The organism is Herminiimonas sp. GW821-FHT09C12, from assembly GCF_059416385.1.
The window spans coordinates 2,015,631-2,073,065 of the sequence record NZ_JBWKPC010000001.1 but is presented as its reverse complement, the minus strand read 5'-3'; the positions used below and the strand labels follow the sequence as shown (position 1 = coordinate 2,073,065).

Here is a 57,435-nt window from a genome sequence, read left to right as displayed (position 1 = left end):
GTTAAGGACAGCATCGCCATCACCGAAAAAACGCAAGGCCAGAATATCGCTACCATTGACCACATCGGAAGAGGAAGAGACAGGTGACTCCAGGCCAGCTGTAGTTTTCTTCAAGGTCATCGCATCCATGCCCATCACGTTCGGACTGAAATCGGAGGAAGCAAGAGCTGGCATCCATTCGCTGCTCCAGTTTTCATGTCCTGCCTGGCGTATCGCACGCGATAAGATTTCCATCGCATAGCGCCCTGTTTCCTGGACGTGCCCACTCTGATCCTGCACGACGTAAGCAGCCTTACTCGATAACAGCAAGCCAGTTACCGTCAGCAAGATGAACAAACCCAGCGTCATCGCGATCATTAATTCAATGATCGTCCATCCTTGTTGGCGTGACATGAAAATCGCTTGCAGACAGCGGATTGAATTTACCCGCCTCATTTAGCATACGGTGCAACAGTCAGTACTACAGTTGGCGTAAATGTTTTTCTACTTTCACCAGACGACTTGTCATCATGGTTTTTATCCGTCCAACCGATTTTGATTACCAACGACGCAATCGATGCCATCCCGGTCGCGGCTACACAATCCCAATTGAAATGTCGATTCGCACTATTCCACGGTTCAGCATCCCGACAAATACGCACGCGTCCGCCAGGCAATTCATTATCGATGCGACGCAACCATCGTTCGATATCAAAATTGGCTAGCTGTCCCGCATCACAATGCGTATCGGCACCGTAGCAATGATGGAGAGATTGATGAGAACTTGTGATTGAAGATGATTGATAATCGACGCGCACATACGGATTAATCGCATCATCCAATTGCATCTGGCTGACATTCGCGCGCATCTTGTCTGCCATTTCCGTCGCAAGATGCAATGCCTTGGTTTGAAAAACAGATTGTTGCGTTGTCCGTAAAGCGGTCAATTGCATACCGGCCGCACCGATCACACCAACTGCCAATACAAAAACCGAGATCAATACTTCAATCAGCGAAAATCCATGTTCCGTCGATGCCATCATCCAGTGTCTTTCCCCAATGTGCGTGATGCTCAGTTAAGGTGAACTGCATTCCTCAAAGATAAATAGCCTCTTTGACAATTATTATTGTGGCAATTTTTTGAAATTTTTCGTATCCCATCAATATGGGAAATTTTATTAAGCGATAAATGGGAATGCCATATACGCCATGCATCTGCAAGCAGGTGCATGGTCTTTCAAGCTTGGAAATTCGAAGAGTAAGGTGATGAAGAAACTATTGGATGCGGACTAGATGTAGTACGAGATGCTTAATGATTGTTGCTGCAATGGGGCTGAATTAATCATGCGCATTGGCAAGTGCTAGAGCAACGTAAGCAACAAGATACTTGCTCTTGATTTCATCCAGAGTACGTATTTTGATATGGCGACGCAACTTGCCCTTACCTTCAAGAACACTCCAATCATCTTGCAAATCGCAACCACGACCGAATTCGATGGATACATGTTCAGCATAGGCATACACACCGCAGAAGTCTTTCGGCGCTGCGAACATAAAGCCGCCATACATCACACGTTCTGAAGCGTTCGGTACTGCCGCATAAATCGTCTTGCGGACTGCCTGCACCAAATCGTATCGCTCCGGATTAACGAGGCGAAGATCGCTCAGCAGTTGCTCGACTCTGGCGTCACTCATGGATCAATCAGGAAGCAATCGGCGTGCACAGCTCTACCAGGGAGCCGTCAGGACAACGCACGTAGGAAACGATTTGTCCCCACGGTTTGGCCGTCGGTGGCGACAGCTCTGTAGCACCTATAGACAACGCTTTTGCATGCGCCGCTTGTACATCGTCTGTTGTGAAGGCAATTTCAATACCGAGTGGTTTGGGTGAAGTGTGGGCAGCAATATGCCCTGTTGAATAATTCATCTCAGCGAGATCGTGCGCTGCAAATGCCAGCGTCGTCGCGCCGGTTTCCAGCTCACCATAGGTGCCGGATTCATGCAGAAAGCGTCGCGAGAATCCGAATGCCTGCTCAAAGAACTGCAAGGATGCAACCACGTCCGGAACATAAATGATGGTGTAGGCGAATTTCATTCGTCGTTAGCTAGCGTTATTTGGCTGGAGGTTTGCGCTCACGCCCCACTTCGGCAATCGCATCCTGGAATTCTGCCACGTCTTCAAAACTCTTATAGACCGAGGCAAAACGAATGTAGGCAATCTTGTCGAGTCGTTGCAGCTCACGCATGACCAGCTCACCGATCTGACCGGACAGCACTTCGCGTTCGCCACTGGAAAGCAGCTTTTGTTCTATACGATGAATCGCAGCATCAACTGCCTCGGCCGAGACAGGACGCTTGCGCAAGGCCAGTTGCAAACTGCCTTGCAGCTTCTTGGGATCGTAGTCGGTGCGACTGCCGTTCTTCTTCACGATCACCGGCATCGCTAATTCGATGCGCTCGTAAGTCGTAAAACGTTTATCGCAATTCACGCAGCGACGACGACGACGTATGCTGTCGCCCTCTTCCGAAACGCGTGTATCGAGAACCTGGGTATCGTCGTGCTGGCAAAAAGGACATTTCATCGCGGTGCGTGGCCTTATGAATCGTTACGTCAGCGAAACAAATATGTTCATCTGCAAAATGATGCAAAGCAAATACTAATCTAAGCCAACATCCCAAAATGGCCTTGCCTGAGTAAATTACTCAGACAAGGCCATTTTGCTGCGCCCTTCACTTCAATGAAGAGCACTTTTCAACTACAACAAACTTTAAATCAAAACGATCAACCGTAGACTGGGAAGGCTGCGGTCAATTTTTTGACTTCGGCTTTCACGCGTTCGATGGTTGCTGCATCGTTTGGATTATCCAATACGTCAGCGATCAGATTGCCGACCTTGGTTGCTTCCGCTTCCTTGAAACCACGTGTAGTCATGGCCGGGCTGCCGAGGCGAATACCGGAAGTGACGAATGGTTTTTCTGGATCGTTAGGGATCGCGTTCTTGTTACAAGTGATGTGTGCTGAACCGAGCAAGGCTTCTGCATCTTTACCTGTGATTTTCTTGGCGCGCAGATCAACCAGCATCACATGCGATTCGGTACGGCTGGAAACGATGCGCAGACCGCGTGCGATCAGTGCTTTGGCCAATGCGTCCGCGTTCTTCACGACTTGCTGTTGATACACCTTGAATTCAGGCTCCAGGGCTTCTTTGAACGCAACTGCTTTACCAGCGATCACGTGCATCAATGGGCCGCCTTGCAGGCCTGGGAAAATCGCCGAATTGATGATTTTTTCGTGTTCAGCCTTCATCAAGATGAAGCCACCGCGTGGGCCGCGCAGGGATTTATGCGTGGTCGATGTGACGAAGTCTGCGTATGGCACTGGATTCGGATATTCGCCTGCTGCGATCAGACCGGCGTAGTGCGCCATGTCGACCATGAAGTAGGCGCCGATTTCTTTTGCGATTTTAGCGAAGCGTTCGAAGTCGATGCGCAATGCGTAGGCCGATGCACCAGCGATGATCAGCTTAGGTTTGTGCTCACGAGCCAGACGTTCCATCGCGTCGTAGTCGATTTCTTCTTTTTCGTTCAAGCCGTAGGAGACAACGTTGAACCATTTGCCAGACATGTTCAATGCCATGCCGTGCGTCAAGTGGCCGCCTTCTGCCAGCGACATACCCATGATGGTATCGCCTGGTTTCAGAACTGCCAGAAACACACCTTGGTTAGCTTGTGAACCGGAGTTAGGTTGTACGTTGGCAGCATCTGCGCCAAACAATTTTTTCAAGCGATCGATCGCCAGTTGTTCAACGATATCGACGAATTCACAACCACCGTAGTAACGCTTGCCTGGATAACCTTCGGCGTACTTGTTGGTCAGTTGTGTTCCTTGCGCTTCCATCACCGCAGGCGATGTGTAGTTCTCGGACGCGATCAACTCGATATGTTCTTGCTGACGGTTATTTTCCTTCTGGATGGCCGACCACAATTCTGCATCTGTTTTTGCCAGGGTCTGGTCTTTTGAAAACATGAATCACTCCAATCGTTCAAAAAAATGGGCAGGAAGCCATAATCCGATGCACAACAGCACGCCAAAACAGAATCGAACGAACTGTAAAGACATGCCTATACAAAGCAAAACAACAACCTGGGATCGAATGAGGGTGCCAAAATTTGAACGCGCAGGCAGCCTCAGTCGTACTCTCCATTCGGGCTACCCAGGCGCACGGCAATGAAATCTCACGCTTCACGGTGGATAGACCCACCTTACGACCTGATTTACCCATAAAAGCGGAGAAAATCGGCCGGATTCGCCAGTCACGTGAGACGAAATGGTGCGTAGATTTTACGGCAAGCGTCTGTTTTGGGCAAGCAGCACGCCTCGCCCTTCAAGATAAATAAATGACAATATCGCGCCGCGCGCCTACGGCGGTACGACTGATACAATCCCGCATCAAAAGCGGAAAATTGGATAAACCAACTATCTCCCCCGCTCACGCCACAAACCCGCATCACGAATGGATAGTCACACAACATGAAAATAGCTACCTGGAACGTTAACTCCCTCAAAGTCCGCCTGCCGCAAGTGCTGCAATGGCTGACTGACAATCCAGTCGATGTGCTCTGCCTGCAAGAAACGAAAACAGTTGATGAGAAATTCCCTGCGGCAGAAATTGAAGCCGCCGGATATCACGTCGTCTTCACCGGCCAGAAAACCTATAACGGCGTCGCCATCCTGTCGCGCCACCCGATTACAGATGTCGTCAAAAACAATCCCCTGTTTGAAGATGAACAGCAACGCATCATCGCCGGCACGATAGAAGGCATCCGCATCGTGTGTGCCTACATCCCGAACGGTCAATCGCCGGAATCGGATAAGTATCAATATAAGTTGAAGTGGTTGAGTGCCTTGCACGAATGGCTGGCACAAGAACAAAAGCAGCATGAAAATCTGGCCTTGCTGGGCGACTACAACATTGCACCGGAAGATCGCGACGTACACGATCCCGCTGCATGGGTAGGTCAGATTCTGGTGTCAGAACCGGAACGTGCTGCCTTCGTTCGTTTGCAAGAAATGGGATTCACCGATGCTTTCCGCATGTTTGAACAACCGGAAAAATTGTTTAGCTGGTGGGATTATCGCCAAATGGGCTTCCGCCTGAATCGCGGCATGCGCATCGATCACATCCTGTTGTCGCCATCATTGGCAAAGCGTTGCACTGCCTGCGTCATTGACAAGGTACCGCGCAAATGGGAACAACCATCCGATCACACACCAGTGATTGCAACGCTGGATTAAGCAGCGTTCAAACAATTCAACAGGCCGCTTTTGCGGCCTTTATTTTTATGGTGGAGATTTACAAAAGCAGTTGCCAGTAACCGACATCCACCCATTGATCGAACTTTCTGCCGACCTCCGGCAAATGTCCTACCTTCACAAAGCCCAGTTTTTCATGCAAGGCAACACTGCCAGGATTGGGCAATGCAATACCTCCGAATACGGCGTGTACCGACTGCTTGGATAACTCAGCAATCAATCTCTGATACAACAGCGTACCGATTCCTTTGCCGCCACTGTCTTCCGCGATATAGACCGAGCTTTCTACCGAATGCTGATACGCCTTTCTGATTCTCCATTTACCTGCATAGGCGTAGCCGAGTATGCGTCCCTGCTCTTCATATACCAGCCATGGGAATTCCGCTGAAACGTCTTTTATGCGCTGCGCCATCTCTTCGACACTGACGGCTTCCGTTTCAAAGCTGATGACCGTATTGAGGATGTAAGGATTGTAGATCTGGCAAATGGCGGCGGCATCTTGTGCAGTTGCCAAACGAATTGAATCGGACATGATGAAACTTCGCGAAGAAATAAATAGGGAATCTGTAGTGTAACCAAATCGGCGCTTTTTTATTTTCCTTGCCAACAAAAACAAGAAGCACCTTCCGAATGTAAAAATGCCCCGCTGTACAACACGGGGCATTTCAATATGTCGCTATACATCCACGACACGATCATTATTCAATCTCGCACATGGCAAGATTGAAGATCAACATCAGTCTACAGTCGCACCACTTTCTTTCACGACTTTCGCCCATTTGATCGATTCTTCTTTGACGAATGCAGCGAAGTTTTCTGGGGTATCGCCAACATAGTCAGAGCCGGTATCTGCCAGGATTTTTTTGAATGCTGGTTCTTTCATGATTTTCAGAGTTTCAGCATTGATCTTGTTGACGATTGCTTTTGGTGTACCTGCTGGTGCGAAGAAACCGTACCAAGCGTAGGAAACCACTGCTGGGTAACCAGCTTCAGCAAAAGTTGGTACGTCAGGCAATTGTGGTGAACGTTGTGCGCCCGATACTGCAATCGCTTTTACCTTGCCGCTCTTGATGTGCGGCATGATCGCAATCATGCTGTCGAACATCACAGGCACGTGGCCACCCAACAGATCGGAAATCGCAGGTGCCGAACCTTTGTAAGGAACGTGTGTGATATCCAGCTTGGTCACGCTCTTGAACAATTCACCAGTCATGTGCTGTGGTGTACCTGAACCAGCAGATGCGTAGGAAAACTGTGGCTGAGTCTTGATGTAAGCGATCAGTTCTTTCAAGTCCTTGGCTGGAACGTTAGGGTTCGCAACCAGCACCAGCGGTACGCGCAACAGATTGGTGATCGGCACCAGATCTTTGCTCGGATCGAAAGTCATTTTTTTGTACAGGCTAGGATTGATCACAATCGGTGCGCTGGACGTAATCAACAGTGTGTTGCCATCTGCTGGTGCACGCGCAACTGCTGCACTACCGATGTTACCGCCGCCACCGCCGCGATTATCGATAACAAAAGGATGGCCGAGATCTTCGGTCAAACGTTTAGCAACAGGACGTGCAGCGATATCGGATGGACCACCTGGTGGCCATGGGACGACTACGGTTACTGTCGAGTTCGGCCAGCTTTGGGCCAGAGCGCTTGCAGAAAAACTTGCTGCTGCGAATGCGCAAAGAAGTAATTTGCTGCCGCGGGATATTTGTCTCATTCTTCAATCCTTATAAAAATTAAACTACGCTTCAGAGATTGTGATCTTGTTGGCATACCAAACAATCACACAGAACCAGAATCGCTAAGGGTAAAGGCGATGGATGTTGCGCCTAGGGAAGGAAGGATACCTCAATTCGGATTCCGAATAACCATATTTACCGGTGGATATGCTGCTCATATCCAATTGATTTACTCAAGCATCGGGTACATCGTCCGCATACGCAGAACCAAGTGGCCCGAAATGCATTGCATAACCTGCATCTATCAATATGTTTTGCGCCCGCTCCAGAAAGGCGCGTGCTGTGGCGTTCGGCGCGTAGATGCATTGAATCTCTATAGAGAAATCCTGTCCGCGCGCAGCGGGATACAAGATATAAATCTCGCCGCTTTCTATCAAATGCAGATAGTTATTTATTTTTAATTGAAGTTTGACGAGATGATCGTCGTCCCATATCAGGTGATCAAGGATGCTTAACTTACACGAACCTGACACCTGATCCAGACTGACCAGATCGATCAACTCAGCTTGCTCGACCGTCATGCTTTAAATGAAGTTAACAAAACCATAGACTTGCATTTAACGTTTGACCAATTGCTTTTCAAACGCGATATCGGATTTGGTTTGCCGTCTCGGCTTTTGCGGACCGTAGGCTTTGACGAAGGTCACAAATTCATCCAGTGGCAGCCGTTCACACAGAACGACGGGCGCACCTTCTCCGGCGTTATCGACCAGATAAAACGATTCGTCGGAGGTACGCACCATCGCGTAGTGCTCGTTACCGCTGCGTTCTTTCAGCCGCTCGACGGCGGCTGTGGCTCGGGTTGATCTCACACTATGCTCCCGTATGTATGTGCCGACGATAAAGCATTCATCGCAAACGCGCCGTCAGCATCCAGTAGTGTTCAGTATGATGAACGCGCATATCTTTTAACAAAGGTCCAAGACGTTTGCGCAAGGTGCTATTGGTATAGTAATTCTTCAGAATCTCGTAACGTTCACCGTTTGGCAGTGCATGAATCTGGTAAGTATTGCCTTCCAGATCAGTACGCGCGATCACAGTTTTTTCGGTTTCTACGTGTGAGTTATCAACCAGCACCAACAAACCGTCCTGACCAATGATCTTGCGGATACGGGCTATCACTTCAACCTGATCCTGACGTTTAACGTGCGACCACCAGAAGCCGGCAAAGCAGGCGTTGAACTCGCCTTCGACTTGCGGGTCCAGCGCATCAGCAACGGCGAACTGCACGATCTCTTCCGGCAATTCTCTTCCCTTGGCCTGCTCGATCAAAGTCGGATTGATATCCGTTGCTAGCACTGAGGCTGCATATTCTGCCAATTCGTCCGTCCAGTAACCGTCGCCGCATGCGAGCTCCAGCACGTGCTGATCCGTCATGAACTTGCGCAGGTTCTCCATGATGTCGTCGAGCGCATCTGCGCCATCCGGATTTTCAATATCTTCTTCGTCGAAATTGTTACGGACCGCGTAGTACTCGGCCATATCGGTGTTTACCGGTTTTATCATGCTGCTCTTACTTCCAAAAAAATCGTGAATATTCTTTATAGTTCATACATATCTTTTTCGCCGCTTAATACTTGTTCAACCAGTTTGCGATTGAGCGTAGGCGTCAATAATTCGATGAACGTAAATACATAGCTGCGCAAATATGCGCCTTGCTTCAAAGCCACGCGCGATACATTGGTGCCAAATAAATGACCAACAGGGATCGCACGCAAATTCTTGTCGCGTTCGGGATCAAAAGCCATTCCCGCGATGATGCCTATGCCCATGCCCAATTCAACATAGGTTTTAATGACATCGGCATCGATTGCTTCCAGCAACACATCCGGCTTGAGGTTGCGCAGACTGAAGGCATGATCAATCTTGTTCCGACCGGCAAACGCACTATCGTAGGTAATCAGCGGATAAGCGCTGATTTCTTCCAGCGTAATCGATTTTGACTTCAGCAATGGATGATCCAGCGGCACCACCACTTGATGCTCCCACTGATAACAAGGTAGTGAAATCAAACCATCTATGCTGGCGATCGATTCCGTCGCAATCGCCAGATCGGCCTGGCCCATCAAGACCATATCCGCCACTTGCTTCGGATTGCCTTGCAATAAAGACAATCTTACTTTTGGGAATTTCTGTGTAAAGGCTTGCACCACCTTAGGCAGGGAATATCGCGCTTGTGTATGCGTAGTCGCAATTGTAAAGCTACCGCTGTCATGTGCGGCGAATTCATTGCCTATGCGCTTGAGGCCGTCAATTTCCTGCATGATCAGCTCAACCGACTTCAAAACGGCCCGTCCCGGCTCAGTCAGGCCGCGTATCCGCTTGCCGTGGCGCGAAAAAATGTCCACGCCCAGCTCTTCTTCCAACTCAATAATTGCCTTGGAGACACCTGGCTGCGAGGTAAACAGCGCCTTGGCCGCTTCCGTCAAATTATAGTTCTGTCGCACCGCTTCCCGAACGAAGCGAAGTTGATGGAGATTCATGTCTTCCCCTCATGTTTTCGACTGAAATTGCGTTCAATCATTTTTCATCATTGCTTATATCAAAAAAGCATATAAGCAAATAATTAGTAAGTAGTTTGGAATAAGGCTCAAGTTTATTACTATTCGCCCTACTTTGCGCGAGGTCTTATGTCCGTTACTTATATTGTTTCAGGTTTTGCTGTCGGATTACTGGTCGGTTTGACCGGTGTCGGCGGTGGCTCCCTGATGACACCTTTGCTTACCCTGCTGTTCGGCGTCTCGCCAACGGTAGCGGTCGGCACGGACCTCGCCTTCGCTTCTACCACCAAGATCGCAGGCACCTTTGCCCATCGTTACAAAGGCAATGTGCACTGGAATATCGTCAAGCAACTGTGCATAGGCGCCTTGCCTGCAGCCGTGCTGACGACACTCGTATTGAAGTATCTGGGCGGCCTGGACAAGGAAATCGGCCAGGTTATCCGTTATTCGATCGCCGGCTCGGTGATGCTGACCGTGATTGCCCTGATTTTCCGCACACGCCTGCAAAACTGGATGAGCGCCCATCCTAACCGTCAATTCCACGGTAAAAAACTGGTCACAGCGACCATAGTTTCGGGTGCAATTCTTGGCACATTGGTTACAATCTCATCTATTGGTGCCGGTGCAATCGGCGCCACCATACTGGTTCTGCTCTATCCACGCCTGACACCGGCTGAAATTGCCGGTACCGACATAGCCTACGCAGTGCCTTTGACCGCGATTGCGGCGCTCGGCCACTGGTGGCTCGGATCGATCCATTGGGAATTGCTAGCCATGTTGTTGCTCGGCTCCGTGCCTGGCATCACATTGGGATCACTGGCATCGCGAGCCATACCGGAAAAAGTATTGCGCGTTCTGTTGGCTACCACGCTGACGACCGTTGCCTTTAAGTTAGTTTACTAAGGAATTGAGATGTATCGCTACGATCAATACGACCATCAAATCGTCAAAGAACGCATCGCGCAATACCGCGATCAAGTCCGTCGTCGCCTCTCCGACGAGCTGGCAGAGGATGAATTCCGTATCCTGCGCCTGCAAAACGGCCTGTACATGCAGCGTCATGCCTACATGCTGCGCATCGCCGTGCCTTACGGCCTGCTGTCGTCGGCACAGATGCGCATGTTCGGCCATATCGCCCGCAAGTACGACCGCGGCTATGGTCACTTCACGACGCGCCAGAATATCCAGTTCAACTGGATCAATCTGGAGGAAACACCGGACATCCTGACTGAACTCGCTTCGGTCGAAATGCACGCGATCCAGACTTCCGGCAACTGCATCCGTAACACGACGTCGGACGAATTGGCTGGCGTTGCCGCCGACGAAATCGTCGATCCGCGTCCATACGCAGAAATCATCCGCGAATGGAGCACCTTCCATCCGGAATTCGCTTACCTGCCACGCAAATTCAAGATCGCCATCAGTGGCGCAAAAGAAGATCGCGCTGCGACTGCGGTGCATGACATTGGCCTGCACGTGATCAAGAACGAACAAGGCGAAATCGGTTTCCGCGTGATGGTTGGCGGCGGCATGGGTCGTACGCCTATTCTCGGCAGCGAGATCTGCGCATTCCTGCCGTGGCAACACGTGATGACTTATCTGGAAGCGATCCTGCGCGTCTATAACCAATACGGTCGTCGCGACAACATCTACAAAGCGCGTATCAAGATTCTGGTCAAAGCGATTGGCATCGAAGAATATCGCCGTCAGGTCGAAATCGAATGGCAAGACATCAAAGATGGTCCGGGAACCGTGACTGAAGAAGAATTGAATCGCGTCGCTGCATTTTTCACTGCGCCAGCGTACGAAACGTTATCTGCAGACAACGCAGATTTCGAAGCGAAAAAAGCGGAAGACAAGGCATTCAAAAACTGGCTGACACGCAACGTCAAGGCACACAAAGTCCCAGGCTATGCAGCCGTGGTTTTGTCCGTCAAGAAAACCGGCGTGCCTCCAGGCGATGCTACTGCCGAACAACTGGACTTCATGGCTGATCTGGCTGATCGCTACAGCTTCGGCGAACTGCGCGTCACGCACGAACAAAACGTCGTGCTGTCCGACGTCAAATTGTCCGATCTGTACACAGTCTGGCAAGAAGCCAAAGCGCAGGGATTGGCAACGCCGAATATCGGTTTGTTGACTGACATGATCTGCTGCCCAGGCGGCGACTTCTGCTCACTGGCGAATGCCAAATCAATTCCGATTGCGGAAGCGATTGCAGAGCGTTTCGACAATCTGGACTTTCAGCATGACATCGGCGATATCGAATTGAATATCTCCGGCTGTATCAATGCCTGCGGTCACCATCACGTCGGCAACATCGGCATTCTCGGTGTCGATAAAGATGGTTCGGAGTGGTATCAGGTTTCGATCGGCGGCGCGCAAGGCAATATCAGCTCGATCGGCAAGATCATCGGCCCATCGTTCTCGGCACATCAAATGCCGACCGTGATTGAACGCTTGCTCGAAGTGTATGTACGTGACCGTATCGAAGATGAGCGCTTCATCGATACCACACGTCGTATCGGCGTTACGCCATTCAAGGAACATGTGTACGCAACGCCTATCAAGGTTGCGCACGCCGCAGGAGAAGATGCATATGCTTAACATCATCAAAGATAAAGCCGTAGTCGGTGAAGACGATTGGACCTTGTTGCGATTGGCAGAAGGCGAAACCGCTGAAACCGTTGCGGTCCCGGCCGGCAAAGTCATCGTGCCGCTGACCGTATGGCAAGCGCAAGCTGTCACTCTGAAAGCACGCAGCGACGTCGGCGTCTGGCTCGCCAGCGACGAACGTCCGGAAGCATTGAAAGACGATACAGCAACGCTGCAAATGATCGCCGTCGACTTCCCTAAATTCGGTGATGGTCGCGGTTACTCGATCGCTTACAACCTGCGCATGCGTTTCGACTACACCGGCGAACTGCGTGCAGTTGGCGATGTGTTACGCGATCAGTTGTTCTATATGCAGCGCGTCGGCTTCAACTCATTTGCCGTACGTGCTGATCGCGATGTGAACGATGCGTTGAAAGGCTTGAGCGACTTCTCCGAAAGCTATCAACAATCGTGGGACAAAAAGACTCCGTTGTTCCGTCGTGTTGACCGTCAGGCAGTGGCGCCAAAATGAATGAAGCAGACTTCGCCGCGCTGGTAGCGGCCACCAAAGAAACACTGCAGCGCGTAGCGGATCAGTTCGCACCTGCAGTATTCGCTTCCAGCCTCGCGGCGGAAGATATGGTGTTGACCGACATGATCCTGCGCGACAAGCTGTCCATCGGTATTTTTACGCTGGAAACTGGCCGTCTGCACGCAGAAACGCTGAGCGTACTGGACCGCATCAAGGAAACCTACGATTACGACGTCGAACTGTATCGTCCGCAACCGGAAGCAGTCGATGCCTACGTCAAGCAAAATGGTTTGAACGCTTTCTACGAAAGCGTCGACATGCGCAAGGAATGCTGCCGCATTCGCAAGGTTGAACCTCTGAATCGTGCACTGGCCGGCAAGCATGCATGGGTCACCGGTCAGCGCCGGGCGCAATCGACTACCCGCGCCGCACTCGATGTGCAGGAGCAGGATGAAGCCCACGACATGATCAAGTTCAATCCGCTCGCGGATTGGTCGGAAGAAGATGTATGGCACTACATCCGTAGCAATAACGTGCCGTACAACCCTCTGCACGACAAAGGCTTTCCATCCATCGGTTGCGAACCTTGCACCCGTGCGATCCAGCCGGGCGAAGATGTACGCGCCGGACGCTGGTGGTGGGAAAACCCGGAATCCAAGGAATGCGGCTTGCACGTCGTCGACGGCAAGCTAATCAGAATCAAACCCGTAGCAACTAACGCCTGAGATCCTATGAACACAGTAGTTGATAAATTATTTCTCGATAGCGCCAGCAACAAGCATCTGGACTGGCTGGAATCGGAAGCCATCCACATCATGCGTGAAGTGGCGGCTGAATGCGCCAACCCTGCACTGCTGTTTTCCGGCGGCAAGGACTCGGTCGTGATGTTGCGTCTGGCGGAAAAAGCTTTCCGTCCTGGTAAATTCCCTTTCCCGTTGGTGCACATCGATACCGGCCACAACTTCGATGAAGTCATCGCTTTCCGCGACAAGCGCGCTGCCGAACTCGGCGAACGTCTGATCGTTGGCTCAGTGGAAGATTCGATCAAGCGCGGCACCGTACGCCTGCGCAATCCTTTGACCGATTCGCGCAATGCAGCACAAGCAGTGACCTTGCTGGAAACCATCGCTGAATACAAGTTCGACGCCTGCATCGGTGGCGCCCGCCGCGATGAAGAAAAAGCGCGCGCCAAGGAACGCATCTTTTCCTTCCGCGATGAATTCGGCCAATGGAATCCAAAAGCACAGCGCCCTGAACTCTGGGACTTGTACAACACGCGCGTCCATCCGGGCGAAAACATGCGTGTATTCCCTATCTCGAATTGGACCGAACTCGACGTCTGGCAATATATCGCCCGCGAAAAACTGGAACTGCCATCGATTTACTTTGCGCATCAGCGCCAAGTGATTCCACGCAACGGCTTGCTGGTGCCGCTGACACCGTTGACGCCAGCGAAAGACGGCGAAACAGTTGAAACGCAAACAGTGCGTTTCCGCACCGTCGGCGACATCTCCTGTACCTGCCCGGTATCGTCGGATGCAGAAACAGTCGACGCGATCATTGCTGAAACTGCCATCACACAAATCACCGAGCGCGGCGCAACCCGCATGGACGATCAAACGTCCGAAGCATCGATGGAAAAACGTAAAAAAGAAGGATATTTCTGATGAGCGCAGTAGCAGAACAATTGTCATTAAAGAATACCGGCACAGCAGCGGCTGAACGCGGCTTGCTGCGCTTTATTACCGCCGGTTCCGTCGATGACGGCAAGAGCACATTGATCGGTCGCCTGCTGTTCGACAGCAAAGGTATCTTTGCCGATCAACTGGATGCAATGTCGCGCGCCAAGCATAAACGCACAGTCGGTGACACCATCGATCTGTCCTTGCTGACAGATGGTTTGGAAGCAGAACGCGAACAAGGCATCACGATTGACGTCGCCTATCGTTACTTCGCCACACCTAAGCGCAAGTTCATCATCGCCGACACACCAGGCCATGAGCAATACACTCGCAATATGGTGACCGGTGCGTCGACTGCAGATGCCGTCATCATTCTGATCGACGTCTCCAAGGTCAAACTCGGCGACGATGGCAGCGTGGAATTGCTGATTCAAACCAAGCGTCACTCGACCATTGCGCACTTGCTACAAATCGAGCACGTGATTGTTGCCGTCAACAAGATGGATTTGGTCAACTACGATCAAACCGTCTATGACCGTATCGTTGCTGCGTACTCGGAATTCGCACAAACATTGGGCCTGAAAGATATCCGTCCAATTCCATTGTCAGCTCTCGCAGGCGACAACGTCGTCACACGCGGCGAAAAACTGGATTGGTACCAAGGTCCAACCTTGATCGAATTGCTGGAATCGCTCAGCGTCTACGATGAATCGCATGACGAACCATTCCGTTTCCCAGTGCAACTGGTAGCACGCCACAACGGTCACGAAGCCGATGACTTCCGTGGTTACATGGGTCGTATCGAAGCTGGCAAAGTCAGCAAAGGCGACAGGCTGGTTATTCAACCTAGCGGCCAAACCGCAACCGTCAAAGATATCCAGACTCTGGATGGCTCCTTGGAACAAGCGGTAGTTGGTCAATCGATTACCTTGCTACTGGAAGAATACGTCGACATTTCGCGCGGCGATATGCTGTCGGCCGCAAGCCGTCCAGCTGAATTGCTGAAGACTGTGAATGCAGACCTGTGCTGGTTGTCGGAAGAACCACTGGATGTACGTCGTAAATACTGGCTCAAGCACACGACACGTCAGGTGGCTGCACGTATTACCAAAATCGATACGCTGCTCGACATCAACACACAAGAAAAACGTCCTGCCGATGAAGTCAAACTCAACGGCATCGCCAGCGTCACTCTGAATGTGGCACAGCCATTGGCAGCGGACGCTTACGACGAAATCCGTTCCACCGGTTCCTTCATTTTGATCGATGAAGTCACGCATCAAACCGTGGCAGCTGGCATGATTCGTCTGGCATAAAAGGTATTACACGCAGCATGACGCAAGAGAAAAAAGCGTACGGGAAAGTCTATCTAATCGGTGCCGGCCCCGGTGCCGTCGATCTGATCACCGTACGCGGTGCGCGCATTCTGGCGCAAGCTGATGTCGTGCTGCATGACGCATTAGTCACACCCGAGATGCTGGAGCTGTGCCCGCAGGCAGAGAAAATTTCTGTCGGCAAACGCAGCGGCCAGCGCTCCACTGCACAACTCGCCATCAATCAACTGCTTGTTGATTGCGCCGCCAAATACAAATTGATCGTGCGCCTGAAAGGTGGCGATCCCATGCTATTCGGGCGCGCAGATGAAGAACTGCATGCTTTGGAAGAACACGGTATAGCCGTCGAAGTCGTCCCCGGCATTACCACCGCATTTGCCGCAGCCGCCGCGACTCTGCAACCGCTGACCAAGCGTGGCATCGCGCGCAGCATTGCCTTCTTCACATCAGCGACCGCACCTAATCAGCCTGACCAATTAACACTGCCCGACTGCGACACACTGATCCAATACATGGGTGGTCGTGAAGCCATCGTTACTGCACAAAAATTATTGGAACAAGGTCGCTCACCGGACTTGCCAGTGGTCGTCGTGGAAAACTGCAGTTTGGAAAATCAGAGGATTTTGCGCATCACTTTGCGCGAGCTGGAACAAGGTTTGCAAGATACACAAGGACCAGTGCTGGTAATGATAGGCGCAGCACTTGCAACACGCGTCATACCAAAAACTGTTTAAACACAGTCTTCGTGTCCGTTGCTATTCGATAGAAATCGGCCGACTCTAGCCTAGAGTACTCAGGCAATACTTGGCCATTGCATTCAATACCTCAGCATCTTCTCCTACCGCACCGGCAATCTTGAAAGAGACGCCCGGATAGCTGAGCTCCAACTCATCCACGATCACAGGCAAGTCGCGCATCACATGACCGCCCTGCCCGAGAAACACCGGCACCACGGTCACATCAGTAGAACCTGCAGCAATCAATTCCGCAGCCAGTTCCGGTAAACGTGGAGACATCAATTCAAGGAAGGCCAACGCTACCGTCAAATCTGGCGACTGTGTTTGCACCAGTGCCTGCAAGCGTTGAAACGGTTCTGCCCAACGTGGGTCGCGCGCACCATGTGCAAACAAGACCAAAGCGCGCTTGCCCATCGTCAGTGTCTTTCTACCCATAGCAATGCAGCAATTGCCGCTACCAAGAACAACATACTCGGCAGAATTGCCGTAATGAGTGGCGGCCAGGTATTCAGCAAACCTAGGTGAGAAAACAGGCTATTAATCAACTGAAAACTAACGCCTATCATGATGCCGGTAAAGATTTTCAGACTGACGCCACCTGAACGGAAGTGCAGGTAAGCAAACGGCAATGCCAGCGCCATCATCACAAACACAGCAAATGGATATACCACTTTCTTCCAGAAGGCGATTTCGTAACGCGCGGTTTCGCGTTTGTTTTCCGATAGATATTGCGTGTAATTAATCAGATCGTAGGCCGACATTTCTTCCGGATCTGAGAAACCGACGGACAAAATCTCCGGCGTCATTTCAGATACCAACAGTTTGTTGGCAAACTTTTTGGTAGAAATTGCAGCTGTCATATCCGACGCGTTCACTATGCCGCTCAACTTGACGTCACCAAAATCAGCTTCCGTCCCATCCTGCAAATTCCAGGTATTGCCGCCAGCGTAATTTGCCTTGGCTGCGGTAATCAGTGCGGTCAAATGGAAGTTGCGATTGAATTCATAGATCTTCAAATTAAGCAGTTGGCCATCCGGCTTCACTTCTCTCACGTTCAAGAACCGCGAACCAATTGCTTCGCCATCCTGTCCATTTGCCTTGATCACATCCTTGGTCCACAAACCGGAACGGAATTCCTGCGACAGCGATCCACCCAAGCTGCTTAACTTCACGCGCTCAGCCATCGTCGATGTGACCGGCACGACAAATTCACCGAATACAAAGGTAATGATGGCAAACACGACGCCAATCTTGAGCAATATCATGCCGACCATGCCAGTCGACATACTGGATGCACGCATGATGGTGAACTCGGAACGTGCGGCGAATTGAGACAGCGCCCAGATCGTGCCGATCAAAGCCGCAATCGGCATCAATTCATAGATATACGCAGGCATGCCCATCAGCACAAACAGGAATGCGTTTTGTATCTTGTAGCCGCCATGCCCGACCGCCTTCAATTCGCCCACCATATCGAAGAAGGCGAACAAGGCAAGGAAGGCAATCAGTACGAATACAACTGAGCGTCCGATTTCAGTCGCGAAATATTTTTGCAGGATCTTCATGCGGCCATCCTTTTCCCAAGGCAGGTGCGCTTGATCAAGGACCACATCACCAGCGGATGGTAGCGACTATTCACTTTGAGTCGCCATAAAAAGAAGACGGTAATAATGATCAGTGCAACCAGATGTACCGGCCACCATGCCAGCATCAGCGTAGAGCGATTTTGTACTACCGTCGATTGCGCAAAGCTGAGCATATTGCTATAGAAAACAAACAGGAAGAGCGCGATCAATAGATTGGCCGAACGACCACCACGCGGATTGACGAAGCCCAGCGGAATCGCCAGCAACATCAACAGTATGCCCATCAATGGCAAAGAAAAACGCCACAGCAATTCAGCATCATTGAAGTTATTTCTATCTTTCAAAAGGTCCAGCGTACTCAAGGCACGTGCAGAAGTATCGCCAACTATGGCTTTTGATTGCGCTGCCACCAGTACGCCGTAGCGATCAAATTCCATCAATTTGAAATCCGGTTGCGTCGGGATACCGTCATAACGACGTCCCTGATGCATCACCAGGAATTTATCGCCGGCAGGATCGATTTCAACAGTACCTTCCTGCGCCACCACTACGCTGGTTTTACCATTGCGTACAGTACTGACAAATATGTTTTTGACCTTGGTCGTATCACCGGAAACACCTTCAACGAAAAAGACGCGGTCCGAAGAAGACGATTCCTGAAATTTCCCTGGAGAGACCTTGGCGATATCTTCGCGGTTGGCGTAGCGCTCCTTGTACACCGCACTTTGCTGATTCGACCACGGTGTGAGGAAGAAGCTCAGCAAGGCTGTCATCACAATAATCGGCAAGGCAAACATCAAGACCGGCGTAATCCAACGCGACAAACTCAAGCCGGAAGCAAACCAGACCACCATTTCGGAATCTTGATAGCTACGCGTCACCACCAGCAGCACTGATACGAAGCCGGTCAGATTCAACAAAATGGGAAGGTAATTAAGTGCTGCAAAGCCAAGCATGGCGACCACATCAGCGGACGCAATTTTGCCGCCCGCAGCCTGCCCTAATATACGGATCAACATCACAGTGACCGTAATAGTAAAAAGGGTAGTAAAGACGGCGCCAGCGGTACTTAGCAAATCGCGTCGGAGCGCGCGCTGAAAAATCATTGGGAGGCTATAATCGTGAATCGACAAGGAGAGTAACGCATGGACTTTAGCATAAAACCGTTAGACGCAAAAAGCACTATCGCCGGTATCAAGACGGGCTGCATCGCAGTCGCCGTATTCGAAGACAAAAAACTGTCATCTGCAGCACAAGCGCTGGATCGCAAAGGCGAAATCAGCGCCGCGCTCAAGTCTGGCGATATTACCGGTAAAGCCGGCTCCACCTTGCTGTTGCGCGGCATCAACGGCTCCGCAGCCGAACGCGTCCTGCTGGTTGGTTTGGGCAAGGAAGCAGCTGTCAGTGAAAAAGATTTCAGTTCCGCCTCGCAAGCCGTCGTACGTGCCTTTTCATCCTTAGGTGCGGCTGAAGCCGTCGTCGCCCTGCCGTTTGATGCCGTTGCCGCCCGTGATACCGCTTGGGCCATCCGCACCACTATTTTGAATGCCCGCGAAGCCGCTTATCGTTTCGATGGCCTGAAAAGCAAAAAAGAACCTGCAGCTAGCGGCGTGAAAAAAGTGGCATTTGCTGTCAATGCAGCCGCAACGAATAGCGCCAAGGAAGCCGTCACGCAAGCCGTCGCCGTCGCCAACGGCATCGACTTGACCAAGGATCTCGGCAATTTCCCGGCCAATGTCTGCACGCCAACCTATCTGGCCAACACCGCCAAGAAGATGGCAAAAGAATTCAAGCTGCAAGTAGAAGTGCTGGATCGCAAGCAATTGCAGGCATTGAAAATGGGCAGCTTCCTGTCCGTTACCAATGGCAGCGTCGAACCACCTAAATTCATCGTACTCAAGCATTTCGGCGGCAAAGCCAAGGATGCGCCTACCGTCTTGGTCGGCAAAGGTATCACCTTCGATTCCGGCGGCATCTCGCTCAAACCGGGCGCAGCCATGGATGAAATGAAATACGACATGGGCGGTGCCGCCTCCGTACTCGGCACCATGCGCGCGATTGCAGAGCTGAAACTGAAGCTCAACGTCATCGTCGTTATCCCTACCTGCGAAAACATGCCATCCGGCAGCGCTACCAAGCCTGGCGATATCGTCACCTCGATGTCGGGCCAGACGATTGAAGTCTTGAATACCGATGCTGAAGGTCGCCTGGTTCTGTGCGATGCACTCACTTATGTGGAACGCTTCAAACCGGCAGCCGTCGTCGACGTCGCAACGCTCACCGGCGCTTGCATTACTGCACTCGGCCATCACAATTCCGGCTTGTTCACTCGTAACGACGATGCGCATGACGCATTGGCGAACGAATTGCTCAGCGCCGGCAAAGTAGCTGGTGATACCGCATGGCGCATGCCTATCGAAGACAGCTATCAGGAACAGTTGAAATCGAATTTTGCCGACATGGCCAATATCGGTGGTCCAGCTGGTGGCGCAGTCACCGCCGCTTGCTTCCTTGAACGTTATACGAAGAAATACACCTGGGCGCATCTAGATATCGCTGGTACAGCATGGAAAAGCGGTGCAGCCAAAGGCTCGACTGGCCGTCCGGTACCTTTGCTGACCACATTCCTGATCAAGCGCGCACAAGCCGCCAAGTAAGTATGAAATAAGATTAAAGCGACATGCGGGCAAGGAATCACGACGCCCGCATGTGCTTTTCAACAAGTTGGACTGCGGAAGATCGCACCGACTGCATTGCCCCAACATCACTGCTTACGCACTCACTCTTTCCATAAAGGAAATCCTATGATCGTCTTGATCACAGGTGCAAGTTCAGGCTTCGGCGCTGAAATGGCACGAAAATTTGCGCAACATGGTCACAAAGTGATTGCTACCGGCCGCCGCCAGGATAGGCTGGATGCGCTTGCAGCCGAAATCGGCTCGTCTGTACTGACAGTACAAATGGATGTCACTGACAAGAACTCGATCACCGCCGCACTGGCAAGCTTGCCTCGGGAATGGCAAGAAATCGACGTCTTGATCAATAACGCAGGCCTCGCACTGGGAGTTGCACCGGCACAATCTGCCTCGCTGGAACAGTGGGAAACCATGATAGAGACCAACTGCAAAGGCTTGGTCACGGTCACCCGCCTGCTGTTGCCGGAAATGCTCAAACGCAATCGCGGCACCATCATCAACATCAGCTCCAGCGCGGGCGCTTACGCCTACCCCGGCGCGAATGTATATGGTGCGACCAAGGCTTTTGTCGATCAATTCACCCGCAACCTGCGTGCCGATCTGGTTGGTACCGGTGTACGCGCATCGAATATCGCTCCGGGCCTGGCTGGCGGCACCGAGTTCTCGAATGTACGTCTGAAGGACGATGCGGCCGCTGCCAAGGTCTACGAAGGCACCGTGCCACTCAGCCCAGCCGACATTGCAGAAACCGCCTACTGGATCGCCACCCTGCCCGCACACGTCAATATCAATCACATCGAATTGATGCCGACATGCCAAGGTTTTGGACCTTTATTCATCAAGCGCAACACATAAGAAACAGGCAGTTCTGGCTGCCAACGGTGGTCAGAACTGTAAGTTCAGGTAACAACCTTGTCATGCCGAATCAATATCATCGATAATTGCGCATTCATCCGCAGTAAATCAGGGCAACGCTGCAGCGCTGCCGACTCAAGGTAAATGTCCAAGATGCAGTCAAATTTTACGTGGACCGTCCGCGTCTACTACGAAGATACCGATGCCGGTGGTGTCGTCTTCTATGCGAATTATCTGAAATTCTTTGAACGCGCGCGCACCGAATGGCTGCGCAGTGCCGGCATCAACCAACAAATCATGACCGAAACGCACGGCGTCATGTTCGTCGTCAAAAGCACCGCAGTCGACTACCACGCACCAGCCAAACTGGATAATGAACTGAAGTTGACCGTCGTAGTCGAAAGAATGGGGCGCGCTTCGGTACAGTTCGTACAGCAAGCATGGCGCATCAATGGCGATAGCGAAGAGTTGCTCGCCACCGGGCGTATCAAGGTGGGCTGCGTCGATACGCAGCGCTTCAGACCGAGCGAAATCCCGCAAGAAGTGTTGAGCAGCATTAAAAATATCGAAGCAAAGTAAGCGCGATGGTCAGTGGAATGCATCCGTTCCACCTTCTTCTCACGCACCAATATCGGTAGTAGAAAAAACAAGGCAGTAGATTGTGAATACCTGAGTGTGAGTACATGAGGCAAATGCCTCGCCAAATCGCACCGCCTCAAGCAAGTTGCGCATACAATTGACCAAATTCGACTAGACCACACTTCCATGACCGTCACTCAAGACCTCTCCTTTATCCATCTGATCACCAACGCTTCGGTTCTTGTGCAGCTCGTCATGGCACTTTTAGTCGGCGTATCCGTCATGAGCTGGACCTACATCTTCCGCAAGATGTTTGCGATCAAAAATGCACGCATGCAGACTGAGGAATTCGAACGCGCCTTCTGGTCCGGCGGCGATTTGAACGCTCTGTATCAAGATGCCACTTCCAATCGTCGCAAAGGTAACCGCTCGACTGGCGCGCTGGAACGCATTTTCGAAGCCGGCATGAGCGAATTCAACAAATCCCGCTCCTCCCAAGACCCATCCAGCGTGCGCCTGGATGGCGCACGTCGCGCCATGCGCGCTGCCTATCAGCGTGAAATGGATGGCTTGGAATCACACCTCGCCTTTCTCGCCTCGGTCGGTTCAGTCTCACCGTATGTCGGCTTGTTCGGCACCGTATGGGGCATCATGAATTCCTTCCGCGGTCTGGCGAACGTGCAGCAAGCAACGCTGGCTGCCGTCGCACCAGGGATTGCAGAGGCGCTGATTGCTACTGCGATTGGCTTGTTCGCGGCAATTCCAGCTGTGGTTGCCTACAACCGCTATTCGCACGATATCGACAGACTGGCGATGCGCTTTGAAAGCTTCGTTGAGGAATTCTCGAATATTCTGCAACGTCAGACGCGTTAAGGACGGTAGCAATGTCATTCTCATCCGGAAGCATGCGCGGCGGACGCAGTAGAAAATTCAAGTCAGAGATCAACGTCGTCCCATATATCGACGTCATGATGGTGCTGCTGGTGATCTTTATGGTGACCGCACCTATGGTCAATCCCAACGAGATCCAGTTGCCGAACGCGGCCAAATCGACGCAGCCGCCAACCGAATACATCAGCATAGAACTGAAAGCTGATGCTTCGGCTACCGTCTCCGTAAAGGGTAAAAAGGGTGCGGCAGCGCCGACCGAAACTATCGGTCGTGGCGAGTTGGGCAAAAAATTGCAAGCGCTGTATGCCGACAATCCTGATATTGCCGTCATGATTGCAGCCGACAAAAACATTAAATATGACGAGGTGATACAAGCCATCTCGGAAGCCAAAAAACTTGGTATCAGCCGCGTAGGTCTGGCGACCAAGTGAACATTGTTTTATGACTGATCACTCACCGTATACCGTCCCGAAGGAACCTGGTCGCTGGCGTGCCATCATGCTCGCGGCGGCAGTGCACGTCGCATTACTGGTGTTTTTCTGGATCGGTATCGATTGGCAAAGCGAAACGCCGGTCGCCGTAAAAGCAGAGATATGGGATATGCAGGCGAAAGAAGCCGCACCACTGCCGCCAGAACCGGAACCAACGCCTCAGCCGAAACCTGAACCCAAGCCTATCGTTAAGGAAACACCAAAGGCAGAGCCAATCAAACCTGAGCCGCCTAAAGTCGATATCGCGCTGGAAAAAGAAAAGAAACGCAAAGAACAAGAGCGTAAAGACAAGCTGGCTGAAGAAGAAAAAGAGAAGAAGCTGAAACAAAAAGCTGAACAAGACAAACAGGAAAAACTCGACAAGCAGGCAGCCGACAAGAAAGCCGAGCAGCAGAAAAAAGCGGATGCCGACAAAAAACGTCTGCAGGATCAGCGCGATGCCGCATTACGCGACAAGATACGTGCTGACGAAATGCGCCGCCTGACCGGCGCAGTCGGCAGCGGTGGTTCCGGCCAAGCGGCCAAATCACAAAGCAGCGGTCGTGCAGATGGCGCGTATGCCGATAAAATCCGTGCGAAAATCCGCTCAAATACAGTATTTAACGTACCGCCAGACTTAAATGGGAATCCTCAGGTCGAATACGAGGTCGAACTGCTGCCCGACGGATCGCTACGTGGATTACATCTGCGCAAATCCTCTGGTTTACCCGTTTTCGATGAAGCAGTTAAACGTGCGATCGAACGTTCGCAACCATTTCCACCCGATCAATCCGGCAGCGTCCCTAGTCGCTTGACCGTCATTCACAAACCGAAAGATCAGTGACCCATGATGACTAAGACTTCTTTTTTACGCTCATTCGCGATCCTCGCCGTGTTCGTTACCAGTCTCGCGCACGCACAATTGCGGGTAGAAATCGCCGGTGTCGGCGCTAACCAGATACCAATTGCGATTGCCACCTTCGGCGATGAATCGGTTGCGCCACAGCAAGTCAGCGCCATCATCAAGGCCGATTTGAACCGCAGCGGTGTCTTTAAAATTATCGATACCGGCTCCGTCCTGACGGAAAACTCCCAGGTCAACCTTGCCGATTGGAAATCGCGCGGTGCAGATGCACTCGTCGTTGGCAGCGTGTCGCGCCTGGCGGATGGCCGCTTTGAAGTCAGATATCGTTTGTTCGATACCGTCAAAGCCGCGCAATTATCGTCGCTGGCCCTGGCAGCACAACCGCAGTTCATCCGCGTATCTGGTCACAAGATCGCCGACGATATCTATGAAAAGCTGACCGGCATACGCGGTGCCTTTGCCACACGCATAGCCTACGTCACCAAAGCCGGCAAAGAATTCCGCCTGGAGATTGCCGATTCTGATGGAGAAGGTACGCAAGTCGCATTGCGCTCGAACGAACCTATCATCTCGCCTTCCTGGTCGCCAGACGGCACCAAGGTCGCTTACGTTTCGTTTGAAAACAAAAAACCTGTCGTCTATATCCAAAACCTCGTCACCCGCCAGCGCACCGTTGCCGCCAACTTCAAGGGCAGCAATTCTGCACCATCTTGGGCACCTGACGGCAGCAAGCTGGCCGTGGCGCTGTCACGCGATGGCTTGACCCAGGTTTATGCCGTCAATGCGGATGGCACCAGCCCACGCCGCCTGAGCAATTCCAACGGCATCGACACCGAGCCACAGTTCTCTGCAGACGGTCAAAGCATTTACTTCACCAGCGATCGTAGCGGCGGCCCGCAAATCTACAAAATGGGCGCAAATGGTGGCGATGCCAAACGTGTCACCTTCAGCGGAAACTACAACATCAGCCCGCGAATCTCCCCAGATGGCAAATTTTTGGCCTATATTTCGCGTCGCGAAGGGAAATTTCAGCTATTTCTGCTCGATTTGACCAATGGTCAGGAACAACGCCTCTCGGACACCGTCAAAGACGAATCACCGAGTTTTTCGCCGAATGGCAAATATTTGATGTACGCAACCGAATCCGGTCGTCGTGGCACTTTAGCCGTCGTTTCGGTTGATGGTCAGGTAAAACAGCGTCTGACCACCCAAGCAGGCGATATACGTGAGCCCACATGGGGTCCGTTTATGAAATAATGCGCTCCATATTTATTTTTTTTAACATCTGCACGCTTACATAATCAGGGGAAATAACATGCGTACCTTAACATCCGTTTTTATCTTATCCAGTGCTTTGCTGATGGCTGCCTGCTCATCAACCAAATTGAACGACAAAGCACCGGTTGAAGACCGTGCCGGTTCAAGCATGGCTGATCCACGTTCGGTTGGTACCGTCAATGCATCCAGCGATCCATTAAACGATCCGCAAGGCGTGTTGGCTAAGCGCAGTGTGTACTTTGATTTCGACAGCTACATCGTCAAGCCTGAATTCCAGCAAGTCGTAGAAAATCACGCTAAATACCTGAAGAGCAATCAAGGTCGCAAAATCATCATCCAAGGTAACACCGATGATCGTGGCGGCGCTGAATACAACTTGGCTCTCGGTCAGAAACGTGCAGAAGCTGTGCGTAAATCCCTGTCCCTGTTAGGCGTGCCTGAATCGCAAATGGAAGCAGTGTCGCTGGGTAAAGAAAAACCAAAAGCACTGGGTAACGATGAAGCAGCATGGGCAGAAAACCGCCGTGCAGATATCGTTTATTAATCTAGTAGCCAATGATTAAAAAAACCCTTATTGCGGCCTTGATGGCCGCATTTTCTTGTGCGTCGCTATCAGCGCATGCCGCGCTGTTTGGCGACGATGAGGCACGCAAGGCGATCCTGGACTTGCGCGGCAAAGTTGATACGATCCAGCAAAGCAAAGCTGAATCGTCAGCCGTGCTCAATCTATCCAATCAGAACGAGCAATTGAAGCAAGAAATTTCTCGTTTGAATGGTCAGATCGAAGTTTTATCGAATGAAGTCTCCAACCTGCAGCAACGGCAGAAAGATTTCTACGTCGATCTCGATAATCGTCTGCGCAAGCTGGAACCACAAGTCGTTGCCGTTGACGGCAAGGATGCGATGGTTGGGCAATCAGAACAAAGCTCATACGATAATGCACTCGCCCTCTTCAAGGCTGGTGACTACAAAAAATCTGGTGCAGCTTTTTCCGATTTCATACAACGCTATCCAGAATCTGCGTATGCACCTTCGGCACAATACTGGATCGGCAATGCTTACTATGCGCAACGCGATTACAAAAATGCGATCGCAGCACAGCAAACACTGTTGAAAAAATATCCTGACAATCCAAAAGCTGCTGATGCTTTATTGAATATCGCCAGTTCCCAAACGGAATTGAAAGATAGACCAGCAGCCAAGAAATCTTTGGAATCACTGGTAGCAAAATATCCAAATGCACCAGCAGCACAAACAGCAAAAGAGCGTCTAGCCAATTTCAAATAATCAGGCAAAGAATCAGCGCCACGGCATGTATGCATCAAGCCACCAGCTGATATTTTTACCAGATCATCTATCGCCCGCCAGTCGGGCGATTTTTTTATTTAAAAGCAGTTGCTACACGCTGGGGATTGCGATTAGACTAGCGCCTTGTTGCAAAAACAAGGCAATTAAAAGAGCAACGCGACTGAAGTAAGAAACATTAATAAAAAGTCGCGATGTGATTGACAGAGGCCATAAAGGTTCTCTATAATAGCTTTCTTTCGGGTCGTTAGCTCAGCTGGTAGAGCAGCGGACTTTTAATCCGTTGGTCGCAGGTTCGAATCCCGCACGGCCTACCACGAATAAGCAGTAGATAAAAAGGGTTGCAAGAAATTGCAACCCTTTTTGTTTTGTCCGCTCACTTTGTAGTGATTACTCTGCTCCGCAAACAATAATTTTGGAGTTTTTACAACGCCAGATTATTTGTGATTTTTACATCACGCCTTCATCACCGATATTTCTTCGCGCAAGCTGTCGATTAGCGACATCAAGCTAACTTAAGCAGCAATTTTCTCTGTCTTCCTGTCGATGTATTCATGTGCTGTCAGGATTCCCTGTGCAATGCATGCTTCCGGCGTTGGATACGAATGGCCATCAGGGACTTCCTTGTCCTTGAAGTCGGTACCGATATGCTCGGTCACGATGATGCGTGGAATATATGCGCCCTCTTTTCTCTCGGTATCAATGCGCGACATGTGCGCGGATACCTGGACAGCAACACTCCAGCCTTTATACGTTTCGTAATGTGATTTCATAAACTCTCCAATACAAAATTTGGTAATCGCAGCGGTGCTTTCTACCAGTACGCTTTCATAGATGTTCCTTACGGAGACGTCTTAGTATAAACAAGCACCACTACTTATAGCTATTTTGTATCGTAGCAAGCTGGAGCTACCCACAGTCACAAGAGCGCAAACATTAAAACGCCAGTGTCTCCATGATTTGCTCAATGCGCTTCTTGTGCCCCGCATCGCCACGTGATGCCAATTCAAAGCCGACTCTGAACCCCTCTGTACCAACCAGCACGCAATAACTGACCTTACCCTTGAATTCCAGTGGCATCGTTTTTTGATCGACAGTGATGTTGAAAGCGATGCTGCCGGTATGGCCGATAGAAAGCGGAGACTCCACCATGATGCTCAAGGCATGCGGCGAGATATCTATCGTCCTTGCGTGAGAGTATCGATTTCGTCCCATATCAAGGATCGCACGCCTGCGAAAGATTTTTCTGTCTGCGTAACGTGGTGTGCGCGGAAGAAGTGCCAGATCATGCGTCGCCATTTTCTATCCTTTGTTTATTCGATGTGAGATAACTCTCCGTTGCCAAGCAATGCCTCGTCTTGGAGCAGATGATTCATCTTACGAATTTCAACGAAAAAACAAACGAATGTTTTGCGATATCAATATGACGAAAATCAGCCATCGCTCATTCACGATAGTTAATGTGTAGATGGAAAAAATTTCTTCAGTCATACGCAAGACTCGCACAAGACAGCGTCCTTACATAAATACAAAAAAGCCCGCTAAAAAGCGGGCTCATCTTGATGCAATTAAATTTTCTAACGCTGCATGCCCCAGCGTTGCACGGTCACTTTTTCCAGACTACGGAACACGATATTTTCAACCAGCAAGCCGATCAAAATCACAGTCGCCAATCCGGCAAACACCTTGTCGGTGTACAGCTCATTACGATTCTGGAAAATATACCAGCCAAGACCGCCCTTGCCTGACGATGCACCAAACACCAGCTCAGCCGCAATCAAGGTACGCCATGCAAATGCCCAGCCGATTTTCAAACCAGACAGAATCGCTGGCAAGGCCGCTGGCACCAATATCTGCAATACGTAAGGGATACCTCGCAAGCCATAGTTGCGACCGGCCATACGCAGCGTTTCCGGCACGCCTTGGAAGCCGGCATACGTATTCAGTGCCATAGGCCACAACACGGAATGCACCAGTACAAAGACCAGACTACCGCGTCCTATGCCAAACCATAGCAAGGCCAGCGGTAGCAATGCAATCGCAGGCAGCGGATTCAGCATCGAGGTCAGTGTATCCAGCAAATCACGTCCAAGCTGTGTAGAAACAGCCAGCGTCGTCAACAGGAAAGCGGCCAGCACGCCGATCGCATATCCCTGCAATAAAACCGATAGAGATATCCCTACCTTATCAATCAATTCACCGCTGCTAATTCCTTCAACCAGCGCATGTGCCGTTGCCATAAAGGTCGGTAGCAGTAACTCGTTATCCTGCCAACGCGCTACGACTTCCCACAGTACAGCCAGCACGACAAGAATCACGCTCTTGCGCAGCCAACCCTGCGTCCAGAGACGTGCTGCAAACGGCAATTGGCGTTCAACTGGAAGCTCGGTAAAAGCTTCCAGTCTAAGTTCGTACTCAGGACGAATCGGCGGATTCAATGTATTACTCATGATGCGGCGCTGCCTTCCTGCTCTTCTTCAAACAGCATGCGGTGTATGCGCTGTGCGGTGTTCTGAAATTCTTCACTGCCAGAGCTGGCCAGGGAAAAATCGTGGCTATTGATCTCGGCACGCATACGGCCAGGATGTGGCGACAACAGCGCAATACGATTACCGACTATCAGCGCTTCCTCTATCGAATGCGTGACGAAGAGCAAGGTGAAACGCACTTCATCCCACAGTTGCAGCAACTCTTCCTGCATCTTGCGGCGCGTGAGTGCATCCAGCGCTGCGAACGGCTCATCCATCAACAGCACGCGCGGTTGCATGGCCAACGCACGTGCAATCGCAACACGCTGCTTCATGCCACCTGAGAGTTGATGCGGGTGCACATCGGCAAACTTCGTCAGACCTACCTTGTCCAGGTAATGCAAGGCGCGTTCTTCTGCTTCTTTCTTACCCAGAGTGCGCGAAGCCTGCAGCGGGAACATGACGTTTTGTTTGACGCTCTTCCAAGGCGATAACTGATCAAACTCCTGAAACACGACGATGCGATCCGGTCCCGGTGCAGTCACCGTACGTCCGTCAAGGCGAATATCGCCTTCAACCGGCGGAATAAAGCCGGCTACGGCCTTGAGCAAGGTTGACTTGCCGCAGCCCGATGGACCCAGCAAGACGAAGCGATCAGCCTCATGCACATCGAAGCTGACGCGATGCGTGGCGCGCACCACGCGTTCACGTGTTCTATATTCCAGACTGACATCATCCACTTGCAGCAAAGGTGCACCCGCCTTTACCACTTCTGCATCACGTTTCCCGCTATCGATTTCTCGTGCAGGTACAGCCGCAGGAATAAATCCAGAAGTGTTACGCAACGCTACTGTACTGTTCATCTGGAAACCTCCACGCAAGCTGCAAGCACCACACCTAATGGGAAACGGAAATTCATAAATCAGCTACCTGGCTGTGCGTAGGCTTCTTCGAAGAAGTAATCCTTCCACGATGCAGCCTTGTTTTTGATGACGCCCAACTTGTGCAACTCTTCGGCATAGACGAAGGTACGGTGTGGTGACACGGTGAAATCGTTTTCTGGATCTTCAACGATTTTTCGTACCAGATCAGGCGAGAGCTTGGATTTCTGTATGCGAATGAAGGTATCTGCTGCCTTAGGCTTATCAGCCTTGATCAAGCGGGCTGCTTCGACCAATGCGCTATAGAAAGCCTTGTAAGTCTTAGGATTTTCGTCGTGGAACTTCTGCGTGGTGTACAGCACGTTGAAGGTCGCAGGACCGCCGAGAATATCGTAGGAACTGATTACTTTATGCACATTGCTGTTCGCTGCCAATGCCTGGTAGTAGAACGGCGCGCTGGAAAAATGCGTATTGATCTCGGAACCGCCAGCGATCAATGCAGCCGTCGCATCTGGATGCGGCAAGCTCACTGAGATATTGTCGAATTTCTTGAAGTTGTCTTTACCAAACTGACGTGCCGTTTCGATCTGTAAAGTACGTGATTGGAAACCAACACCAGCCGCAGGTACAGCGATGCGATCCTTGTCGCTCAAATCCTTCAGTGTTTTCACAGCAGGATTATTCGACAACAAGTAGTTAGGCAAGGAACCGAGCGCAGCAACTGCCCTGACGTTTTGCTTGCCGCGCGTGCGATCCCACATCGTCAACATAGGCGGCACACCAGCCGACACTACATCGAGCGCACCAGCCAGCAAGGCTTCATTCATTGCGGTCGCACCGGAGATGCTGGCCCAATCGACTTGAATATCGATGCCTTGCTGCTTGCCGTACTTCTCGATCAATTGCTGATCGCGTACCACGTCCAGGATCAGGTAACCGATACCGAATTGTTGCGCGATACTGATTTTTCCTTCAGCGCGTGCCGGCAAGGCCGACAATAAAGCCGTTGCTACAGCGATTACGCTCAAAGTAGCGCCTAACCAGCGACGACGTGGAGCATGATAAGTACGATTCAAATGAGGCATGGAAACTCCGCGATGTTTAATAATGATAAAAATAGTGACAAGCAATGAGATTTAGAACGGCGCATCGCCTTCTATCGTGGTGCGATACAACTTGCGACGTTGATCTTCCGGACAACCAGCAGCCAAATGCATCAGCGAACGGTTGTCCCAAAAGATCAGATCGTGCGGCTGCCAGCGATGGCGATAGACGTGTTCAGGTTTGACGCTATGTGCGAATAGCTGATTGAGCAGATCACGGCTTTCATCTTCCGGCAGACCATCTATGCGTGTGGTGAAATGCTCACTGACGAATAGAGCCTTGCGACCTGTTTCTGGATGCGTGCGCACTACCGGTTGTAGTACCGGTTTTACTTTTGCGATTTGTTCTGCCGTGAGATTGGGACGCCATGGATTACGACGTTGCAATTCGGCGTATTGCGCCAGATAGCTATGTTCGGCTTTCAGACCAATGATTTGGTCCTTCAGATGCGCGTCCAAGGTATCCCACGCCAAATGCATATTGGCGAACAAGGTATCACCGCCTTCTGCCGGCAACTCTTGCGCATGCAGCATGGAACCCAGGCTAGGCACATCGACATACGACAAATCGGAATGCCAGAAATGACCTGCATCGCCGAGGCCAATCGGTTCGCCGTTTTCCTTGATATTGGAAATGATCAATATCTCCGGATGGCCGGGCAATTGGAATTGATGCAGTACATGAATCTGCAATGCGCCGAAGCGACGGCTGAATTCAATTTGCTGCGCAGGAGTAATGCGCTGATCGCGGAACACCAGCAAGTGATGATCCAGATGCGCTTGATGTATGCGCGAAAAATCAGGGTCGTCGATCTCGCGCGCAAGATCCAGTCCGATCAATTCAGCGCCCAGCGGCGCATCAAAAGGAAGGATATTGAAATCAGTGACAGCGTCGGTAACAGGAAGAGCAGACATCATTAAAAACCATGGGCTTAGCAGATAATGAAATAAGTTTATCTGCCATGGTTAGCGCCGCAAACGAATCATTCCGCGTAACCATATTCGGTTTTTAATTTGCTCTGCTGTTGCTTATACAGAAACTATCAAAGAATTAATTGATGTGTTCTGTCTTCTTTACATGCAGCCATTTTGCGTGTGCTGTGCGTGCTGCGTAATCGAGCATGTAGCCAAGAATGCCGATCAGAATAATCGCGGCCATCAATTCCGAATAGGCCAGACGATCGCGCGTATCGAGGATAAAGTAACCCAACCCTGCGGAAACACCCAGCATTTCTGCCGGCACCAATACGATCCAGATGATGCCGATTGCCAAACGTACACCGGTCAGAATATGCGCAGTAATGCCGGGCAGAATCACGCGCCACACCGTTTCCCAACGCGTCGCCGACAAGCTGCGCGCCAACAGCAACCAGTTGGGATCAAGCTGCTTCACACCTGCAACAGTATTGAGCAAGACCGGCCACACAGCAGCAAACGCCAATAGAAAATACACCGGCGCATCGCCAACGCCCAGCACCATCACCGCCAGCGGCATCCACGACAATGGCGATACCATACGCAGCAATTGGAATAAAGGCGTTGTTCCTTGCGCAAACATTTTTGATGTTGCAACCAAAATACCCAGCGGCACGCCAACGGCAATCGCGATGAACAAACCAACACCGACACGTTTCAAACTCAAAGCGACGTGCAGCCAGATATCTCTGCCTGTAATCAATTCCTCGAATGCGTAGGCCGTATTCAACGGTGAGAACGCGGCAGCAATCGGTGTGCGTGCGTCAAGCGCTGCCACGCCCAGCCCCCACAATAAAATGGCGATAGCCAGACCGGAGACAGGAAGGATTACACGCATCAACATCTTTATACGGCCACGGTTTCAGTACGTAACAGATTAGCCGGCAAACCGAATGCAGCAGGACCACCTGCAGCCGTAATCGCCTTGCGTACGAAACGGTCATCGACCAAATCCTTGGCTGCAAATTTCGGATCGAGTGTCGCGAGGAATTTGGTATCACCTTCGACCTTGGTAGTGCCAATTGCACGTACCAGTTCTTCTGTGTACGAAGCGAATGGGAAAGGCTGGAAGTCGATACGACGTTGATGCCAATCCTTGTGCACGATGATGCCGTTCTTTTCGTAGTTTGAATAATCGGTTGCTACCAAAACTTTGGTCAGCACTTGCAAGGAATGTGGTGTGTAACGACCCGGCCCAGTAGCTGCCAATAATTTGGCAGTATCAACCTGATTCGAGCGACTCCACAACTGTGCATTGACGATAGCGTTGGTAACGCGCTGCGACCACTCAGGACGCTCGACCAGATCACGCTCTGCCAGGAAGGTGACGCAGCATGCATGGTTTTTCCATACATCGCCGGAGAAACGCATGATCTTGCCGATGCCATTGGTTTCTGCCGCAGCGTTGAATGGTTCGGCAACGATGAAACCGGCGATCGACTTGGTCGCAAGAGCAGCAACCATTTCTGCAGGGGGCATCACTATCAAATTGACTTCATTCGACTTGATCGCATCACCACGTGCACGCGTCACTGCTGTCAGCTTGTTTGCTTGCAGAATTTTTTGCAGCAAGATGTTATGGATCGAATACCAGAATGGAATCGCAACCGTACGTCCACCCAGATCGCTGACCGAATTAATGTCGTTCGCAACCGTCAATGCAGAGCCGTTGGTATGGTTCCACGCCACCACTTTAGCGGGGAACTTGGAGCCGTAACGCACCCACAAGGTCGCAGGTGACAGCAAGTGAATCACATTGACCTGACCGGAGACGAAAGCCTCGATGATCTGTGCCCAGCTGCGGAACAGACGTGGCGCTTCAGTTCGCAAGCCCTGCTCTTCAAATAATTTACGACCATGTGCAACCAGCAATGGCGTCGCATCGGTAATCGGCAAATAACCTATCTTGACCGGTTGATCATCCCCCTTGAAACTCTGCGCTTGCGCATCACCAGCAAACAATAATGGCGCAGCCACGCTCGCTGTTGCCAATGCCGACATACGTAAAAAATCGCGACGCGTCATGCCGCAATCACAATCGGAGGAGGCGCAAATATGAATTTTTTGTTCGGTATTTTTATATTCCATGATGGTCTCGTTTAAGGGTAATCAATCGGAAGAAACACGTAAATGTCGCAGAGCAGAAAGTATATCCATACGCAGTTGCACGACATCGTTTGAATAGCTTTCGCGTGGACGTGGAATATCCACGCGCCATTCATGCACAATGCGGCCGGGCTGATCGCCCATCAAAAGAATCCGATCGGCCACCAGAATCGCTTCATCAATGTCATGCGTGACCAGCAAGACGGCTGTGTGCCAACGATGTACAAGATCGACCAGCAATGCCTGCATCTCGGAACGCGTAATCGCATCCAGTGCAGAAAAAGGTTCATCGGCAAACAACAGCTCAGGCTCACGTGCCAGTGCACGCGCCAATGCCACCCGTTGCGCCATGCCACCGGAAAGCTGCGCCGGGAAAACATGCTCGTTCCCACGCAAGCCAACTGCTTCGATCGCCTCTGCAATACGCGTATTGCGCGTGGTTTTATCTATGACAGGCTGACGTGAAAAGTCCAGACCGAAACTGGCATTACCAACGACATCCAGCCAAGGCAAAAGACTGGCTTGCTGGAAGATCAGTGCAGTACGTGGATGCGGTTCCAGCACCGGTTTACCGAGGAAGAATACAGTGCCGCTTTCCGGCTTGGCCAAACCTGCAAGTACGCGTAACAGCGTCGACTTGCCACAACCGCTACCGCCCAGCAGACAAACGATTTCACGCTTATTGACGGTGAGTGATACATCGTTAAAAACTGTCTTGTTGGCACCATAGCCGAAACGTAAATTCTTGCCATCCAGCGCGACCTCTGCGATTGCGCCATCGGTGGAATGAATGGAGTGCGTAGAGGTTTCTGCCATCGTCATGCAACCTGTACTGCGGCTTGCTTCTGCAGTTCAATCTGCAATTGCGTCAAACTAGGCGTCACTATCGGCACAAATGCCGATTCACGCCAGCGACGAGCAAAGCTCTTGTCGCCATCTTGCAGATAAGCGCGGCCACCGCTGGCTTGCAGCTCCAATGAAACTGCCTGCTGCACGATTTCGGCCAGCAGAATACGAATACGGAACAAAGGTGCAGCCTTGGTTTTAAAGCGCCCGTCGTGTACGCCTTCAAACAACTGTTCGACGGTATCGGCCAGCAATCTCTGTAATTCTTCAATACGTGCCGTAAGCTGATTACGCGACGCAGCAGAGAGGCTATGTGCCGCATCCAGACTGGCACGTGCAAGCCCGATAGACATACCGCATTGCAATCCCAGAAAACACGGACGTACGGCAGGCAGATATATCCTTGCATCGACATGGATCACATCGATAGGATCTATCCGCACGTTCTGCAATTTGACTGCTGCAGTGTTACTGCTGCGTAGTGCCATCAAGTTCAAATCGGCGCTGCGTTGCACGCCGCTGTAAGCACTATCAAATGAAACAATAGCCGGCGGCGCATCAGCCGATGAGGCAACAGCAGCTGCAGCGATGAATCCACCTTTACGCAGATTCGTCACCCACGCCAGTGAACCATCAAGCTGCCAGCCTTCATCCTGCGGTGTGGCAATGATTTGCAGCGACTCTATTCCCGATAAAAATTTCATCGCGTTCGACAATCCGGTCGCGCCAGCACGCTCACCTTTCACCAGCGAAGCGACCTGACGCTCCGCCAGCGCATGATTAGGACTGTGCAACAGATATTCAATAAAAGTGCGATGTCCCCAGAACACGAACGCAGAGGTCAGCGAATATTCAGCGATATCGGCAACCGCACTGATCGCATCACGTACATCACCACCGCTGCCACCTAGAGATTGCGGGACACCGATACCAAACAAACCGGCCGCAGCAAGGCGTGGCAAGATCTCTTCGGCCAGATTCTGCGTCTGATCCAATCCATCTGCGTTATCGCGCAACCACGTATGCAATTCGGTTTGTGCGCTCATATCAAATCGCTCCGCTGGCAAACGGCTGCAGTTCTTTATTGATAGTTGTACCGGCCAGGCTGTTGGTGAAGTTGCACAGCGTCGCAAGGCTGATACCAAGAATCACCTCCACCGCTTGTTGTTCGTTAAAACCAGCGTTGATGAAGGCTTGATAGTCGGCATCGGACACCGCACCACGTCGTGCGATCACAGCTTGTGCAAAGGCAGCAACCGCATCCAGCTTGGTATCGCCAGTTGCAGCTCCCTGCTGCAATGCACGCACGGTTTCAACCGGAAGTTTGGCCTTCTTCAATGCGACAGCAGTATGTCCTGCTACGCAAAAGTCACAATTGTGTATGCGTGCCGCAGTAATCTGCACGACTTCACGCTCTGCCAGCGTCAAGCTGCTGCGTGCATTGATACCGGATACGGTGAGATAGGTTTCCAGCGCGACCGGCGCATTTGCCAGTACGCCGATGAGATTCGGCAAGAAGCCGTTATTGGCAATCGCACGCTCGACGAACGGGCGGCTTTCTTCTGGGGCTGTTTCCAGCGTGTGTAAAGTAAGACGGGCCATGATGTTCTTTCAATGGATGTCAATGGCCCATTATTGCACCCGAATTCATTTTCGGCCAACTGCAGGCGTCGCAGTTTTATGTTCAATCGTCTTTAATTTAAACGTGGGATATCTTCACGCTGGCGGCAACCACGGCGAAATGCACCCGGCTGTTCCCCTATCACCTTCTTGAATGCGCGTGAAAATGCAGCATGCGAGCGATAGCCCACATGTTCTGCCGTGCGCTCTATCGTATCGCCGGCATGCAGGCGTTGCGCCGCGATCTTCATACGTAGTTGCAAGAGAAATTGCGCAGGCGGTTGTCCACTCGCACCTATGAAATGTTTGTAAAAGCTGGCACGCGACATGTGAGCAACACGTGCCATATTATCGGTGGACCAATCCTGTCCCGGCTCGCGCATTATGTTATCCAGCAACGGTGCGAATTCTGTACGCCGTGCAATCGATAGCAAACCACTTGCGATGTCATCCTGTTGCGCCACATGGCGAATTACATAGAAGAACAGTACTTCGGCCAGACGCGCTATCAACGGGGACGGTTGTTCCGGATCACCGCCAGCTTCGGCCAGTATCAGATCGAATAGCGTACTGGCTGCACGCAATGATTCATCTTCAGCACGGATGATGAGGTAATCAGGAAAAGAGCCGACAATCAGCTCACTCAAAGCACCACGAAAATGAAAAAATCCGCAGGCCAAACCTGTATTACCCGTCACAGCCTGAGATAAAGGCTGCATCGCTACCGGTGACAACACTGCATCCGGATCACAGTCAGGACTCAGAAAATGAGGAATATCGCGCAGCAGGAATACGCCATCGCGTGGACGTAATGCAATCGGTGGTTTGCCTTCTACATGCAGAAAGCAATCACCATGCAATACCAGATGAAAACTACCGAGTGCACGATTTGCGGTCGATGCACGCCAACGACCACAATATTGGCCGACGTGGAAAACCGTCGTCTCCAGCTCAACGCTGCCGAGTAGCCAATGTACAAGCTGATCCGTTTCGATAGTCATGATTTATGTTTCAGCAATCCAATGATCTTCACATGGCAGTCTGCGCACATATCCCTGCAAGACAATTCAGTGATTACGTGTCTGCGCCTGTGTGATATTGCTGCCGGGCGGTACGCTATGCGTGAGCCAGACGCCACCACCAATGGTTGATCCTGAACCTATCGTGATGCGACCCAGCACTGTGGCACCGGCGTACACAACCACATCGTCCTCCACTATCGGATGACGTGGATTGCCTTTGATCAGCGAACCGTTTTCATCTGCGGGGAAACGTTTTGCACCTAGTGTGACCGCTTGATAAAGCCGCACACGCTGCCCTATCACTGCTGTCTCACCTATCACCACACCGGTACCGTGATCGACAAAGAAGCTGCCGCCAATTTCTGCACCTGGATGTATATCAATACCAGTACTGGAGTGCGCGATACGCGAGATCAAACGCGCGAGGAAAGGTGCGCCTAAATTATGTAGTGCGTGAGCAAAGCGGTGATAGATGATTGCCGTCATGCCGGGATAGCAAACCAGTATCTCGGACACACTGTGCGCCGCTGGATCACCGTGATAAGCCGCTTGCAAATCAGTCACAAGCAGATCGCGAATATGCCGCAACTGAGCGGCAAAATTGCGCGTGATTTCGATCGCTTCGAGATCCAGATCGCGCGCATCACTACCGACCTTGACGACAAGTTGATCTGCATCATCACCCTGACGGGAAACGAACAGCAAACCACGCCTGACCTGTTCAGCCAGATCATTCAAGGCGATATTAAGTTTGTCACCGACGAAGTAATCAATGCTCTCATCGGTCAAGACAGGTTGGCCGTAATGCGTTGGAAACAAGGCTGCGGACAAACCATCCAGAATTTTCTCCAAGGCTTCGCGCGATGGCAGTTCGCGTATCTGGCCACGGTAACGAATATTGTGCGTTTCTTCACGCGATTGGCGTAACGATTTGACGACGTTATCCAGACCCCACGTTCCGACGGGAGCAGGAATAACCAGTTCTAATGAAGGACGTTGTTTAGTCATGGCGCAATAATCAGTGAGTTCAGTCCGGGAATAAACGTAGAATCCACTTGAGCCTACTCAATGATAGAACTACGCCTCGAACAGGTTTTGATTATAGGAGTCGCCTTCAGGCGTTGAACACGAATAAAACTGCATATATAAACGCGGAAATTGTTGTGCGTATCCCAGCACTGCCAAGCGACACATGGTTGCATGCTGGCTGCATTTATTGCATTGCAATAAAAATATGACGAAGACGGTGACGCTTAAAAGATTGCCAATAAACAATCATTTCCCATTTAAAAACGAGTAAATGCTGGCTTGCCTGGTCACTAGATAGCCACAAAGCAATATTTATTGTTTGTCTTTCATCAATTGATTGCTATGCTTGCATTTCTGGACGGCATTTGTTTAGTGAACTTTATGGCAATTACATGTCCAATCAGTAAGCCACTTAACCATCTGGAAAAGCGGCTAGAACGTTCCCGGATACACTGAGTCCGAGGAAGTCGAGGAGGCGTTCCTACGCTCATCTCTTAAACCTGAAAGGAAAATCATCATGAAAAAAATTATTTCCATCGTATGTCTTCTCGCTATGAGCGTTGGTTTGAGTGCTTGCAACACATTTAAAGGTATGGGCGAAGACGTGCAACGCGGCGGCGAAAAAATACAGGATGCAGCGACAGGTAAATAAGCCACTCGACTATCGGCTGAAACAAAAAGAGCGTGAATTAATTCACGCTCTTTTTTATTACTTCTATGCTCTGCAAGCATTTGCTTGCAGAGTGAATTGCTTATTGCTTTTTAATCGTCAGATTATTCAGTACCGACGCTACACCTTCGACACCGCTCGCGATTTTCGCTGCACGATCGATTTGCGTCTGGTTATTCACTGCGCCATTTAAGCTGACTATCCCTTGCGATGTTTCAACGGTGACTTCCAGACCTTTCACATCTGAGTCAGCCAGCAATGCTGATTTCACCTTGGTGGTGATGACGGTGTCATCCACAACTGTTCCGACTGTTTTATGATCGCCAGACATATCACCTGATGTGATCGGCGCTGGCGCAGCTGGCGCTGTATCTGGAACTGCTGTTGGCGGCGTTACACCTGTCGTCGCTGGCGACTCACTAGGTGCAGCTGAACCTGTGGTTTCGGGAGTACGACGTTCGCATCCGCTGGCAAACAGTACTGCCAAGAGTGAGCCTGCAATCGCTACTTTTGAACGATTTGATAATGTATTCATCGTGTTTTTCCTTTCAGGGAATAACAAATTCACCTGCTCGACCACCTATTGATCAGAAGCAAAGAATTCATATAGCGTGTGAATTGATGATCCGATTTGCCTCAATGCAATCTGCTCGAAAACAAATACGTTATCTTCTTGACCACGCGTTTTTGAGAAGGTTCGGAAAGAACACAATTGATTTCACACGATGAAAAACATCGGCAACATTTACATGTTTTGTAGAATTTACAGAGGTAAATATTGAAAAAAATGCCTGACATCATCAGGTATTTTTTATTGAGATATCACTCTGAATAGAGCAACCAGGAAGAGATGCAGTAATCACGCTGCCAATGGTTGCATACGCGCCAGTGCTTGCAGCAATAAATCAGGATCACCCAGGGCCAGTTTTTTGGAGTCCGACAAAGACTGACGGAACCCACGCGCATTCGGCAAGCCAGCCATCAAGCCAAGCATGTGACGCGTGATGCTGTTCAACTTCAAGCCTCCACCCTTCTCACTCTTTCCATGCTTTTCCAATTGCTCGCGGATATATGGAATCATCGCGTGCAACACTTCAGCACGCGTTTTCGGCATGGCATCGTCACCGTAATAACGTGCATCGAATGAACTCATCATGTAGGGATTGTGATACGCCTCGCGACCTATCATCACACCATCGACATGCGCCAGATGCATGTCGATTTCCGCCACTGTTTTGGCACCGCCGTTGATGATAATTTCCAGCTCAGGAAAATCTTTCTTGAGCTGATACGCAAATTCATAACGCAGAGGAGGAATCTCGCGATTCTCTTTCGGGCTGAGTCCTTTGAGGATGGCATTGCGTGCATGCACGATAAACGTATTACATCCCGCATCAGCCACAGTACCGACAAAGTCGCGTACGAAATCATACGAAGTAATGTCATCGATACCGATACGGTGCTTGACCGTCACATCAATAGACACAGCATCGCGCATCGCCTTGACGCAATCCGCCACCAACGATGCCTCATTCATCAAGCAAGCACCGAATGCTCCCTTTTGTACGCGCTCGGATGGGCAACCGCAATTCAGATTGACTTCGTCATAGCCCCATTGCTCGCCCAGCTTGGCACTCTTCGCCAAATCTGCTGGCTCGCTACCGCCTAACTGCAACGCAACTGGATGCTCTTCATCATTGAAATCCAGATGACGCGGCACATCACCGTGCAACAAGGCACCAGTCGTCACCATCTCCGTATAGAGCCATGTATGGCGCGTGATTTGCCGATGGAACATGCGGCAATGCCTGTCGGTCCAGTCCATCATGGGTGCAACTGAAATACGCCTAGATTTATAAGTACTTGATTTCATTGATTACTGTAATTTTTCAACTGTTTATCAAACAGTATTATTTTGTGTTATTTGCATCATTTGTGTTATTTTCCTGCGTTGCTATGGAGAAATTGCAGAGTAAACAGATGGTGCTGATATGAAAACACGAAAAAACTGAATAGCAAATATGCGCCGCAAAGGTCATGAGTTTATCAGTAAGTCGTTCCTCATCAATGGAATTGCCAAAAAGTGGCGCGCAAAATGACATGAATATTACAGATGAACGAATTCCAGCATCGCAAACATCATGATTAAAAATGCTGAGTGAATATGTGTAATGCCAGAAATAACAACAATGGAGAAACCAAGTGATTAAAAAAATATATGTTTTAGGTGCTGTAACAATTGCATCCGTGCTAACTGGCTGCGCAACACATGGTACTCGAGCCGCTATTACATCCGGCGAGATTGGCTGTCCTGCATCTGAAGTTCTGATTACCGAAGGCGATATGGGGTGGACGACAAACACTTGGACAGCTCAATGTAGAGGCAAAACTTTCTACTGCACCTATAACAGCAGCTATAACCTCAGTTCACGCACGCAATGTAAAGAAGAGCTACCAAAATAATCCAGCCAACACCTCAAAAACATCCTCGCTTCGGTGGGGATGTTTTTCGCCCATTCTTTTCTAAAAATCCCTCCTAAAAAATAATTCGCAATTATTAGGATACAGCGGAAGAACTGTACGAAGAAATTCCCGTAGTCGGCAGCTTCATGCGTTTCCTAAAGCGCCGGCACATAAATAAGCGTGCATACGGCGTTGTTCCTTTGATTCAATACATATTCATCTGATGATCGATATCGATTTCCCCTCGTCTTCCGCGCTGCCGTCAAACGTACTAATATTGCTGTAATCCACCACGAAAGCAGCGCGCGCAATGAGCTCATCTCTCGATTCAAGTCACCTCTGGATGCCGTTTACCGCCAATCGCCAATTCAAAGCAAAGCCACGCATGATGGCATCAGCTTCCGGCATGTATTACACCAGCGACGACGGACGAAAAATTCTAGATGGAACCGCAGGCCTGTGGTGTGTGAATGCCGGTCATGGTCATCCAAAGATAGTCGAGGCGATACAGAAACAAGCAGCGACCATGGATTTCGCGCCGCTGTTCCAGATGGGTCACCCGCTAGCATTTGAAGCGGCCAGTGCACTGGCTGAAATCACACCAGAAGGCTTGAACCGTGTTTTCTTCTGCAACGACGGCTCCGAAGGCGTAGATACTGCGCTCAAGATTGCCCTCGCCTACCATCGCATCCGCGGTGAAGCAGACCGCACACGGTTGATAGGTCGCGAACGTGCTTACCACGGTGTTGGCTTCGGCGGCATCGCAGTTGGCGGCATCGCTGGCAATCGCAAACAATTCGGCCCCGGCCTGGCGGCTGACCATTTGCGTCATCCACTCAATATCGAAAAGAATGCCTTTTCACGTGGCTTGCCAGAACACGGCATGGAGATGGCCAACGAATTGGAACAACGCCTGCTGACGCTGCATGATCCTTCCACCGTTGCCGCTGTCATCGTCGAACCACTACAAGGCTCGACCGGCGTGATCTTGCCGCCCAAAGGCTATCTGGAAAAAATCCGTGCGATCTGCGACAAGCACGGCATCTTGCTGATCTTCGATGAAGTCATTACCGGCTTCGGTAGATTGGGCACGGCCTTCGGCGCGGATTTCTTTGGCGTTAAACCAGACATGATGGTCTGCGCCAAAGGACTGACCAATGCGGCGGTACCTATGGGGGCAGTGATCGTGCGTCAGGAAATTTACGACACCTTCATGCAGATGGCACCAGCCGACAGCATAGAACTGTTCCACGGCTACACCTACTCCGGTCATCCGTTGGCAGCTGCGGCAGCCATCGCTACGCTCGCCGTTTACAAAGAAGAACAACTGTTCCAGCGCGCGGCCGAGATGACACCATATTTTGAAGAAGCCGCGCACAGCCTGAAGGGATTACCCTTCGTCAAGGATGTACGCAACCTCGGTCTAGTCGCCGGAATAGAACTCGAAGGCATCCCCGGCAAACCTAGCGCACGTGCTTACGAATTATTCACTAAAGCATTCTGGGAAAAAGGTTTGCTGACACGTGTCACCGGTGACATCCTTGCTCTATCGCCACCACTGATCATCAACAAGGCGCAGGTTGATGAAATGTTTGGCAGCATTGCCGATATTCTGCAGGAAATAAAATAAGTTTCTACTCTCAAAGTAGGCATACGCCACACAAACAAAAAGCCCGCTGATTCCAGGAATCAGCGGGCTTTTTTCTGGAATGCGATTCGATACTGGATCGAATCAGCTACTCCGGCTTACTTCATCTTATTAAGATTCGCGGCCTGCTTTTTTACGCTCATGTTCTTTCAAATAGCGCTTACGCAGACGGATGCTCTTAGGTGTCACTTCAACCAGTTCGTCATCATCGATGAACTCAACTGCGTATTCCAGCGACATTTCGATTGGTGGTACCAAACGTACCGCTTCATCGGTACCCGACGAACGAACGTTGGTCAATTGCTTACCTTTGATCGGATTGACGACCAGATCGTTATCACGTGAGTGAATACCGATGATCATGCCTTCGTACACTGGATCGTTGTGGCTAACGAACATACGGCCGCGATCTTGCAATTTCCAGATTGCGTAAGCAACAGCAGCGCCGTCGTCTTGCGAAATCAGCACGCCGTTACGACGACCACCGAGTTCACCCTTGGTGTTGTCCACTGGCGCGTATTCGTCGAACACGTGGCTCATCAAACCTGTACCGCGTGTCAATGTCATGAATTCGCCCTGGAAGCCGATCAGACCACGTGCTGGAATACGGTATTCCAAACGCACACGACCTTTGCCGTCCGGTTCCATGTTTTGCAGATCGCCACGACGACGACCGAGTTCTTCCATCACGCCGCCTTGATTGGTTTCTTCAACGTCAACGGTCAAGTTTTCAAACGGCTCGTGGCGTACGCCATCTACCATTTTGAACACGACGCGTGGACGCGATACGGCCATTTCAAAGCCTTCGCGACGCATGTTTTCAATCAGAATGGTCAGATGCAATTCGCCGCGACCTGATACTTCGTAGGTCGAATCATCTTCTTCCGATTGCACAACACGCAAAGCCATGTTGGCTTTCAATTCTTTTTCCAGACGATCACGGATTTGACGTGTGGTCACAAACTTGCCTTCACGGCCAGCCAAAGGCGAGCTGTTAACCATGAAGTTCATGGTCAGTGTAGGTTCGTCGATTTTGAGCATAGGCAAGCCGTCCGGTGTATCAGGCGCACAGATGGTCGAACCAATGCTGATGTCTTCAATACCGTTGATCAACACGATGTCACCAGCCAGCGCCTCATCAACAATCACGCGATCCAAACCGCGGAAAGTCAGCACTTGGTTGATACGTGCCTTAGTTGGCTTGTCATCCGGACCGTTCATCCAAACTACATCTTGCAGTGCCTTGATACGACCGCGCAGGATACGACCTACGCCGATCTTACCAACGTAAGACGAGTATTCCAGCGAAGTGATTTGCAACTGCAATGGACCATCTGGGTCATCTTCACGCGCAGGAACGTGTTCGAGAATAGCGTCGAACAATGGCTCCATATTGCCTTCGCGAACTGTATCTTCCAGACCTGCATAGCCTTTAAAGCCCGATGCATAAACAATAGGGAAATCCAGTTGCTCGTCAGTCGCACCGAGTTTGTCGAACAATTCAAAAGTCGCGTTCACGGCTTTCTGTGGATCGGCGTTTTCACGATCGATCTTGTTGACGACAACGATAGGTTTCAAGCCAAGTGCCAGTGCTTTACGCGTAACGAAACGCGTTTGTGGCATCGGGCCTTCTTGTGCATCAACCAGCAACAACACGCTGTCTACCATCGACAGAACACGCTCCACTTCACCACCGAAGTCGGCATGGCCTGGGGTGTCAACGATGTTGATGTGTGTGCCTTTGTACTCAACCGCGCAGTTCTTCGACAGAATCGTGATACCACGTTCTTTTTCGATATCGTTCGAGTCCATTACACGGGCATCGACCTGCTGGTTGTCACGGAAAGTGCCTGACTGACGCAATAATTGGTCAACAAGCGTGGTTTTGCCGTGATCAACGTGAGCGATGATGGCAATGTTACGAATAGCGCGTTTTGAGTTTGACATAGTCGTTTTTTACGGTTGGGTGGTGCTGAATTTGGAAAACCGCCGATTATAGCACAGCAAGCCCCACTGACCCTTGGGAAACCCTTGGTATTTCAATGAGTTGCTGCGTTTTTTGTGACGGAATGGTGACGCAATTACGATAACTAAATAGAAATGAATCTGTTGAAGCTTGCGACTATCAAGTCGCGCAGCTTGGTCGAAAACACCTTATGCAGGATTACTTGGGCTGGTAGAGATCAAACGCTCCGGTGCCAGCACGCCAAATGACTGCATCAAGCCTGTGCCCAGCAACACTCCATCGGCCTCGCGATAGATGCGCACACGACCTTCTTCTGGCGGAATAGCCACATTTTCCTTGCCCAGCGCCAAGCGCTGACCATGCAAAAATCGTTTAGCCAGCTCTTCTGATAAATAAAGCGCAGGGAAAGATGTCAACAATGCATCGACCGGTGCCAACAATGAAGTACGTGCATCCTCATCCGTGGCAGCAAGTTGCTCTATGGTGACAGCCGTATCAATTAATAAATCACCAACTTGCACACGTCGCAAAGCATTCAAATGCGCGCCACAACCCAATACCGCGCCTATATCCTCACCCAGAACACGGATGTAAGTCCCCTTGCTGCAACGTACGCGCAAAGTCAGATACGGTGCTTGGAAATCGATAAATTCCAGCAAATGAATGGTAACGGGACGTGCTTCACGTTCCAGCGTAATGCCTTCACGCGCATATTCATACAATGGTTTGCCATCGCGCTTGAGCGCGGAATACATAGGCGGCACTTGCATGATGTCGCCACGGAACTGCGCCAGTACTGCATCGATTTGCTCGCGCGTAACAGCAACATCAGCCGTAGCAATTGTCTCGCCTTCGGTATCACCAGTATTGGTCGTGATACCAAGATGAACAACGGTTTCATACGTTTTGTCCGCATCAAGTAAATCCTGCGCGAACTTGGTTGCCTCACCAAAACATAGTGGCAACAAACCAGTAGCAAAAGGATCCAGCGTGCCCGTATGCCCAGCCTTCAGCGCACTCAATAACCATTTTGCTTTGATCAAGGCATCGTTGCTGGATACGCCGACTTGCTTATCGAGCAGCAACACGCCATGCACAGGCACACGCTTTTTTTTGATTTTATTTGTCGCCATGATGGATGCTGGAGAAATGCGATGTTGGTCTATCGGACTAAGGAATCAGCCGAATACGACGCGAGAGAGAATGAAAACGTATCGCTTGCCCACATACAGGCAAGCGTTAATGCAAGAAGATTAGTCTTCTGCATCCTTGGCACGACTGGCATTGGCTTCATCGATCAACTTGGACATTTCTATGCCGCGCGCAGTCGATGTGTCATGCACAAAATGCAGTTCCGGCAAAGTATGAATCGACAAACGACGACCCAACTGACCGCGGATGTAACCAGAAGCTGCGCTCAGGCCTGATACCGTATTCTTGATCTCATCCTTGTTATCGCTCAGCATCGTGAAGAATACTTTGGCATGCGCATAATCCGGCGTGACCTGAACTTCGGTAATCGTGATCATCCCGACGCGCGGGTCTTTCAACTCGAACGCGACGATTTCAGACAGATCGCGCTGGATCTGATCTGCGACGCGCAGACCGCGTCCTGGGATGGATTTACTATGTTTGGCCATAAACTATTTTATCGATACAACGGTGAAGCAAAAGTAACTTCGCATCGGCAAGCAGCTAAGCCGGCCGATGCGATCATGTATAACGAGGATACTGCGTAGCATCGCCTTACAGCGTACGCGCGATTTCCTGCACTTCGAAGACTTCGAGTTGATCGCCTTCTTTGATGTCGTTGAAGTTTTTCAGTGTCAAACCGCATTCGAAACCAGCTTTGACTTCCTTCACGTCATCCTTGAAGCGTTTCAAGGAATCAAGCTCGCCAGTCCAAACGACTACGTTGTCACGCAACAAGCGTACCGACGAACCACGTTTGGCAACACCTTCGAGTACGTAGCAACCGGCAATCGCGCCGACTTTGCTGACCAGAATAACTTGACGAATTTCGACCAGACCCAAGGCCTGTTCACGTTTCTCTGGTGACAACATGCCGGACATCGCAGCTTTGATCTCGTCTACTGCATCATAAATGATGTTGTAGTAACGGATATCAACGCCGTTGGCTTCTGCCAATTTACGCGCTGAAGCATCAGCACGTGTATTAAAGCCAATGATGACCGCTTTCGATGCAACCGCCAAGTTGACGTCGGACTCGGTAATACCACCCACCGCTGCATGCACGACTTGTACGCGCACTTCGCTGGTCGACAGTTTTTGCAATGAGCCAACCAGCGCTTCTTGCGAACCTTGTACGTCGGTCTTGATGATCATCGGCAGGTTTTTGACTTCGCCTTCGCCCATGTTCTCGAACATGTTTTCCAGTTTCGCCGCTTGCTGTTTCGCCAGTTTCACGTCGCGGAATTTACCTTGACGGAACAAACCGATTTCACGTGCTTTACGTTCGTCAGCCATGACCATGACTTCTTCGCCGGCATTCGGCACTTCTGTCAGACCTTGGATTTCGACCGGAATCGATGGGCCGGCTTCGGTAATGCTCTTACCGTTTTCATCCAGCATCGCACGAACACGACCATAAGCCGAACCTGCCAACACGACATCGCCGCGACGCAGAGTACCGGACTGCACCAGAATCGTTGCGACCGGACCGCGACCTTTATCGAGCTTGGCTTCAACCACCAAACCACGTGCAGGCGCATCAATCGGGGCTTTCAATTCCAGCACTTCGGCTTGCAACAATACTTGTTCGAGCAAGGCATCAATGCCTTCACCCGTTTTAGCAGACACTGGAATGAATGGCGAATCGCCGCCGTATTCTTCCGGCACCACTTGTTCAGCAACCAGTTCTTGCTTGACGCGATCCATGTTCGCGCCCGGCTTGTCGATCTTGTTGATCGCAACAACCAAAGGCACGCCCGCTGCTTTCGCATGCGCAATCGCTTCCTTGGTTTGCGGCATCACGCCATCGTCAGCTGCAACCACCAGAATCACGATATCGGTTGCTTTCGCACCGCGTGCACGCATAGCCGTAAATGCTTCATGGCCTGGTGTATCGAGGAAAGTGATCATGCCGCGTGGTGTTTCTACGTGGTATGCGCCGATGTGCTGTGTAATACCGCCAGCTTCGCCGGATGCAACCTTGGCGCGACGGATGTAATCCAGCAACGATGTTTTACCGTGATCGACGTGACCCATGACGGTAACGACAGGTGCACGTGGCAAGGCTTCGATATCAGCATGTTCTGCACCGATCTCCAGCAACGCTTCTGGATCATCCAGTTTCGCTGCATGTGCGGTGTGACCCATTTCTTCGACCAGAATCATTGCTGTTTCTTGATCGAGCACCTGATTGATCGTGCACATTTGGCCGAGCTTCATCAAATGCTTAATGACTTCAGATGCTTTGACCGACATCTTGTGCGCCAATTCAGCGACAGTAATCGTCTCTGGTACTTGCACGTCTTTTACGACCGCTTCAGTTGGTGCCTGGAAATTGCTTTCGCGATCATCATGGTGCGAAGGACGACGGCCCTTAGGACCTGCACGCCAGCCATCACGGCCACCGCCGGTATTGCCGCGCGTTTTGATGCCGGCACCACGTTTTTTCGCATCATCTTGCCAAGTCGATGAGACATTCGCCGATTTGATCGACTTCTTGTCTGCAGCAACAGCAGGTTTTTTCTCGTCTTTTTTCTCGCCTGGCTTTTTATCAGCAGGCTTGTGCAAAGTACCTTCAGGCGCTTTTGGTTTTGCTACAACTGGCGCAGGTTCCGGTGCCTTGATGGCGCGACGTGGCGCATTCATCATCGCTTTGATTTGCGCAACTTCATCCGCAACCGCTTTACGAGCGATCTCGGTTGCAGCAGCTTTTTCAGTCGCTTCTTTCGCAACTTCTTTCGCTACCAAGGCTGCTTTTTTCTTGTTTTCTTCCGCTGCTACGCGTTTTTTCTCTTCGATTGCCGATTCGTCAGCTTTGACTTCTACCGGTTTCTCGGCATCGGCTTTTTTCGCTTCTACTTCAGCTTTTTGCAAAGCTTTAGCTTGCGCTTCCTTCTCAGCTTCCAGCTTGGCGAGACGCTCTTGCTTCTCACGCAGATCAGCCTCCTGACGTGCGATCAACTCAGCCTGGCGACGCGCTTCTTCAGCACGACGTTCTACTTCTGCTTCATCAATAACAGGCGCTGCAACTTTGACTGGTGCTTCTTCAGGTGCTGCTTCATCGCGTTTTACGAAAGTGCGTTTTTTGCGTACTTCAACTTGAATCGTGCGCGATTTACCGGTGGCATCCGCTTGCTTGATTTCAGTTGTTTCCTTGCGCGTCAACGTAATTTTCTTTTTCTCGCCATCAGGCGCGACACCATGCGCGCGGCGCAGATGATCAAGGAGCTTGTCCTTGTCAGTCTTGGATAACTCGTCGGACGTGGAACTTTTTTCGACGCCAGCATCCCGCAGTTGCGTGAGCAATACGTCTGCTGGCATCTTCAGCTCGGTGGCAAATTGGGCTACATTGTTACTCGCCATTCAGTCCTCTTTTCTATGTAACACGTTAGATGAAAATCAACCTTCGTGGATTATTTGGCTTCCGCGAGGCTCCACACCTTGGCTTGCAACGCCTTGGCATGGTCATCGTATTTAGCATCGATGAGTTTCATCTCTTCGTCTGTCACATCTTTAAATTCATTGTCAATCAGGTGACGTGCACGATCTGCAGGCAATGCCAGGATCGCGCCAAACTCGTCATAGGCCAGAGCAGAGAATGCCGCCAGCGTTTTGATACCTGCCAAACCAAGTTTGCCAGCCATCACGCGATCCATACCTTCCAGATTCGCTAACGCATCGTCCATTCCTTCCAGACCTTCTTCGGATGCAATTGCTTCCGTTACCAATGCATCGCGTGCACGGTTACGCAATTCGTTGACGGTATCTTCGTCAAACGATTCGATATCCAGCATCTCGCTAATTGGTACGTATGCAATTTCTTCCAGGCTCGCAAAGCCTTCATCGACCAGAATGTCAGCGACTTCCTGATCGACATCCAGTTTTTCCATAAACAGGATGCGAATCGCAGCTGTTTCCAGTTGCGATTTATCAGCAGATTCTTCCGCTGTCATGATATTGATTTGCCAGCCGGTCAATTCCGAAGCCAAACGTACGTTTTGACCGCCGCGGCCGATTGCAATCGCCAGGTTTTCTTCATCAACAACGACGTCCATCGCATGCTTCTCTTCATCAACAACGATGGAAGAAACGTTAGCCGGAGCCAATGCACCGATGACGAATTGCGCTGGATCTTCCGACCACAACACGATATCAACACGTTCACCGCCGAGTTCACCAGTAACAGCTTGTACGCGCGAACCACGCATACCGACGCAAGTACCGATAGGATCGATACGCTTGTCTGCCGTATACACAGCAATCTTGGCGCGGACACCTGCATCACGTGCAGCTGATTTAATTTCCAGCGAACCTTGTTCGATTTCCGGCACTTCCAGCTCGAACAATTTCATGATGAATTCTGGCGCGGTACGCGACAGAATCACTTGCGGGCCACGTGCATTGCGATCGATGCGCAAGATATAAGCACGGACGCGATCACCGATACGCAAATTTTCTTTTGGAATCGTTTGATCACGTGGCAAGCGCGCTTCAATACGGCCGGATTCGACGATAGCATCGCCGCGTTCCATACGTTTGATGGTGCCAGTAACCAGTGAATCACCACGATCCAGGAAATCAGCAAGAATCTGTTCGCGCTCCGCATCACGGATGCGTTGCAACACAACTTGTTTAGTGTCTTGTGCAAAGCGACGACCGAATTCAACCGATTCAATCGGCTCTTCAATATAGTCATCCACTTCGATATCGCCGATTTGCTCTACGGCTTCAAAGTGCAGAATTTCTTGATCTGGCAGCTGCAAGCCTGCATCGTCGGGCACAACGTGCCAGCGACGGAATGACTCAAACGCGCCAGTTTCGCGATCTATAGATACACGGATATCGACATCGCCTTCATAGCGTTTTTTGGTCGCTTGCGCGAGCGCATGCTCCAAGGCGCCGAATACGATATCTGTTTCGACGTTTTTTTCGCGCGCAAGCGCATCAACCAACTGTAAAATTTCGCGACTCATGCTTTGCGACTCCTAAAATTCACTTGCGGCACCAAATGTGCCTTGTCTACATCAGCGAGCGTAAATTCAAGCTTCGCCGGCCCCTCGTTTCCTTCAAATTCCAGCGCCAGTGTCTCGCCTACCGGTTCCAGCAAAATGCCTTGGAACGATTTGCGATTTGCCGCATTCGGCATAGGCAAACGCAATTTCACAAGCGCCTCGGCGCCAGTAAAACGTACGTAATCCGACAACTTCTTCAGTGGTCGATCCAGACCTGGCGACGACACTTCCAGTCGCTCATAATTGGCGTTTTCAACCGTCAATACATGCAACAACTGGTGAGTAACTTTTTCACAGTCTTCAACGGTAATCGAGCCTTTATCCGCATCTTCTGGAGTAAAGTCGATATACACACGCACTAAACCACGGGCTGCCTGCTCAAAATTGACCAGTTCATAGCCCATGCCAACCACGGTTTTTTCAATTAGCGCCGACAACTGCAAAGGAATTCTCCGAATAACGTCAATCACGGCACAGCCGAAATTGAATACAACAATGCAAACTGTTCAACAAAAAAAAAATGGGCATCTGCCCATCTTTCTTATCATTCTGGTCGTCAAATTCAATGCCAAAAAGATAATTATTTGGCAGGCGACCTTCGTTAACTGCCGAATTATAGTTGATTACCTTGTGCACCGCAATGTTGAAATCCCTGCGGCGCCCATTCGGACAATTAACAAATAGGTCTTTTTAAAGACGACTCGTCAAACGACGGGTAGTGGAACTAGACAAAAATTAAACTTTTGAGCGACGGCGCGGGCCGCCTTGCCCACCTTGAGGACCATTTCCGCCACGACCTGGACCGTTGCCGCCCGGACCACGATTTGGTCCATTGCTACGACGCGGCTGGCCCATGCCAGGAAATCCCAAGGAAGTTTGCAATGGATCAGGTTGGCGGCTGCGTTGCTGACCTTGGCGTCCAGCCGGTTTCCCCGGATTCTGACCTTGACCTTGCGAACGACCTTGCCCAGCACCAACACCTTGCCACTGGCTTGGACTACGCGGTAAGCCCATGCCGTTATCGTAAGGAGCACGATTGCCATTCGGGCGATCGCCAGGACCACTGCGTCCCTTAGGCTTCACGCTTTCACTACCGATTTTTTCCAGACCACTCACTGCCAACAAATCACGTACAGCGTGCTCTTCCATTTCTTCCCAGCGTCCACGCTTCAGATTTTTTGGCAAAGCCAGCGCACCATAACGGGTACGAATCAGGCGCGAAACAGTCAAGCCTATCGCTTCAAACATCCGGCGTACTTCGCGGTTACGGCCTTCGCCGATCGTCACGCGATACCATTTGTTAACACCTTCACCGCCACCGTCGGCGATTTTAGAGAATTGTGCAATACCGTCTTCCAGCTCAACGCCAGCCAACAGCTTCTGGCGCATGCCTTCTTCCAGCTCACCGAGAGTACGCACCGCGTATTCACGATCGATACCATAGCGCGGATGCATCAGACGATTTGCCAGGTCACCAGATGTTGTAAACAACAACAGGCCTTCTGTATTGAAATCGAGGCGACCGACGGCCAGCCATTTCGCAGCCTTCATAGTCGGCAAGCGATCGAATACCGATGGACGGCCTTCCGGATCGTTGGTACTGACAATTTCACCAGCTGGCTTGTGATACACCAGAACGCGTGGCGGCTTCTTGCTAACTTTGCGCTGAATCAACTTGCCATTAATACGCACTTGATCTGCAGGCAAAATACGTTGACCGATATGAGCAGGCTCACCATTGACCGACACACGGCCAGCAATGATCAATTCCTCCATGTCACGACGCGAGCCAAGACCGGCTTCAGCCAATACTTTGTGCAATTTCGGCGCGTCATCATCTGCGGTCAAATCACGACGAATAGTTTTTTGTTCTTGTCGACGTTTGCCACCGGCATTATCTTCCACCGCCAGCACATCAAAGTCATCGGATGTGACGAAAGAAAACACATCATCTGCATCATTCGCCTTCGAATGTGGCTTGCCACCTCGATGCGCACCAGCACCATTCGGCTTGCCGTTACCACGCGATTTTTGCGGCCCTTTTGCACCAGGCTGGCGATCGCCTCGGCGATTATTATTGTGTTCTTTACGCGGCGCATCGGAAACAGCTGCCGTACGTGGCTCAGCTTGCGAAACATCTTGTTGCGGCTCTACACCATCCGCTTTTACGATCTGTGTATCAGCATCACGCGGTGCATTGCGAGCACGACGCAAAGTGCGCGGACCACGCAGACCGCGCTTTGCCGGCTTGGCACCTGCACCTTCAGTTGAAGATGTTGCATGTTGCTCAGTTTCGCCTCGGCCTGCATGCTCCGATGGAGCTGCATCATTGCCAGGTGCGTCAGGCTGATTATTTTTCGTTGGGTGATTCATTATTCAATTCTTGGTTGTCCGAACTTGGGACGTCAACAACCGTCAAGTCAGGCGCTACTGCGTCGGTGGGAATGACTTCAGATGCCGAAGCCGTGATTTCAATTGTATTTGTTGCCGTCTCGTCCGCACCATCCACATCATCGGCGACTACAGCAAGCTCTGTTGTTTCAACATCAACCACCTCTGCTACAACGGTGGTATCGGCAAAATCAATCGCCGTTTGATCTAGATGTGCCTGCAACTCAACTTCCAGACCTTGCATCTCAAGCAATGCACTACCTTGCATATCGCCCTTCTCTACTTGTTGCAAAGGTGGTAATTGGTCCAAAGAAGTTAAGCCGAGATCATCAAGAAAATGTTTGGTCGTTGCAAACAAGGCTGGCCGTCCAGGAACATCGCGATGTCCTATGGATTCGATCCAGCCCCGATCTTCCAGCATTTTAATAGTTTGCGAATTAACCGTGACGCCACGAATTTCTTCGATATCACCACGCGTAACTGGCTGGCGATAAGTAATGATGGCAAGCGTCTCTAAAGTTGCGCGCGAATATTTCGGCGGCTTTTCCGGATTCAGGCGTTCCAGATAAATCTTCATTTCCGGACGACTTTGAAAGCGCCAGCCGGTCGATAGGCTGACAACTTCAATTCCTTTATCAGCCCAATCGTCGCGCAACTCCTCAAGCATCTGCTTGATTGCATCGGCATCGATCTGGCCGTCCGTCTCACCGGTCTCGACATAAAGTTTCTTCATGTCGTTCATGGACAGGGGCTCGTGAGCGCAAAGTAGCGCTGTTTCGAGGACCTTCTTCGCCTCAGCAATATTCATTTACGATATTTAGGACTGTTTAGTTGCAATGTGCAGAAATTATACTCAACGACAATCATCTTTGGATGATGCCCGGTTAGAGAACCAGTTGATACTGCAATCCGACGCCCGTTTAGAGGAGATTATTGATAGGCGGGATTTATATAAGACTTGTAAGACTTTGGTTGCGGGGGCAGGATTTGAACCTACGACCTTCGGGTTATGAGCCCGACGAGCTGCCAGACTGCTCCACCCCGCGTCTGAAGATATGAAGTATATAGAGTATCTGCGCGCAACGCAAACTTAATCGCACTTTCTTTGTGCGGTGATACACTTCTTCACTTCAAGCAAGTCCGCATCTATTCAATTGCTGTCCATTTTCAAACGATTTTAGATTCTATTTTTCTATGAAATTTTGCTCTGAGTGCGCGCACCCTGTTTCACTATCCATCCCAGATGGCGACAATCGCCCGCGTTATGTATGCAGCAATTGCGGCGCCATTCATTATCAAAACCCAAAGATGGTATTGGGCTCGATTCCGGTATGGGATGAAGCTGGCGATATGCGCATTCTTTTATGCAAACGTGCAATAGAGCCTCGCCTCGGTTACTGGACATTGCCTGCCGGCTTCATGGAAAACAATGAAACGACAAGCAACGCGGCGATACGCGAAACCATAGAAGAAGCTGGCGCAAATATCCAACTGCACGAACTGTTCTCATTATTGAATGTGCCGCACGTTCATCAGGTGCACATGTTCTACCGTGCAACCTTGCTGGATTTGAACTATGAAGCTGGCGTTGAAAGCCTGGAAGTAAAACTGTTCTCAGCCGATGAAATTCCTTGGGACGATATCGCATTCCCAACTGTCAGCCAAACCCTGAAGTTCTTTTTGGCAGACCATGCGACATTGAAAGACGGCGGCACTTATCACTTCCATACAGCCGACATTACCAAACCTATGATTCAGCCGAAATCTGTTGCTACTAACTAAGTACAACAAAAGAAAAAGGCGACAACACGATGTGTTGCCGCCTTTTTTCATTGATTCAAAACAATCACCAGTAAGTCTCGCGCTCCGGCGTCGCACTGACATTATGAATCGATAGATCCGCACCGTTGAACTCCTGCTCAGCATCCAACCGTATGCCCACAGTCAGTTTCAACGCGCCATAAATCAACACACCACCAATCAACGCTATCGCAATCCCCAAGCCTGTACCGATTAATTGCGACATGATGGACACGCCACCCAAACCACCCAAAGACTGCAAACCAAAAATCCCTGCAGCCAAACCACCCCATGCGCCGCATAAGCCATGCAAAGGCCACACGCCCAACACGTCATCGATTTTCCATTTGTTTTGTGTCAGCGCAAAAGCCCAGACAAAAATGAAGCCAGCAATCGCACCTGTTATCAACGCTCCCAATGGATGCATGATGTTGGAACCAGCGCAGATCGCAACCAAACCGGCCAGCGGCCCATTGTGCACATAACCGGGATCATTCTTGCCCGCCAAGAATGCTGCCAAGGTGCCACCCACCATCGCCATCAATGAATTGACTGCAACCAAACCATTCATTTGCTCCATGGTTTGTGCGCTCATCACATTAAAGCCGAACCAGCCTATCGTCAGTATCCATGCGCCCAATGCCAGAAACGGAATGCTGGAAGGTGGGTGCGCCGCAATTGTTCCCTCTTTTGTATAACGCCCGCGACGCGCGCCAAGCAATAGCACTGCAGGCAAAGCTATCCAGCCACCAACCGCATGCACCACGATGGAACCGGCAAAATCATGGAAGTTCGCGCCAAAGCTTTCCTTCAGCCGGGCTTGAATACCAAAATGCTGATTCCAGGCTATGCCTTCAAAAAATGGATAAACCAAGCCGACGATCAGCGCAGTCGCCAGCAATTGCGGATGAAAACGCGCACGCTCAGCAATCCCGCCAGAAATGATTGCCGGAATTGCGGCAGCAAAGGTCAACAGGAAGAAGAACTTGACCAGCTCGAATCCATTACGCTGCGTCAGCACTTCCGCACTACCGAAAAAACTCACACCATACGCCACGCTGTAGCCAACAAAAAAATAGGCAATTGTCGATACTGCAAAATCGACTAATATTTTGACCAGTGCATTAACCTGGTTTTTTTTACGTACTGTTCCAAGCTCAAGAAAGGCAAAACCAGCGTGCATGGCCAAAACCATGACCGCGCCGAGCATGATAAATAATGCGTCGGTACCGTTTTTGAGTGCATCCATGCAAAATCTCCCAATTAGTGTGCAAGTCGAATAAATGAATGCACCATAAAAGCAAAAATC

At 50.7% G+C, this 57,435-nt stretch carries 59 protein-coding genes, 2 tRNA genes and 1 riboswitch (1 of these 62 cut by a window edge); of the genes, 21 read left to right on the top strand and 40 right to left on the bottom strand.

The annotated features are described in order from the left end of the window. From AC07N2_RS09790 to glyA, 6 genes are all read right to left on the bottom strand, one after another. Nucleotides 1-393 carry the 5' portion of a PilW family protein gene (locus tag AC07N2_RS09790; protein ID WP_494778054.1) on the bottom strand. 564 nt of this gene lie to the left of the window's left edge, so only the first 393 of its 957 coding nucleotides appear in the window; its start codon is at nt 391-393; its stop codon lies off the left edge, out of view. A 38-nt stretch (nt 394-431) separates the two neighbouring features. Further along, nucleotides 432-1,022, bottom strand: coding sequence for a type IV pilus modification protein PilV (gene pilV, locus AC07N2_RS09785; protein ID WP_494778053.1), 591 nt, complete (start codon nt 1,020-1,022; stop codon nt 432-434). Nucleotides 1,023-1,317: 295 nt separating this feature from the next. Beyond that, nucleotides 1,318-1,674 (bottom strand): DUF1801 domain-containing protein, encoded by a 357-nt coding sequence (locus tag AC07N2_RS09780; protein ID WP_494778052.1) that lies wholly within the window; start codon nt 1,672-1,674, stop codon nt 1,318-1,320. Between the two features lie 7 nt (nt 1,675-1,681). Continuing rightward, nucleotides 1,682-2,074: a VOC family protein gene (locus tag AC07N2_RS09775; protein ID WP_494778051.1), complete on the bottom strand. Its 393-nt coding sequence runs from the start codon at nt 2,072-2,074 to the stop codon at nt 1,682-1,684. Between the two features lie 16 nt (nt 2,075-2,090). Then, nucleotides 2,091-2,561 (bottom strand): transcriptional regulator NrdR, encoded by a 471-nt coding sequence (gene nrdR / locus AC07N2_RS09770; RefSeq protein WP_076593755.1) that lies wholly within the window; start codon nt 2,559-2,561, stop codon nt 2,091-2,093. Between the two features lie 200 nt (nt 2,562-2,761). Next, on the bottom strand, nt 2,762-4,006 hold the full coding sequence (glyA, locus tag AC07N2_RS09765) for a serine hydroxymethyltransferase (RefSeq protein WP_494778050.1): 1,245 nt from the start codon (nt 4,004-4,006) through the stop codon (nt 2,762-2,764). A gap of 178 nt (nt 4,007-4,184) precedes the next feature. Continuing rightward, nucleotides 4,185-4,307: riboswitch (ZMP/ZTP riboswitch) on the bottom strand. Between the two features lie 203 nt (nt 4,308-4,510). Between glyA and xth the strand changes: the two genes are divergently transcribed. Continuing rightward, on the top strand, nt 4,511-5,275 hold the full coding sequence (xth, locus tag AC07N2_RS09760; protein WP_494778049.1) for an exodeoxyribonuclease III: 765 nt from the start codon (nt 4,511-4,513) through the stop codon (nt 5,273-5,275). 58 nt (nt 5,276-5,333) lie between these two features. Here xth and AC07N2_RS09755 read toward each other — a convergent pair whose 3' ends face one another. From AC07N2_RS09755 to AC07N2_RS09730, 6 genes are all read right to left on the bottom strand, one after another. Further along, a complete protein-coding gene (locus AC07N2_RS09755) occupies nt 5,334-5,825 on the bottom strand; it encodes an arsinothricin resistance N-acetyltransferase ArsN1 family B (RefSeq protein WP_494778048.1) in 492 nt (163 codons plus the stop codon). A 204-nt stretch (nt 5,826-6,029) separates the two neighbouring features. Then, entirely contained in the window at nt 6,030-7,007 is a 978-nt protein-coding gene (locus AC07N2_RS09750) for a Bug family tripartite tricarboxylate transporter substrate binding protein (RefSeq protein WP_494778047.1), read from the bottom strand. 195 nt (nt 7,008-7,202) lie between these two features. Beyond that, nucleotides 7,203-7,550 (bottom strand): DUF6572 domain-containing protein, encoded by a 348-nt coding sequence (locus AC07N2_RS09745; protein ID WP_494778046.1) that lies wholly within the window; start codon nt 7,548-7,550, stop codon nt 7,203-7,205. A 36-nt stretch (nt 7,551-7,586) separates the two neighbouring features. Beyond that, on the bottom strand, nt 7,587-7,841 hold the full coding sequence (locus tag AC07N2_RS09740; protein ID WP_494778045.1) for a hypothetical protein: 255 nt from the start codon (nt 7,839-7,841) through the stop codon (nt 7,587-7,589). Between the two features lie 37 nt (nt 7,842-7,878). Beyond that, complete coding sequence (locus AC07N2_RS09735; RefSeq protein ID WP_494778044.1) at nt 7,879-8,535, bottom strand: class I SAM-dependent methyltransferase; 657 nt, start codon at nt 8,533-8,535, stop codon at nt 7,879-7,881. Nucleotides 8,536-8,570: 35 nt separating this feature from the next. After that, on the bottom strand, nt 8,571-9,512 hold the full coding sequence (locus AC07N2_RS09730) for a CysB family HTH-type transcriptional regulator (protein ID WP_076593748.1): 942 nt from the start codon (nt 9,510-9,512) through the stop codon (nt 8,571-8,573). Between the two features lie 147 nt (nt 9,513-9,659). Here AC07N2_RS09730 and AC07N2_RS09725 point away from each other — a divergent pair, with 147 nt between their 5' ends. Genes AC07N2_RS09725 through cobA form a run of 7 tightly spaced genes read left to right on the top strand, consistent with a single transcriptional unit; the run spans nt 9,660 to nt 16,407 of the window. Then, entirely contained in the window at nt 9,660-10,433 is a 774-nt protein-coding gene (locus tag AC07N2_RS09725) for a sulfite exporter TauE/SafE family protein (protein WP_012080304.1), read from the top strand. Nucleotides 10,434-10,442: 9 nt separating this feature from the next. Next, the gene (locus tag AC07N2_RS09720; RefSeq protein WP_494778043.1) at nt 10,443-12,137 is read left to right on the top strand and encodes a nitrite/sulfite reductase; all 1,695 of its coding nucleotides are present in this window, start codon (nt 10,443-10,445) and stop codon (nt 12,135-12,137) included. Next, on the top strand, nt 12,130-12,657 hold the full coding sequence (locus AC07N2_RS09715; RefSeq protein WP_494778143.1) for a DUF934 domain-containing protein: 528 nt from the start codon (nt 12,130-12,132) through the stop codon (nt 12,655-12,657). The genes AC07N2_RS09720 and AC07N2_RS09715 overlap by 8 nt, the downstream gene beginning before the upstream one ends. Next, on the top strand, nt 12,654-13,382 hold the full coding sequence (locus AC07N2_RS09710; protein WP_494778042.1) for a phosphoadenylyl-sulfate reductase: 729 nt from the start codon (nt 12,654-12,656) through the stop codon (nt 13,380-13,382). The genes AC07N2_RS09715 and AC07N2_RS09710 overlap by 4 nt, the downstream gene beginning before the upstream one ends. A gap of 6 nt (nt 13,383-13,388) precedes the next feature. Beyond that, nucleotides 13,389-14,324 carry a sulfate adenylyltransferase subunit CysD gene (gene cysD, locus AC07N2_RS09705; protein WP_076593744.1) on the top strand — a complete coding sequence of 312 codons (936 nt, stop codon included), beginning with the start codon at nt 13,389-13,391 and terminating at the stop codon, nt 14,322-14,324. Continuing rightward, complete coding sequence (locus AC07N2_RS09700) at nt 14,324-15,655, top strand: sulfate adenylyltransferase subunit 1 (protein WP_494778041.1); 1,332 nt, start codon at nt 14,324-14,326, stop codon at nt 15,653-15,655. The genes cysD and AC07N2_RS09700 overlap by 1 nt, the downstream gene beginning before the upstream one ends. A 17-nt stretch (nt 15,656-15,672) precedes the next feature. Next, complete coding sequence (gene cobA, locus AC07N2_RS09695) at nt 15,673-16,407, top strand: uroporphyrinogen-III C-methyltransferase (protein ID WP_494778040.1); 735 nt, start codon at nt 15,673-15,675, stop codon at nt 16,405-16,407. Nucleotides 16,408-16,452: 45 nt separating this feature from the next. Here cobA and AC07N2_RS09690 read toward each other — a convergent pair whose 3' ends face one another. The 3 genes from AC07N2_RS09690 to lptF are packed head-to-tail and all read right to left on the bottom strand — an operon-like array spanning nt 16,453 to nt 19,102. After that, a complete protein-coding gene (locus AC07N2_RS09690) occupies nt 16,453-16,824 on the bottom strand; it encodes a sirohydrochlorin chelatase (protein ID WP_494778142.1) in 372 nt (123 codons plus the stop codon). Between the two features lie 2 nt (nt 16,825-16,826). Beyond that, nucleotides 16,827-17,975: an LPS export ABC transporter permease LptG gene (lptG, locus tag AC07N2_RS09685; protein WP_494778039.1), complete on the bottom strand. Its 1,149-nt coding sequence runs from the start codon at nt 17,973-17,975 to the stop codon at nt 16,827-16,829. After that, nucleotides 17,972-19,102 carry an LPS export ABC transporter permease LptF gene (gene lptF, locus AC07N2_RS09680; protein ID WP_494778038.1) on the bottom strand — a complete coding sequence of 377 codons (1,131 nt, stop codon included), beginning with the start codon at nt 19,100-19,102 and terminating at the stop codon, nt 17,972-17,974. Before lptF ends, lptG begins: the two co-directional genes overlap by 4 nt. A 39-nt stretch (nt 19,103-19,141) precedes the next feature. On the opposite strand from lptF, the gene AC07N2_RS09675 reads away from it, so the two are divergent. The 10 genes from AC07N2_RS09675 to AC07N2_RS09630 all read left to right on the top strand — a co-directional run bounded on the left by AC07N2_RS09675 (nt 19,142) and on the right by AC07N2_RS09630 (nt 27,252). Next, entirely contained in the window at nt 19,142-20,653 is a 1,512-nt protein-coding gene (locus tag AC07N2_RS09675) for a leucyl aminopeptidase (protein WP_494778037.1), read from the top strand. Between the two features lie 147 nt (nt 20,654-20,800). Further along, complete coding sequence (locus AC07N2_RS09670; RefSeq protein ID WP_494778036.1) at nt 20,801-21,547, top strand: SDR family NAD(P)-dependent oxidoreductase; 747 nt, start codon at nt 20,801-20,803, stop codon at nt 21,545-21,547. Between the two features lie 153 nt (nt 21,548-21,700). Further along, nucleotides 21,701-22,126, top strand: a complete 426-nt coding sequence (ybgC, locus tag AC07N2_RS09665; RefSeq protein WP_494778035.1) for a tol-pal system-associated acyl-CoA thioesterase — start codon at nt 21,701-21,703, stop codon at nt 22,124-22,126. A 186-nt stretch (nt 22,127-22,312) separates the two neighbouring features. After that, entirely contained in the window at nt 22,313-22,999 is a 687-nt protein-coding gene (gene tolQ, locus AC07N2_RS09660; protein WP_494778034.1) for a protein TolQ, read from the top strand. Between the two features lie 11 nt (nt 23,000-23,010). Next, the gene (locus tag AC07N2_RS09655; protein ID WP_494778033.1) at nt 23,011-23,448 is read left to right on the top strand and encodes an ExbD/TolR family protein; all 438 of its coding nucleotides are present in this window, start codon (nt 23,011-23,013) and stop codon (nt 23,446-23,448) included. 10 nt (nt 23,449-23,458) lie between these two features. Beyond that, nucleotides 23,459-24,331 (top strand): cell envelope integrity protein TolA, encoded by an 873-nt coding sequence (gene tolA, locus AC07N2_RS09650; RefSeq protein WP_494778032.1) that lies wholly within the window; start codon nt 23,459-23,461, stop codon nt 24,329-24,331. A 6-nt stretch (nt 24,332-24,337) separates the two neighbouring features. After that, nucleotides 24,338-25,609 (top strand): Tol-Pal system beta propeller repeat protein TolB, encoded by a 1,272-nt coding sequence (gene tolB, locus AC07N2_RS09645; RefSeq protein WP_494778141.1) that lies wholly within the window; start codon nt 24,338-24,340, stop codon nt 25,607-25,609. 58 nt (nt 25,610-25,667) lie between these two features. Continuing rightward, nucleotides 25,668-26,174, top strand: a complete 507-nt coding sequence (gene pal, locus AC07N2_RS09640) for a peptidoglycan-associated lipoprotein Pal (protein WP_076593733.1) — start codon at nt 25,668-25,670, stop codon at nt 26,172-26,174. A gap of 11 nt (nt 26,175-26,185) precedes the next feature. Continuing rightward, the gene (ybgF, locus tag AC07N2_RS09635; protein WP_494778031.1) at nt 26,186-26,917 is read left to right on the top strand and encodes a tol-pal system protein YbgF; all 732 of its coding nucleotides are present in this window, start codon (nt 26,186-26,188) and stop codon (nt 26,915-26,917) included. Between the two features lie 259 nt (nt 26,918-27,176). Then, nucleotides 27,177-27,252: transfer RNA gene (locus tag AC07N2_RS09630), tRNA-Lys, on the top strand. 198 nt (nt 27,253-27,450) lie between these two features. Here AC07N2_RS09630 and AC07N2_RS09625 read toward each other — a convergent pair. The 13 genes from AC07N2_RS09625 to epsC all read right to left on the bottom strand — a co-directional run bounded on the left by AC07N2_RS09625 (nt 27,451) and on the right by epsC (nt 38,964). Beyond that, nucleotides 27,451-27,708, bottom strand: a complete 258-nt coding sequence (locus AC07N2_RS09625; RefSeq protein ID WP_494778030.1) for a hypothetical protein — start codon at nt 27,706-27,708, stop codon at nt 27,451-27,453. Nucleotides 27,709-27,871: 163 nt separating this feature from the next. Next, on the bottom strand, nt 27,872-28,234 hold the full coding sequence (locus AC07N2_RS09620) for a PilZ domain-containing protein (protein WP_494778029.1): 363 nt from the start codon (nt 28,232-28,234) through the stop codon (nt 27,872-27,874). 278 nt (nt 28,235-28,512) lie between these two features. Continuing rightward, entirely contained in the window at nt 28,513-29,385 is an 873-nt protein-coding gene (locus AC07N2_RS09615) for an ABC transporter permease (protein WP_494778028.1), read from the bottom strand. Further along, the gene (locus tag AC07N2_RS09610) at nt 29,382-30,266 is read right to left on the bottom strand and encodes an ABC transporter ATP-binding protein (RefSeq protein ID WP_494778027.1); all 885 of its coding nucleotides are present in this window, start codon (nt 30,264-30,266) and stop codon (nt 29,382-29,384) included. The genes AC07N2_RS09615 and AC07N2_RS09610 overlap by 4 nt, the downstream gene beginning before the upstream one ends. Nucleotides 30,267-30,325: 59 nt before the next feature. Further along, a complete protein-coding gene (locus AC07N2_RS09605; RefSeq protein ID WP_494778026.1) occupies nt 30,326-31,369 on the bottom strand; it encodes an ABC transporter substrate-binding protein in 1,044 nt (347 codons plus the stop codon). Between the two features lie 51 nt (nt 31,370-31,420). Then, complete coding sequence (locus AC07N2_RS09600) at nt 31,421-32,302, bottom strand: TauD/TfdA dioxygenase family protein (RefSeq protein WP_494778140.1); 882 nt, start codon at nt 32,300-32,302, stop codon at nt 31,421-31,423. Between the two features lie 136 nt (nt 32,303-32,438). Beyond that, on the bottom strand, nt 32,439-33,206 hold the full coding sequence (locus tag AC07N2_RS09595; RefSeq protein WP_494778025.1) for an ABC transporter permease: 768 nt from the start codon (nt 33,204-33,206) through the stop codon (nt 32,439-32,441). Between the two features lie 2 nt (nt 33,207-33,208). Then, a complete protein-coding gene (locus AC07N2_RS09590) occupies nt 33,209-34,450 on the bottom strand; it encodes an ABC transporter substrate-binding protein (protein ID WP_494778024.1) in 1,242 nt (413 codons plus the stop codon). Between the two features lie 21 nt (nt 34,451-34,471). Next, the gene (locus AC07N2_RS09585; RefSeq protein ID WP_494778023.1) at nt 34,472-35,284 is read right to left on the bottom strand and encodes an ABC transporter ATP-binding protein; all 813 of its coding nucleotides are present in this window, start codon (nt 35,282-35,284) and stop codon (nt 34,472-34,474) included. 2 nt (nt 35,285-35,286) lie between these two features. Continuing rightward, nucleotides 35,287-36,360, bottom strand: a complete 1,074-nt coding sequence (locus tag AC07N2_RS09580; protein WP_494778022.1) for an acyl-CoA dehydrogenase family protein — start codon at nt 36,358-36,360, stop codon at nt 35,287-35,289. A gap of 1 nt (nt 36,361) precedes the next feature. Beyond that, nucleotides 36,362-36,916, bottom strand: a complete 555-nt coding sequence (locus AC07N2_RS09575; protein WP_494778021.1) for a carboxymuconolactone decarboxylase family protein — start codon at nt 36,914-36,916, stop codon at nt 36,362-36,364. A gap of 92 nt (nt 36,917-37,008) precedes the next feature. Next, complete coding sequence (locus AC07N2_RS09570) at nt 37,009-37,935, bottom strand: AraC family transcriptional regulator (RefSeq protein ID WP_494778020.1); 927 nt, start codon at nt 37,933-37,935, stop codon at nt 37,009-37,011. A 66-nt stretch (nt 37,936-38,001) separates the two neighbouring features. Then, a complete protein-coding gene (epsC, locus tag AC07N2_RS09565; protein ID WP_494778019.1) occupies nt 38,002-38,964 on the bottom strand; it encodes a serine O-acetyltransferase EpsC in 963 nt (320 codons plus the stop codon). 538 nt (nt 38,965-39,502) lie between these two features. On the opposite strand from epsC, the gene AC07N2_RS09560 reads away from it, so the two are divergent. Continuing rightward, complete coding sequence (locus tag AC07N2_RS09560; RefSeq protein WP_076593722.1) at nt 39,503-39,637, top strand: entericidin A/B family lipoprotein; 135 nt, start codon at nt 39,503-39,505, stop codon at nt 39,635-39,637. Nucleotides 39,638-39,737: 100 nt separating this feature from the next. Here the strand turns inward: AC07N2_RS09560 and AC07N2_RS09555 are convergent, their stop codons facing one another. Both AC07N2_RS09555 and dusA read right to left on the bottom strand, forming a co-directional pair. After that, nucleotides 39,738-40,190, bottom strand: a complete 453-nt coding sequence (locus AC07N2_RS09555; protein WP_494778018.1) for a BON domain-containing protein — start codon at nt 40,188-40,190, stop codon at nt 39,738-39,740. Between the two features lie 324 nt (nt 40,191-40,514). Continuing rightward, complete coding sequence (gene dusA, locus AC07N2_RS09550; RefSeq protein ID WP_494778017.1) at nt 40,515-41,528, bottom strand: tRNA dihydrouridine(20/20a) synthase DusA; 1,014 nt, start codon at nt 41,526-41,528, stop codon at nt 40,515-40,517. 900 nt (nt 41,529-42,428) lie between these two features. On the opposite strand from dusA, the gene aptA reads away from it, so the two are divergent. Continuing rightward, on the top strand, nt 42,429-43,748 hold the full coding sequence (gene aptA / locus AC07N2_RS09545) for an omega-aminotransferase AptA (protein ID WP_494778016.1): 1,320 nt from the start codon (nt 42,429-42,431) through the stop codon (nt 43,746-43,748). 129 nt (nt 43,749-43,877) lie between these two features. Here the strand turns inward: aptA and typA are convergent, their stop codons facing one another. The 9 genes from typA to AC07N2_RS09500 form a co-directional block, all read right to left on the bottom strand. After that, the gene (gene typA, locus AC07N2_RS09540; RefSeq protein ID WP_494778015.1) at nt 43,878-45,713 is read right to left on the bottom strand and encodes a translational GTPase TypA; all 1,836 of its coding nucleotides are present in this window, start codon (nt 45,711-45,713) and stop codon (nt 43,878-43,880) included. A 207-nt stretch (nt 45,714-45,920) separates the two neighbouring features. Then, nucleotides 45,921-46,865, bottom strand: a complete 945-nt coding sequence (gene truB, locus AC07N2_RS09535) for a tRNA pseudouridine(55) synthase TruB (RefSeq protein WP_494778014.1) — start codon at nt 46,863-46,865, stop codon at nt 45,921-45,923. Nucleotides 46,866-46,985: 120 nt separating this feature from the next. Then, entirely contained in the window at nt 46,986-47,372 is a 387-nt protein-coding gene (gene rbfA, locus AC07N2_RS09530) for a 30S ribosome-binding factor RbfA (RefSeq protein WP_494778013.1), read from the bottom strand. Between the two features lie 106 nt (nt 47,373-47,478). Further along, nucleotides 47,479-50,286, bottom strand: a complete 2,808-nt coding sequence (infB, locus tag AC07N2_RS09525; RefSeq protein ID WP_494778012.1) for a translation initiation factor IF-2 — start codon at nt 50,284-50,286, stop codon at nt 47,479-47,481. A gap of 50 nt (nt 50,287-50,336) precedes the next feature. Then, nucleotides 50,337-51,896 carry a transcription termination factor NusA gene (gene nusA, locus AC07N2_RS09520; protein ID WP_076593705.1) on the bottom strand — a complete coding sequence of 520 codons (1,560 nt, stop codon included), beginning with the start codon at nt 51,894-51,896 and terminating at the stop codon, nt 50,337-50,339. Then, on the bottom strand, nt 51,893-52,378 hold the full coding sequence (rimP, locus tag AC07N2_RS09515) for a ribosome maturation factor RimP (protein ID WP_076593704.1): 486 nt from the start codon (nt 52,376-52,378) through the stop codon (nt 51,893-51,895). Before rimP ends, nusA begins: the two co-directional genes overlap by 4 nt. Before the next feature lie 292 nt (nt 52,379-52,670). After that, nucleotides 52,671-54,308, bottom strand: coding sequence for a 23S rRNA pseudouridine(2605) synthase RluB (rluB, locus tag AC07N2_RS09510; protein WP_494778011.1), 1,638 nt, complete (start codon nt 54,306-54,308; stop codon nt 52,671-52,673). After that, a complete protein-coding gene (gene scpB, locus AC07N2_RS09505; protein ID WP_494778010.1) occupies nt 54,286-55,134 on the bottom strand; it encodes an SMC-Scp complex subunit ScpB in 849 nt (282 codons plus the stop codon). The genes rluB and scpB overlap by 23 nt, the downstream gene beginning before the upstream one ends. Nucleotides 55,135-55,295: 161 nt before the next feature. Continuing rightward, nucleotides 55,296-55,372, bottom strand: a tRNA-Met gene (locus AC07N2_RS09500). 148 nt (nt 55,373-55,520) lie between these two features. On the opposite strand from AC07N2_RS09500, the gene AC07N2_RS09495 reads away from it, so the two are divergent. After that, the gene (locus AC07N2_RS09495) at nt 55,521-56,108 is read left to right on the top strand and encodes an NUDIX hydrolase (RefSeq protein ID WP_494778009.1); all 588 of its coding nucleotides are present in this window, start codon (nt 55,521-55,523) and stop codon (nt 56,106-56,108) included. Between the two features lie 64 nt (nt 56,109-56,172). Here the strand turns inward: AC07N2_RS09495 and AC07N2_RS09490 are convergent, their stop codons facing one another. Continuing rightward, nucleotides 56,173-57,375: an ammonium transporter gene (locus tag AC07N2_RS09490; RefSeq protein WP_494778008.1), complete on the bottom strand. Its 1,203-nt coding sequence runs from the start codon at nt 57,373-57,375 to the stop codon at nt 56,173-56,175. Nucleotides 57,376-57,435 lie beyond the last annotated feature (60 nt).

Coding starts and splice junctions, on each gene's coding strand:
- pilV (WP_494778053.1), bottom strand. CDS start 1,022: ATGATGGCATCGACGGAACATGGATTTTCGCTGATTGAAGTATTGATC.
- AC07N2_RS09780 (WP_494778052.1), bottom strand. CDS start 1,674: ATGAGTGACGCCAGAGTCGAGCAACTGCTGAGCGATCTTCGCCTCGTT.
- AC07N2_RS09775 (WP_494778051.1), bottom strand. CDS start 2,074: ATGAAATTCGCCTACACCATCATTTATGTTCCGGACGTGGTTGCATCC.
- nrdR (WP_076593755.1), bottom strand. CDS start 2,561: ATGAAATGTCCTTTTTGCCAGCACGACGATACCCAGGTTCTCGATACA.
- glyA (WP_494778050.1), bottom strand. CDS start 4,006: ATGTTTTCAAAAGACCAGACCCTGGCAAAAACAGATGCAGAATTGTGG.
- xth (WP_494778049.1), top strand. CDS start 4,511: ATGAAAATAGCTACCTGGAACGTTAACTCCCTCAAAGTCCGCCTGCCG.
- AC07N2_RS09755 (WP_494778048.1), bottom strand. CDS start 5,825: ATGTCCGATTCAATTCGTTTGGCAACTGCACAAGATGCCGCCGCCATT.
- AC07N2_RS09750 (WP_494778047.1), bottom strand. CDS start 7,007: ATGAGACAAATATCCCGCGGCAGCAAATTACTTCTTTGCGCATTCGCA.
- AC07N2_RS09745 (WP_494778046.1), bottom strand. CDS start 7,550: ATGACGGTCGAGCAAGCTGAGTTGATCGATCTGGTCAGTCTGGATCAG.
- AC07N2_RS09735 (WP_494778044.1), bottom strand. CDS start 8,535: ATGATAAAACCGGTAAACACCGATATGGCCGAGTACTACGCGGTCCGT.
- AC07N2_RS09730 (WP_076593748.1), bottom strand. CDS start 9,512: ATGAATCTCCATCAACTTCGCTTCGTTCGGGAAGCGGTGCGACAGAAC.
- AC07N2_RS09725 (WP_012080304.1), top strand. CDS start 9,660: ATGTCCGTTACTTATATTGTTTCAGGTTTTGCTGTCGGATTACTGGTC.
- AC07N2_RS09720 (WP_494778043.1), top strand. CDS start 10,443: ATGTATCGCTACGATCAATACGACCATCAAATCGTCAAAGAACGCATC.
- AC07N2_RS09715 (WP_494778143.1), top strand. CDS start 12,130: ATGCTTAACATCATCAAAGATAAAGCCGTAGTCGGTGAAGACGATTGG.
- AC07N2_RS09710 (WP_494778042.1), top strand. CDS start 12,654: ATGAATGAAGCAGACTTCGCCGCGCTGGTAGCGGCCACCAAAGAAACA.
- cysD (WP_076593744.1), top strand. CDS start 13,389: ATGAACACAGTAGTTGATAAATTATTTCTCGATAGCGCCAGCAACAAG.
- AC07N2_RS09700 (WP_494778041.1), top strand. CDS start 14,324: ATGAGCGCAGTAGCAGAACAATTGTCATTAAAGAATACCGGCACAGCA.
- cobA (WP_494778040.1), top strand. CDS start 15,673: ATGACGCAAGAGAAAAAAGCGTACGGGAAAGTCTATCTAATCGGTGCC.
- AC07N2_RS09690 (WP_494778142.1), bottom strand. CDS start 16,824: ATGGGCAAGCGCGCTTTGGTCTTGTTTGCACATGGTGCGCGCGACCCA.
- lptG (WP_494778039.1), bottom strand. CDS start 17,975: ATGAAGATCCTGCAAAAATATTTCGCGACTGAAATCGGACGCTCAGTT.
- lptF (WP_494778038.1), bottom strand. CDS start 19,102: ATGATTTTTCAGCGCGCGCTCCGACGCGATTTGCTAAGTACCGCTGGC.
- AC07N2_RS09675 (WP_494778037.1), top strand. CDS start 19,142: ATGGACTTTAGCATAAAACCGTTAGACGCAAAAAGCACTATCGCCGGT.
- AC07N2_RS09670 (WP_494778036.1), top strand. CDS start 20,801: ATGATCGTCTTGATCACAGGTGCAAGTTCAGGCTTCGGCGCTGAAATG.
- ybgC (WP_494778035.1), top strand. CDS start 21,701: ATGCAGTCAAATTTTACGTGGACCGTCCGCGTCTACTACGAAGATACC.
- tolQ (WP_494778034.1), top strand. CDS start 22,313: ATGACCGTCACTCAAGACCTCTCCTTTATCCATCTGATCACCAACGCT.
- AC07N2_RS09655 (WP_494778033.1), top strand. CDS start 23,011: ATGTCATTCTCATCCGGAAGCATGCGCGGCGGACGCAGTAGAAAATTC.
- tolA (WP_494778032.1), top strand. CDS start 23,459: ATGACTGATCACTCACCGTATACCGTCCCGAAGGAACCTGGTCGCTGG.
- tolB (WP_494778141.1), top strand. CDS start 24,338: ATGACTAAGACTTCTTTTTTACGCTCATTCGCGATCCTCGCCGTGTTC.
- pal (WP_076593733.1), top strand. CDS start 25,668: ATGCGTACCTTAACATCCGTTTTTATCTTATCCAGTGCTTTGCTGATG.
- ybgF (WP_494778031.1), top strand. CDS start 26,186: ATGATTAAAAAAACCCTTATTGCGGCCTTGATGGCCGCATTTTCTTGT.
- AC07N2_RS09625 (WP_494778030.1), bottom strand. CDS start 27,708: ATGAAATCACATTACGAAACGTATAAAGGCTGGAGTGTTGCTGTCCAG.
- AC07N2_RS09620 (WP_494778029.1), bottom strand. CDS start 28,234: ATGGCGACGCATGATCTGGCACTTCTTCCGCGCACACCACGTTACGCA.
- AC07N2_RS09615 (WP_494778028.1), bottom strand. CDS start 29,385: ATGAGTAATACATTGAATCCGCCGATTCGTCCTGAGTACGAACTTAGA.
- AC07N2_RS09610 (WP_494778027.1), bottom strand. CDS start 30,266: ATGAACAGTACAGTAGCGTTGCGTAACACTTCTGGATTTATTCCTGCG.
- AC07N2_RS09605 (WP_494778026.1), bottom strand. CDS start 31,369: ATGCCTCATTTGAATCGTACTTATCATGCTCCACGTCGTCGCTGGTTA.
- AC07N2_RS09600 (WP_494778140.1), bottom strand. CDS start 32,302: ATGTCTGCTCTTCCTGTTACCGACGCTGTCACTGATTTCAATATCCTT.
- AC07N2_RS09595 (WP_494778025.1), bottom strand. CDS start 33,206: ATGTTGATGCGTGTAATCCTTCCTGTCTCCGGTCTGGCTATCGCCATT.
- AC07N2_RS09590 (WP_494778024.1), bottom strand. CDS start 34,450: ATGGAATATAAAAATACCGAACAAAAAATTCATATTTGCGCCTCCTCC.
- AC07N2_RS09585 (WP_494778023.1), bottom strand. CDS start 35,284: ATGGCAGAAACCTCTACGCACTCCATTCATTCCACCGATGGCGCAATC.
- AC07N2_RS09580 (WP_494778022.1), bottom strand. CDS start 36,360: ATGAGCGCACAAACCGAATTGCATACGTGGTTGCGCGATAACGCAGAT.
- AC07N2_RS09575 (WP_494778021.1), bottom strand. CDS start 36,916: ATGGCCCGTCTTACTTTACACACGCTGGAAACAGCCCCAGAAGAAAGC.
- AC07N2_RS09570 (WP_494778020.1), bottom strand. CDS start 37,935: ATGACTATCGAAACGGATCAGCTTGTACATTGGCTACTCGGCAGCGTT.
- epsC (WP_494778019.1), bottom strand. CDS start 38,964: ATGACTAAACAACGTCCTTCATTAGAACTGGTTATTCCTGCTCCCGTC.
- AC07N2_RS09560 (WP_076593722.1), top strand. CDS start 39,503: ATGAAAAAAATTATTTCCATCGTATGTCTTCTCGCTATGAGCGTTGGT.
- AC07N2_RS09555 (WP_494778018.1), bottom strand. CDS start 40,190: ATGAATACATTATCAAATCGTTCAAAAGTAGCGATTGCAGGCTCACTC.
- dusA (WP_494778017.1), bottom strand. CDS start 41,528: ATGAAATCAAGTACTTATAAATCTAGGCGTATTTCAGTTGCACCCATG.
- aptA (WP_494778016.1), top strand. CDS start 42,429: ATGAGCTCATCTCTCGATTCAAGTCACCTCTGGATGCCGTTTACCGCC.
- typA (WP_494778015.1), bottom strand. CDS start 45,713: ATGTCAAACTCAAAACGCGCTATTCGTAACATTGCCATCATCGCTCAC.
- truB (WP_494778014.1), bottom strand. CDS start 46,865: ATGGCGACAAATAAAATCAAAAAAAAGCGTGTGCCTGTGCATGGCGTG.
- rbfA (WP_494778013.1), bottom strand. CDS start 47,372: ATGGCCAAACATAGTAAATCCATCCCAGGACGCGGTCTGCGCGTCGCA.
- infB (WP_494778012.1), bottom strand. CDS start 50,286: ATGGCGAGTAACAATGTAGCCCAATTTGCCACCGAGCTGAAGATGCCA.
- nusA (WP_076593705.1), bottom strand. CDS start 51,896: ATGAGTCGCGAAATTTTACAGTTGGTTGATGCGCTTGCGCGCGAAAAA.
- rluB (WP_494778011.1), bottom strand. CDS start 54,308: ATGAATCACCCAACGAAAAATAATCAGCCTGACGCACCTGGCAATGAT.
- scpB (WP_494778010.1), bottom strand. CDS start 55,134: ATGAATATTGCTGAGGCGAAGAAGGTCCTCGAAACAGCGCTACTTTGC.
- AC07N2_RS09495 (WP_494778009.1), top strand. CDS start 55,521: ATGAAATTTTGCTCTGAGTGCGCGCACCCTGTTTCACTATCCATCCCA.
- AC07N2_RS09490 (WP_494778008.1), bottom strand. CDS start 57,375: ATGGATGCACTCAAAAACGGTACCGACGCATTATTTATCATGCTCGGC.